The organism is Veillonella absiana (assembly GCF_032970865.1).
Lineage (GTDB): Bacteria > Bacillota > Negativicutes > Veillonellales > Veillonellaceae > Veillonella > Veillonella absiana.
On record NZ_JAWJZB010000007.1, the window covers coordinates 1 to 57671 of the forward strand.

Annotated in this window: 51 protein-coding genes, 2 tRNA genes, 1 pseudogene and 1 riboswitch; of the genes and pseudogenes, 44 read left to right on the top strand and 10 right to left on the bottom strand. The window is 38.5% G+C overall.

The window, feature by feature from the left end; translation table 11 throughout:
• Positions 1-333 (top strand): integrase core domain-containing protein (locus tag RVY80_RS06520; RefSeq protein WP_317330007.1); only part of this gene is annotated, 333 nt, incomplete at its 5' end.
• A gap of 187 nt (positions 334-520) precedes the next feature.
• Here RVY80_RS06520 and RVY80_RS06525 read toward each other — a convergent pair.
• From RVY80_RS06525 to RVY80_RS06535, 3 genes are read right to left on the bottom strand one after another with little or no spacing between them, the layout of a single operon-like run.
• Positions 521-2248, bottom strand: coding sequence for a DUF4365 domain-containing protein (locus RVY80_RS06525; RefSeq protein WP_317330008.1), 1728 nt, complete (start codon positions 2246-2248; stop codon positions 521-523).
• Between the two features lie 30 nt (positions 2249-2278).
• Positions 2279-5065 carry a DNA methyltransferase gene (locus tag RVY80_RS06530; RefSeq protein ID WP_317330009.1) on the bottom strand — a complete coding sequence of 929 codons (2787 nt, stop codon included), beginning with the start codon at positions 5063-5065 and terminating at the stop codon, positions 2279-2281.
• Positions 5066-5098: 33 nt separating this feature from the next.
• Positions 5099-6022, bottom strand: a complete 924-nt coding sequence (locus tag RVY80_RS06535) for a helix-turn-helix domain-containing protein (RefSeq protein WP_317330010.1) — start codon at positions 6020-6022, stop codon at positions 5099-5101.
• 175 nt (positions 6023-6197) lie between these two features.
• Between RVY80_RS06535 and RVY80_RS06540 the strand changes: the two genes are divergently transcribed.
• Positions 6198-6374 carry a helix-turn-helix domain-containing protein gene (locus RVY80_RS06540; protein WP_317330011.1) on the top strand — a complete coding sequence of 59 codons (177 nt, stop codon included), beginning with the start codon at positions 6198-6200 and terminating at the stop codon, positions 6372-6374.
• A gap of 444 nt (positions 6375-6818) precedes the next feature.
• On the opposite strand, the pseudogene RVY80_RS06545 reads toward RVY80_RS06540, so the two are convergent.
• Both RVY80_RS06545 and RVY80_RS06550 read right to left on the bottom strand, forming a co-directional pair.
• Positions 6819-7875: pseudogene (locus tag RVY80_RS06545) on the bottom strand (IS30 family transposase).
• 243 nt (positions 7876-8118) lie between these two features.
• Positions 8119-8193, bottom strand: a tRNA-Arg gene (locus tag RVY80_RS06550).
• Between the two features lie 219 nt (positions 8194-8412).
• On the opposite strand from RVY80_RS06550, the gene RVY80_RS06555 reads away from it, so the two are divergent.
• The gene (locus tag RVY80_RS06555) at positions 8413-9000 is read left to right on the top strand and encodes a nuclear transport factor 2 family protein (RefSeq protein WP_317330012.1); all 588 of its coding nucleotides are present in this window, start codon (positions 8413-8415) and stop codon (positions 8998-9000) included.
• Between the two features lie 188 nt (positions 9001-9188).
• Here the strand turns inward: RVY80_RS06555 and RVY80_RS06560 are convergent, their stop codons facing one another.
• Positions 9189-9509 carry an LLM class oxidoreductase gene (locus tag RVY80_RS06560; protein ID WP_295192611.1) on the bottom strand — a complete coding sequence of 107 codons (321 nt, stop codon included), beginning with the start codon at positions 9507-9509 and terminating at the stop codon, positions 9189-9191.
• Positions 9510-9660: 151 nt separating this feature from the next.
• Complete coding sequence (locus tag RVY80_RS06565) at positions 9661-9936, bottom strand: glutaredoxin (RefSeq protein ID WP_295189135.1); 276 nt, start codon at positions 9934-9936, stop codon at positions 9661-9663.
• A gap of 173 nt (positions 9937-10109) precedes the next feature.
• On the opposite strand from RVY80_RS06565, the gene ilvB reads away from it, so the two are divergent.
• From ilvB to RVY80_RS06615, 10 genes are all read left to right on the top strand, one after another.
• Positions 10110-11834 carry a biosynthetic-type acetolactate synthase large subunit gene (gene ilvB / locus RVY80_RS06570; RefSeq protein WP_295192609.1) on the top strand — a complete coding sequence of 575 codons (1725 nt, stop codon included), beginning with the start codon at positions 10110-10112 and terminating at the stop codon, positions 11832-11834.
• A 41-nt stretch (positions 11835-11875) separates the two neighbouring features.
• Positions 11876-12394 carry an acetolactate synthase small subunit gene (gene ilvN, locus RVY80_RS06575; RefSeq protein ID WP_295189141.1) on the top strand — a complete coding sequence of 173 codons (519 nt, stop codon included), beginning with the start codon at positions 11876-11878 and terminating at the stop codon, positions 12392-12394.
• An 11-nt stretch (positions 12395-12405) separates the two neighbouring features.
• Complete coding sequence (locus tag RVY80_RS06580) at positions 12406-13953, top strand: FGGY-family carbohydrate kinase (protein ID WP_317330013.1); 1548 nt, start codon at positions 12406-12408, stop codon at positions 13951-13953.
• Positions 13954-14120: 167 nt separating this feature from the next.
• Complete coding sequence (locus RVY80_RS06585) at positions 14121-14696, top strand: beta-class carbonic anhydrase (protein ID WP_295189147.1); 576 nt, start codon at positions 14121-14123, stop codon at positions 14694-14696.
• A gap of 107 nt (positions 14697-14803) precedes the next feature.
• Complete coding sequence (locus RVY80_RS06590; RefSeq protein WP_295189150.1) at positions 14804-16093, top strand: purple acid phosphatase family protein; 1290 nt, start codon at positions 14804-14806, stop codon at positions 16091-16093.
• Positions 16094-16469: 376 nt separating this feature from the next.
• Complete coding sequence (locus RVY80_RS06595) at positions 16470-17657, top strand: M20 metallopeptidase family protein (protein ID WP_295189153.1); 1188 nt, start codon at positions 16470-16472, stop codon at positions 17655-17657.
• A 35-nt stretch (positions 17658-17692) separates the two neighbouring features.
• A complete protein-coding gene (argF, locus tag RVY80_RS06600; RefSeq protein ID WP_399416910.1) occupies positions 17693-18703 on the top strand; it encodes an ornithine carbamoyltransferase in 1011 nt (336 codons plus the stop codon).
• A 129-nt stretch (positions 18704-18832) separates the two neighbouring features.
• Complete coding sequence (argC, locus tag RVY80_RS06605) at positions 18833-19786, top strand: N-acetyl-gamma-glutamyl-phosphate reductase (RefSeq protein WP_295192603.1); 954 nt, start codon at positions 18833-18835, stop codon at positions 19784-19786.
• A gap of 143 nt (positions 19787-19929) precedes the next feature.
• Positions 19930-20787: an acetylglutamate kinase gene (gene argB, locus RVY80_RS06610; protein WP_317330014.1), complete on the top strand. Its 858-nt coding sequence runs from the start codon at positions 19930-19932 to the stop codon at positions 20785-20787.
• A gap of 63 nt (positions 20788-20850) precedes the next feature.
• Positions 20851-22020, top strand: coding sequence for an aspartate aminotransferase family protein (locus RVY80_RS06615; protein ID WP_411040732.1), 1170 nt, complete (start codon positions 20851-20853; stop codon positions 22018-22020).
• 136 nt (positions 22021-22156) lie between these two features.
• Here RVY80_RS06615 and RVY80_RS06620 read toward each other — a convergent pair whose 3' ends face one another.
• Positions 22157-22666, bottom strand: coding sequence for an RrF2 family transcriptional regulator (locus tag RVY80_RS06620; protein WP_317330016.1), 510 nt, complete (start codon positions 22664-22666; stop codon positions 22157-22159).
• 711 nt (positions 22667-23377) lie between these two features.
• Between RVY80_RS06620 and RVY80_RS06625 the strand changes: the two genes are divergently transcribed.
• The 3 genes from RVY80_RS06625 to RVY80_RS06635 all read left to right on the top strand — a co-directional run bounded on the left by RVY80_RS06625 (position 23378) and on the right by RVY80_RS06635 (position 25974).
• Positions 23378-23560: a hypothetical protein gene (locus RVY80_RS06625; RefSeq protein ID WP_295189167.1), complete on the top strand. Its 183-nt coding sequence runs from the start codon at positions 23378-23380 to the stop codon at positions 23558-23560.
• A gap of 85 nt (positions 23561-23645) precedes the next feature.
• The gene (locus tag RVY80_RS06630; RefSeq protein ID WP_295189170.1) at positions 23646-24836 is read left to right on the top strand and encodes a M20 metallopeptidase family protein; all 1191 of its coding nucleotides are present in this window, start codon (positions 23646-23648) and stop codon (positions 24834-24836) included.
• Positions 24837-24843: 7 nt separating this feature from the next.
• Positions 24844-25974: an MFS transporter gene (locus RVY80_RS06635; protein ID WP_317330081.1), complete on the top strand. Its 1131-nt coding sequence runs from the start codon at positions 24844-24846 to the stop codon at positions 25972-25974.
• A 179-nt stretch (positions 25975-26153) separates the two neighbouring features.
• On the opposite strand, the gene RVY80_RS06640 is transcribed toward RVY80_RS06635, so the two are convergent.
• Positions 26154-27140, bottom strand: a complete 987-nt coding sequence (locus RVY80_RS06640; RefSeq protein ID WP_295189176.1) for a GMP reductase — start codon at positions 27138-27140, stop codon at positions 26154-26156.
• Between the two features lie 276 nt (positions 27141-27416).
• Here RVY80_RS06640 and thiT point away from each other — a divergent pair, with 276 nt between their 5' ends.
• The 23 genes from thiT (at position 27417) to RVY80_RS06755 (ending at position 51320) form a co-directional block, all read left to right on the top strand.
• The gene (gene thiT / locus RVY80_RS06645; RefSeq protein ID WP_295192590.1) at positions 27417-27944 is read left to right on the top strand and encodes an energy-coupled thiamine transporter ThiT; all 528 of its coding nucleotides are present in this window, start codon (positions 27417-27419) and stop codon (positions 27942-27944) included.
• Positions 27945-28041: 97 nt separating this feature from the next.
• On the top strand, positions 28042-29166 hold the full coding sequence (mobB, locus tag RVY80_RS06650) for a molybdopterin-guanine dinucleotide biosynthesis protein B (protein ID WP_317330017.1): 1125 nt from the start codon (positions 28042-28044) through the stop codon (positions 29164-29166).
• A gap of 149 nt (positions 29167-29315) precedes the next feature.
• Positions 29316-30533 (top strand): molybdopterin molybdotransferase MoeA, encoded by a 1218-nt coding sequence (locus RVY80_RS06655; protein ID WP_317330019.1) that lies wholly within the window; start codon positions 29316-29318, stop codon positions 30531-30533.
• Positions 30533-31570: an AraC family transcriptional regulator gene (locus RVY80_RS06660; protein ID WP_411040734.1), complete on the top strand. Its 1038-nt coding sequence runs from the start codon at positions 30533-30535 to the stop codon at positions 31568-31570. The genes RVY80_RS06655 and RVY80_RS06660 overlap by 1 nt, the downstream gene beginning before the upstream one ends.
• Positions 31571-31999: 429 nt before the next feature.
• The gene (gene ttdA / locus RVY80_RS06665) at positions 32000-32902 is read left to right on the top strand and encodes a L(+)-tartrate dehydratase subunit alpha (RefSeq protein WP_295189188.1); all 903 of its coding nucleotides are present in this window, start codon (positions 32000-32002) and stop codon (positions 32900-32902) included.
• Positions 32902-33513 (top strand): L(+)-tartrate dehydratase subunit beta, encoded by a 612-nt coding sequence (ttdB, locus tag RVY80_RS06670; RefSeq protein WP_295189191.1) that lies wholly within the window; start codon positions 32902-32904, stop codon positions 33511-33513. Before ttdA ends, ttdB begins: the two co-directional genes overlap by 1 nt.
• 221 nt (positions 33514-33734) lie before the next feature.
• Positions 33735-35009, top strand: coding sequence for an SLC13 family permease (locus tag RVY80_RS06675; protein WP_317330023.1), 1275 nt, complete (start codon positions 33735-33737; stop codon positions 35007-35009).
• Between the two features lie 228 nt (positions 35010-35237).
• Positions 35238-36026: a protein-ADP-ribose hydrolase gene (locus RVY80_RS06680; protein ID WP_295189197.1), complete on the top strand. Its 789-nt coding sequence runs from the start codon at positions 35238-35240 to the stop codon at positions 36024-36026.
• A 108-nt stretch (positions 36027-36134) separates the two neighbouring features.
• Positions 36135-37805, top strand: a complete 1671-nt coding sequence (locus tag RVY80_RS06685; protein WP_310746035.1) for a formate--tetrahydrofolate ligase — start codon at positions 36135-36137, stop codon at positions 37803-37805.
• Between the two features lie 117 nt (positions 37806-37922).
• Complete coding sequence (locus tag RVY80_RS06690; RefSeq protein ID WP_295189203.1) at positions 37923-38543, top strand: cyclodeaminase/cyclohydrolase family protein; 621 nt, start codon at positions 37923-37925, stop codon at positions 38541-38543.
• A 190-nt stretch (positions 38544-38733) separates the two neighbouring features.
• Positions 38734-38828: riboswitch (glycine riboswitch) on the top strand.
• A gap of 180 nt (positions 38829-39008) precedes the next feature.
• Positions 39009-40373, top strand: coding sequence for an alanine/glycine:cation symporter family protein (locus RVY80_RS06695; RefSeq protein ID WP_295189206.1), 1365 nt, complete (start codon positions 39009-39011; stop codon positions 40371-40373).
• A gap of 175 nt (positions 40374-40548) precedes the next feature.
• Positions 40549-41901, top strand: coding sequence for a nucleobase:cation symporter-2 family protein (locus tag RVY80_RS06700; protein ID WP_317330024.1), 1353 nt, complete (start codon positions 40549-40551; stop codon positions 41899-41901).
• A 170-nt stretch (positions 41902-42071) separates the two neighbouring features.
• The gene (locus tag RVY80_RS06705) at positions 42072-42512 is read left to right on the top strand and encodes an MOSC domain-containing protein (protein ID WP_295189211.1); all 441 of its coding nucleotides are present in this window, start codon (positions 42072-42074) and stop codon (positions 42510-42512) included.
• Between the two features lie 12 nt (positions 42513-42524).
• Positions 42525-43490: a GTP 3',8-cyclase MoaA gene (gene moaA, locus RVY80_RS06710; RefSeq protein WP_310746047.1), complete on the top strand. Its 966-nt coding sequence runs from the start codon at positions 42525-42527 to the stop codon at positions 43488-43490.
• Between the two features lie 126 nt (positions 43491-43616).
• A complete protein-coding gene (locus RVY80_RS06715) occupies positions 43617-43937 on the top strand; it encodes a hypothetical protein (RefSeq protein WP_295189216.1) in 321 nt (106 codons plus the stop codon).
• Positions 43938-43955: 18 nt separating this feature from the next.
• A tRNA-Lys gene (locus tag RVY80_RS06720) sits at positions 43956-44031 on the top strand.
• Positions 44032-44325: 294 nt separating this feature from the next.
• Positions 44326-45825: a threonine synthase gene (gene thrC / locus RVY80_RS06725; RefSeq protein ID WP_295189242.1), complete on the top strand. Its 1500-nt coding sequence runs from the start codon at positions 44326-44328 to the stop codon at positions 45823-45825.
• A gap of 209 nt (positions 45826-46034) precedes the next feature.
• Positions 46035-46934: a DMT family transporter gene (locus RVY80_RS06730; RefSeq protein ID WP_317330025.1), complete on the top strand. Its 900-nt coding sequence runs from the start codon at positions 46035-46037 to the stop codon at positions 46932-46934.
• A gap of 105 nt (positions 46935-47039) precedes the next feature.
• Entirely contained in the window at positions 47040-47924 is an 885-nt protein-coding gene (locus RVY80_RS06735; RefSeq protein WP_317330026.1) for a DMT family transporter, read from the top strand.
• 4 nt (positions 47925-47928) lie between these two features.
• Positions 47929-49647: an ATP-dependent nuclease gene (locus tag RVY80_RS06740; RefSeq protein WP_317330027.1), complete on the top strand. Its 1719-nt coding sequence runs from the start codon at positions 47929-47931 to the stop codon at positions 49645-49647.
• 144 nt (positions 49648-49791) lie between these two features.
• On the top strand, positions 49792-50259 hold the full coding sequence (gene mscL / locus RVY80_RS06745) for a large conductance mechanosensitive channel protein MscL (RefSeq protein ID WP_317330028.1): 468 nt from the start codon (positions 49792-49794) through the stop codon (positions 50257-50259).
• 270 nt (positions 50260-50529) lie between these two features.
• Positions 50530-50700 carry a hypothetical protein gene (locus RVY80_RS06750; RefSeq protein ID WP_317330029.1) on the top strand — a complete coding sequence of 57 codons (171 nt, stop codon included), beginning with the start codon at positions 50530-50532 and terminating at the stop codon, positions 50698-50700.
• Positions 50688-51320, top strand: coding sequence for a prolyl oligopeptidase family serine peptidase (locus RVY80_RS06755; protein ID WP_317330030.1), 633 nt, complete (start codon positions 50688-50690; stop codon positions 51318-51320). The genes RVY80_RS06750 and RVY80_RS06755 overlap by 13 nt, the downstream gene beginning before the upstream one ends.
• A 143-nt stretch (positions 51321-51463) precedes the next feature.
• Here the strand turns inward: RVY80_RS06755 and RVY80_RS06760 are convergent, their stop codons facing one another.
• Entirely contained in the window at positions 51464-52357 is an 894-nt protein-coding gene (locus RVY80_RS06760) for a fumarylacetoacetate hydrolase family protein (protein ID WP_317330031.1), read from the bottom strand.
• A gap of 263 nt (positions 52358-52620) precedes the next feature.
• Here RVY80_RS06760 and RVY80_RS06765 point away from each other — a divergent pair, with 263 nt between their 5' ends.
• The 5 genes from RVY80_RS06765 (at position 52621) to RVY80_RS06785 (ending at position 57227) form a co-directional block, all read left to right on the top strand.
• Positions 52621-53604 (top strand): 2-hydroxyacid dehydrogenase, encoded by a 984-nt coding sequence (locus RVY80_RS06765; RefSeq protein WP_295192565.1) that lies wholly within the window; start codon positions 52621-52623, stop codon positions 53602-53604.
• A gap of 110 nt (positions 53605-53714) precedes the next feature.
• Entirely contained in the window at positions 53715-55406 is a 1692-nt protein-coding gene (locus RVY80_RS06770) for a glutamine--tRNA ligase/YqeY domain fusion protein (RefSeq protein WP_295192564.1), read from the top strand.
• Positions 55407-55563: 157 nt separating this feature from the next.
• On the top strand, positions 55564-56190 hold the full coding sequence (locus tag RVY80_RS06775) for a hypothetical protein (RefSeq protein ID WP_317330032.1): 627 nt from the start codon (positions 55564-55566) through the stop codon (positions 56188-56190).
• A 273-nt stretch (positions 56191-56463) separates the two neighbouring features.
• Positions 56464-56724 carry a DUF3793 family protein gene (locus RVY80_RS06780; protein ID WP_317330033.1) on the top strand — a complete coding sequence of 87 codons (261 nt, stop codon included), beginning with the start codon at positions 56464-56466 and terminating at the stop codon, positions 56722-56724.
• A gap of 86 nt (positions 56725-56810) precedes the next feature.
• Positions 56811-57227, top strand: a complete 417-nt coding sequence (locus RVY80_RS06785) for a flavodoxin (RefSeq protein ID WP_295188321.1) — start codon at positions 56811-56813, stop codon at positions 57225-57227.
• Positions 57228-57671 lie beyond the last annotated feature (444 nt).

Here is a 57671-nt window from a genome sequence, read left to right on the forward strand (position 1 = left end):
GTTTTAGAAGCAAGTAGAAAAGCATTGTCTATGGCTACACCAGAGATTATGAATAGTGACCAAGGAAGTCATTTTACTAGTCATAAATTCACGGATCCATTTTTAAAAGCTGGAAGTAAAATCAGCATGGACCACCGTGGCAGAGCCTTTGATAATATCATGATTGAGCGTTTATGGCGCACTATTAAGTATGAAAACGTGTATCCAATGCAATACTACAGCCCCAAAGAGGCTCGTATCGGAATCAAAGAATACATCAATTTCTATAATACTGAACGGTATCACCAAAGCTTGGATTATAAAAAGCCAGCAGAAGTATATTTTTATAACTAGCCTTTGACCAAACTTAAATGTTAGCAAAAAATGGTCTTGACAATGGGGTCCACTTTACATATATATGAATAGTATAATAATTGCAATAATTATAAAATCCCTAATAGAAAATTTCCATTAGGGATTTTTTGGTTGTGGAGTTTTCTTTGTTATTTAATTTGTAAAATTGTCTAATTTAAGCTGGAATTTATATTTTGTCATTCCATAGATTAAAAATAGGATATGTTTTAAAAGTATTATATTCTTCAGTACTTAATTGAGTGAATAAAGAACTTGCTTCGTTGTAACTACCTAGTAAAATATAAGCTGCAATTTTCTCTTGAAGGGAATTCGTTGATTCTATAATATTAAATATTTCTTTCATTTCGATAGAGGTTAATTGATCTAGGCGCTTTAATAGTTGATAATAATTTAACTTAGTAATATTAGTATTTTCATATTCCATAAGTCTTCTACTAATGGTTGTTATCATTTGTAAAAGTTGAGCGTTATGAGATTGGTCATAGGCATTTAATACATTTAGAATAAATGGGTTGATAAGCTCAAATGAAAACTTATCAAGGTTAATTGATGATAGAGTTTGAGCTACCTGCTCAAAGGGGATATTATTAACCTTAGTTAAATGTTCTGTAGAAATTTTTAGATAGAGAGGATACTGTGTTTCTTTATTTTCAGAACCTAGATGCAATTTAGAATCAAAATAAGAAAAATATTTTGATTCTCCTTTATATATCCATAATACTAAAGCTAGACATGCACCTGAAAAGTCAATGCATTTGGGTCCACTAGATTCACCTTTGACTTTTTTGTGAGATAAATTTTTTACGATATCATTATGGAGGACGAGAAGCCAATCTATTAGAGATGCGCTTAACTTCATTTTGTCAGTATTGATATTTAGAACATTAGCAATTTCTTGGATTTTATCTAAATTATTATTTAGACAAATAAGATTTTCAAGGAGTTTTTTATTTTTATTTAAACACCCCAATACCTGATTGTTAATATATAAGGGGTTTTCTTGGCACAAGTCTATTAGGATGGATAAAGTTGATTTTGCTTCTGATAGGTTTGAGTCTTTAATCGAATATGTTAGTGTAGGTGTTTGTTTATAAGGGAAAATTTTTATATTATGATTAAGCTCAATTTCAATATCATTAGGATCAATACTTATTCTTCTAGCTACATTAACTTGGTATTGGTTGGATCCAATAGAGAGGATAGCATTAGCAGACTCACCTACAGCTGTTATAGTAAAAGAACCTAGTGGAGCTATTGCATCTGATGGTTTGAATTTAGCATATAGTTGTGTAGGTTCATCTTTTAAAGTCATAATGTTATCTTTTTTTTCGAATTTTAATTCAGATTCAATAGAGATATTTTGTCCACTATGAAAGATTTCTCCTAAGCTTTGGGTTATGCCATTAGAAGCACGCTGTTTTTTACTATGGTTATAGAAATGAGTTAGTAATGCATACACTTCTTCTTCTTTTTCTGGAAATTTTTTGAGAGGAAATGTTAATGTTCTTTGTGTTGAACTGCTAGGCTTTTCTTGGAATTTCTCATAAATGATAACCGGTAATAGTTCACAATAGTAGATTTGTTTTAAAACCGTATCAACAACGAAGAAAAGACAGCCCCCATTTTGTTGGTAATAGTTTAAATGTGATACTTTGATTGGATATTTGGGTTTATTTTGAAATGATTTATCTTTTCCTTTTACTTGAACTGGTACAGCTCCTATCAAATTTTCGTTTGATAGCCCTTTAGAATTTTTACGGTATAGACGTAATTCTCCATCATAAACTGGTGTTTTATCATTAGTGGGAATATCATGAGTAATAAAATCACAGTTATTAATAAGGGAGCGTATAGTTTCAACAGCTCGTTCTTCGATTTTATCTTTTGATGGCATGGTTATTCTCCTTCATAAAATAAGAGTAGATTATGCTTTAGAGAGCTGTTCATATAATTTCATTAGTTCAGCGACACAATCATCTTCATTCATTTTTAAAGAGAAGCCATATGTTTCCATAACAGCTTTGTTATTATCTCTATGTGCATTTCTGAGTTCAACAGGCATAGTCAAATCATCATAGAGATCAGCTAGTGTAGAGTCTGGATATAATGCTCGGGCATTTAAGATTCCTTTTGCAGTAGACTCTAATTTTTGCTTAGCTTTGGAGGAAATAGTGGGGTATGGAAACGTGTTATATACAACATCTTTTGAATATCTATAATCACTTTTTAGGCGTCCCGCAACAGCACGCATCCAGGCCATATGAACATTAGAATTGAGTAATGCAAAATCGATTAAATCTGCATTTGGAATTATTAGTGTTCCCATAACTGGAATTGTGTTTTTATCAAGAAAACCAATAGGAACATATCTTCTTCGTTCTGAGGATACAGCTGGTATTATTAAATAATTATCAGGATTAATTTGTTCTCTGAAAAGTGTAGGAGTATCAGCTAATTTTAATGATTCTGATGTGTTTGCAGCAATTCTTGCTGCTCTACAAGCTTCAACACGCTCCATAACCATTGGCATAGCACGAAGCTCTCGGGGCGTAATACCAACTAACCATAAACAATATCTTTCTTTATTATTAATAAATTCAGTAGCACCAACCATTCGCTTTATCCATTTGAGCGCATTGGGACAATTGGTTTTAAAATCTTGATATTCATCAGGTTCAATTTTTAGGTGGTTATAATCACAAGGTTTATTAGGAGCAACCATTTTGTGTTGGTTTGAAAGCGGCGTTGAAGAGCTTTCAACAATTACATCTATACTATTTACAAGGTAAGGGCTAATAGAAGGCGAAAATGTTAGTTTCCCATTATTAAATAATTGTTTTACTTGTACTAGCCCTTTTTTTGCAAAACCAATAATGACACAATGAACCGCGGCATTATTAGCTGAATCGCTTGACCATTTAAATGTCTTATGAGCGTAGATTATTTCAATACCAAATTGTTTTAAAATGTTCCAAAGAGGGGCTACTTGTTCACCTTGTGAGATAGAATTTGTTGATACGAAAGCACATTTTAATTGGCTATTAGCATTTATGAACTCTCCAGCTTTTACAAACCAAGCTGTAACATAGTCTAGTTTTCTATATTTTTTTGAATAAGGTGACATGACTTTATCCATGTCTTTTTTTTGTGCTGCAGAGGAATATTTAGATCCAACAAAGGGAGGATTTCCTATTATATAAGTAAGATTTGATGGAGAAATAATATCACTCCAATTAATTTGTAAAGAGTTCCCTTCGTGAATGTTATTGAAACTATGTAAAGGCAAGAAATCCATCTCACGATTTATAATACCTTCTGTTTCTGCAAACATTTGTGCTTCTGCAATCCAAATAGCAGTTCTGGCAACAGCAACAGCAAAGTCATTGATTTCAATGCCATAGAATTGTTGAATACTAATTTTAATAGGATTAAATTCGTCTTCATGGAAGCCTAGTATACCAGAACCGGATTTATCAGTAATTGTTTCTCGTAAAATATCATTTTCAAGTCTTCTTAAGGATAAGTAGGTTTCCGTTAAAAAGTTACCTGAACCGGCAGCAGGATCAAAGAATGTTAATGTGGCAAGTTCATTTTGTAAGTTTTTTAATTTCTCAATCCTTTTTTTTAAAACTTTTTCACCCATTGTGATGAGAAATTTTTCTTTGTATTCATCTAAGAAAAGTGGATCGATTACTTTATGAATGTTTTCAATACTCGTATAGTGCATTCCACCATGACGGCGAGTATCAGGATTTAATGTACTCTCGAAGATGCCACCAAAAATTGTAGGAGAAATTGCACTCCAATCAAAAGAACAAGCTTCATTAAGTAGCATTTGAACAGCTTCTTCACTAAATGGTGGGATTTCAATAGATTCACTGAATAAATTACCATTTACATAAGGAAAGGCAAGAAGGTTTTCTTCTTCAAAAGGATCACGATCAGAAATTGGAGTATCAAGTATACGGAATAATTCTAAAAGTGCTTTGCGGAATTGTTGTGGTTTATATTCTTGTAAATAATCATGGAATAGAGAACGACTACCAAATAAACCAGCATCTTCTGCATAAAGGCAGAAAACCAAACGTACACACAGTTTATTGATGTTTTGAAGAATATAATCTTCAGAAAGTTTTTCATTAAGCTTATATTGGGTAAGAAGTACATCGTAAATTTTACCGACTAGTTCCCCTGCACTTCTTGAAATTTCCATTTCTTTTTCGATATGAGTGTCTTTGGTATTAACCATGAAATTAAGACGATAAAAGCCGGTTTCGAGATCTTTTAAGTAAATAATTTCTGGAGTCGCATTGGGATTATCCATATCAAGAATTTGGAATTCAGCAAAATTACAACCGATAATCCAGCGTGGCCGATCACTATATGGTAAGTTAGCAGAATAGCGTTTAGCTTGTTCTAATGGTGTTAATTGTGATCCATCTGATTGACGAATAGGAGCTGTAAGACTTTTTCCAAGACTTTTTTGCTCAATCATAGTATGAGTAGCAGGAATCATAGCATCAATGTAGCTAATATTTTCAAGCATTACTCGTTGTTCAAATCGAATAAAATCAGCTGGATTTTCTATTCCATATACAGTTTGTAATAGTTCAATCCAAAATCGTTGAGAATCTTGTTTTTCGTCGCCAATCCCAGCCCATTTTTCGGCAAAGATTTTGGCGGCTTTTTTTTGTTCTTTTAGTGTAAGCATCTTTATTTTTATATCCTTTTAAACACATCATTACTAATCGATAGTTATTTTTGCACCACGTTTTTCTAAGAAACGTTTAAGATTATATTTTTCATCATAATCATCTGTGTTTGTACAATTGTCATCTATAAAATCTTCATTAGCAGTTTCTTCTTTCATAATTGATAAACAATATTGTTGGGCTTTAGCTATTCTTTGGGCAGGATCTTCTTCTAACCAACTTGCTATAAGGTTTTCTAAGTCAGAAGAATAGGTTGCATGTAATTTACATCCGTATTTTTCTGGTCGTATAAAAAGACGGATTATATGATTATTTTCTGGTAATAATAAAGCTAAGATATTAGCATCATTGGCTGGCTGTGCAAGTGGAGAGCGGAGCCAAGCTTCTTGTTTAGTCGCCGAAAAAATCTTATAAAGTAAGGTAAATCCATCATAGGAAGGTGTATTTTTAGGTGGTTGATTCCAAAATTCATATCCAAAGAGTCTTTCAATTGGTTGTTCAGGTAGTTCTTTAAAATGTGTATAGAAAAATTGAACAAGATCATTAGACTCGGAAGGTAAAAGAACCATAAAGTTTGCATATTTCATAATATTGGGATTTATTGCTGTATATGGTCTATCTTGTATTATTGATGGGATTTCAATTAAACCAGGAATACCTGTAAATTTTGCCATTCCATTCTTATTAGGAATATTATCAAGGGGTATATTTTCACCTTTAACTATTGGACGAAAATAAAAATTACTTCTAATAGATGGTTCGATTAGTTGGTTAATTGGTACATTAAAGTATTGAGCAACTCGAGCTACTAAGTCTGCTTTTGGATAAGATACGCCACGTTCATAATATGATATTTGAAGTTTTGTAACATTAAGAATCTTACCAAGATCCTCTTGAGTAAGTTTATAGTCTTTTCGTAGTGATTTTAAGTTTATTGAAAATCTAGAATCTCTCATAATTATCCTCTTGATTTAACTTATCGGTAGTTATATAATAAAAACATAAAAAATATTAAATAAATGTCGATACAAGATTTTTATTTGGTAGTTTTGTAGCTGATATGATTGGAATTATATTTCAATTAAAAATCAGTAATTAATTATTTATTATACCATTATGGAGGTGGTTATTGTGGAAAAAAGTGATTATGTATCAGACAAAGTTTATATAACTGTTGCAGAGGCAGCACAACAATTCTTTTGTGGACGAGTCACAGAAGCGGCTTTATATCGACTAGCTAGAGAAGGACAATTGCCAACCATTAGAGTTGGAAGGAGAGTCCTTATAGATGCACACAAAATGGAGTAAATGTATGCTTGAAATTAAAAAAAAGCCCATTTCAGTTGGCGCTGAAATGAGCTAACAAGAAATAATTGTCCCATCAAGACAAATTTGATTCCTTGCATATTTATTATATATGTAAGCGCAAAGGTATGCAAGGAGTCTATTCTTGCATACCTTTTTTAGGGTATGCCAATTCTAAGGGATAGGTGTACCCTTTTTTAGTTATACCTATATCACCAGTACCGGTACTGGTGTGGGTAACCGGTAAGAGAAAGGTAATGGAAACGGGTAGTGGATAACGGTAATTGGTACTGGTTGCTAGGAGGAGAAAATGGAAAACAATATAGTTCATCCTGATTATATTAGAAAAATGAAGAGATTCTTAGATGATTATTTGAGGATAAAGGGAAAGGCTTTACGACAAAAAAATCCCGAATTGCAATAATAAGTTGAACACCCGGCGAACCTTTATGCAGTAAGTGCTGCAAGCATTTCTTCCCTAAAGCACTCCTCGGGTGTCTTATAGCCGAGTATTTTTCTTGGCAGGGTGTTGGCCCAGCACTCTACTCTGGAAATGTGTTCCACTGGGTAACCCTCGATTTTCTTCCCTTTGGGAAGAAATCGACGGAATAAGCCGTTGTGATTCTCATTCGTACCTTTGTCGCTGGAGCAGTACGGATGCGCATAATAGATCCGTGTGTGACTTAGTTTCTCTAGCTCCGACAGGCTAGAAAACTCACTGCCATTGTCTGTCGTAATGCTGAGGAACACTCGGCTGAAACAGCCGCGGAACATTCCATCCTTCAATTTTCTGAAGGCTGCTATTACAGAGGCACTTTCCTTGTTGGGCAGTTTTCTGATGAGGGAACAGCGTGTCTTGCGCTCAACCAGAGTCAGCAGTACTTCGTCCTTTGAGCGAGATCCCAGTACAAGGTCACACTCCCAATGCCCGAAATCCTGACGCTCATCCACAGAAGGATCGCGCTCATCTATACTGCGGCCGAACTTCTTCTTACGCTCACGAACCCGCTTCCTGGCGTTTTTTCGCTTGACGCGCAAGGGCAGGTCAATACTCTTGATTTTTCCTAGGAGCCCCAGCGTGACATAGTTGTACAGGGGTTTCGTACAAACCATCTCGCCACGTTGAAATTCTCCCGTAACCAGTGCCCTGCCAAAGCAGGCATCGAGCGACCAGTGAGTGATGTTCCTGAAGTCTCTTCTGCACATAGTCGAGGAATGCTCCCTTTGCTATGGCGTCGCATTTGCGACCACAGTTTTCGCGATGCGCCTCATAGGTGCTTTGCCCGTCTGCTGCGCGATAGCGTTCCACCTTGCCGTTATAGCAAAGAACCTTGCCACGCTTCACCTCGTTGCGTACCGTATTGACACAGCACCCAATCTCACGGGCTATGCTCCGATACGATTGCTTGTCGCGGAGACGCGTTTGGATAATGACTCGTTCCTCAAAAGTTAAATGAGCCCCTTTTTTGCGTAACGTATCCGTGGTAAAATGATTTTGATCCATAGCGATTCTCCTTTGTGGTTGTGTTTTTTGTGCAACTACATTTTACCACAAGGGTTCGCTATGGATTTTTAAGTGTTCAACTTAATTATACAATCCGCCGTTCAATTTCATTCTACAATTTACGATAAAAATAGAAATATAAGGATAGGGAAATTTCAAAAATAAAAAAAAGATTGGGCTCAAGATTGGGCTCAAGCCACGAAAAAAGGCTCCTCCAAAACTGGAGAAGCCTTTATTTATCTATGGTGCGCCTAGCAGGATTCGAACCTGCGCACCCGGTTCCGGAGACCGGCGCTCTATCCCCTGAGCTATAGGCGCATGTATAATACTTCAAAAATTATACCATACTATGGGCATAGTGTAAAAACTATTCTTCCTAATTAACTGTGGGATTTCGTTAAATGGGTAGATGTGTCAATATGTTTATTTGATAATATGAACGTATCTTTTGAGATAGTATCTTGTGAGTGAAGTATAAATCATCTATACTAGGAACATACAGTAATAACGATTCCCATATATAAGAAGGAGATAGACATGAAACGCAGTTTAGCAATTTTATTTGCAGTAGCATTTATGAGTTCTGCTAGTGTGGTTAGCGCAGACGATGTAGTTACAGCAAATGCAACAATATCACAACCAGTAGTGGCACCGCGATCTATTCCTCTCGTATCTCAACAGGAAATTGAAAAGGTACAAAAAACAGAAGTGACAAAAGCTAATAAAGATGCATTGGCTAAAAAGGCTGCAGAAGCAGCGACGAATAAGGAAATCGCAGTGACATTTTGGAATGCCTTATTCAATCAACATGATTTAGAGGTGGTTGACTCCATGGTGGGGTCTAAATATATTCAACATAACCCAACCTATCCAGATGGTAAGAAACCATTCAAAGAGGCAGTGGCTGGATTTTTAGCAGAATTTCCTGAAAGTACAGCCGAAATTAAACACGTAGCAGCAGAAGGTGATTTGGTATTCATCCATAATCATATTAAGTTAAATGCTACAGATCGTGGACAAGCGGCGGTAGACATTTTCCGTATTAAAGATGGAAAAATCATTGAACATTGGGATGTAATTCAAGATGTTCCAGAAACAGCAGTACATACTAATACGATGTTTTAATCACATCTGTGAAAAAGAACGTTAATAAGACACGATATATCCACAATAGCAAGGTATTTGCAACTAAAATTCAACAAAGAACCTGTTAGCCATGATAGCTACCAGGTTCTTTGTGTTATCTTAGGTCTGCATTATCAAATAGGGATTATAGATAAAATGGAGACTTCTTGTAGATAAAATTTTAATTATTATAGTGTATCCACAATTTCTTTCAACAACTCATAAGAAGAATGTTGTTTACTTTCATCATAGATGAGTGTTTGAGCCATAATTTCGTCAAATTCGATATGATGTGACAAATCTGTAATTTGTTGACGCACGGTGTTTGGTGATCCCACAAAGGAAATCGCTTGCATTCGTTCCACAATCATGCGTTCTCGATGGCTAATGGTAGTAACTTGGAAGTTAACTGGTCCGAAGTGAGGAATCTCAGTAGTTTCTGGAATGTGATCCAAAATGTGGTCGTCACTTTCAACAGGAGGTTGCAACGGTTGACGTTGGTTGGTCACGAGTCAATAGCATCTTTATAAGTTTGGCCTGCTCGTACTGGCACTAAGTTGAGTAAGGATAATTTCATCGTTATATCTCCTAGAGAAAACCCCTCGCGATAAGACATATCTTGTCACGAGGGGCTTTGAAGTCACGTTGAATGTAATTTGATTATAGAGCTTTGTCAAACACAGCTTTGATGAATGCTTTTGTTTGGGCATAGCTTTCACCTGGTTGCGCTTCGTATTGTTTATCAAAGTCAAACCAAAGATTAGGGTAGTACTCATAAGGGTGAGTTTTGAATAACTCATGAGCATCTTGATCCTCTACCCAGTTAATTTTGATGTTTTCGTAAGCCGGATTTTCTGCTTTCAATTCATCAATAGCACGGAATGCATTAGCACAATAAGGACAACCGATTAAGTGGAAACCTAAAATTTCTTTCATGGTAATCAACCTTTCATAGGTAAAATATGAGAAAATATTGTATAATAGAGAAATACAATTGTACATAAAATACTGTATTCTTAACTGTATATTTGTTACATTTGTAGTATAACACAATTTTTTCGATATTCAAATTTCTTAGATATAGATTGTGCTTAGAATTGGGGGATATTATGATTACTGGTGCAGCCTATTTAGTGAAGGCATTACAAGAAGAGAACGTTGATATTCTATTTAACTATCCTGGTGCAGCCACCATCGATATTATGGATGAATTATACAAGCAGGATACAGTGCGCGTAATTCTTCCACGTCATGAACAAGCGATGGGGCATGCCGCAGATGGTTATGCACGTAGTACTGGCAAAGTTGGTGTTCTATTAGCAACAAGTGGACCTGGTGCAACAAATTTAGTAACCGCTATTGCTACAGCGAACTATGATAGCGTACCTATGGTATGTTTTACAGGGCAAGTACCATTACAATTGATGGGGAATGATGCGTTCCAAGAAATTGACATTGTCGGTATTTGTCGTAATATCTGTAAATATACAGTAACTGTACGGGATCGAAAACAATTGGGGCGTATCATAAAAGATGCCTTTTATATTGCTCGCTCAGGCCGTCCAGGGCCTGTACTCATCGATATCCCTAAAAATATTCAAAATGAAATGGGCCCAGAAGATTATCCTACAGAGGTTAATATTCGTGGGTACAAGCCAAATGAAACCGTTCATGTGGGTCAAATTAAAAAGGCTGTATCTGAAATAGGAAAGGCCAAAAAACCTATATTCCTTATCGGTGGTGGCATCAATATCTCTGGTGCTAATCAATTATTCACGGAACTCGTTGAGAAAACAGGTATCCCTGTAGTAACTACTTTGATGGGGAAAGGGGCGATTTCCTCTAGGCATCCATTATACCTTGGTAATGTAGGTATTCATGGTGGCTATGCACCAAATGTGGCGCTTAGCGAATGTGATGTGATGATTTCTATTGGAACCCGCTTTAATGATCGCATAACAGGTAAATTGAGCACGTTTGCACAGAAATGTAAAATTATTCATATCGATATTGATGCGGCATCTATTTCAAAAAATATTAAGGTTCACATTCCAATTGTGGCAGATGCTAAATTAGCCGTCGAAAAACTATTGGAATATATGAAACCTCACGATTTGGGTTCTTGGCCAACGGATTTACAACAACTGAAAAATGATTATCCTATCACGCAAGAGGGGACAGAAATTACGCCGGAGAAGGTTATAACCTATATCAACGAGCACTACAAGAATCCAATTGTATCCACTGACGTTGGTCAGAATCAGTTATGGACGACACAATTCCTTGCGGTAGAGGGGAATCATCAACTCTTAACATCTGGTGGGCTTGGCACGATGGGCTACGGATTTCCTGCCGCTATAGGTGCGCAGATTGGTAATCCTAATAAACGCGTATTTGCTATCTCTGGTGATGGTGGAGTACAAATGAATATTCAAGAATTAGCTACTGCTGTACATTATAAATTGCCTGTAACCTTGATCATATTGAATAATGGTTTCCTTGGTAATGTGCGTCAATGGCAACAATTGTTCTATGATAAACGGTATGCTTGTACGAATTTACAGCCTGATGAAAGTCGCGTGTTAACGCAAGAGATGATTGATAATGGTGAATTTGAATATGTGCCAGATTTTGTGAAATTAGCAGAATCTTATGGTGCGAAGGGCATGCGCGTGACGAAGGAATCAGATATTGCAAAGGCTTTCAAATTTGCTGATAAGCATGAGAAAGCCCCAACAGTGCTTGAATTTGTGATACCAACGGAAATTAATGTATTGCCAATGGTGCCAGCTGGTAAATCACTGTCAGAAATGTTATTAAAGGACAAAGACTAGAGAAAGGAGAAGTGGTGCCTACAGGCTCCACAATAGCTAATATGGAAAATACAGTTATCACCAAAAAACGTTGTATTTCTGCCTATGTAGAAAACCAAATTGGCGTACTAGCAAAAATCTCTGGCTTGTTCGCTGGTAAAAATTATAACCTCGATACACTTACGGTAGGGGAAACAGAGGACTCTACTATGTCTCGCATGACCATTGAGTTGACTTGCGATGATTTAACATTTGAGCAAATTATCAAACAGTTGAATCGCAGTGTAGAGGTCATTAAGGTTATTGATTTCACAGATATGCCTATAACCAAGAAAGAACTGCTATTTATTAAGGTGAATAGTTGCAAAGAAGGAGACAAGCAAGAGATTTTTCGTATTGCAAAAACCTTTGATTTAAAAGTAGTAGATTATAATAAGAAAGCTGTTCTTATACAATGTGTTAAAACAGTATCCAAGAACAATGACATGATTAACCTCTTTAAAGATATGTTTGTGAATCGTATTGAAGTCGTTCGTGGTGGCAGTGTCGCCATTGAGGCATTGTCTACACCTGATTATTAAGGAGTATTCTTATGAGTCGATACTATCTCGGCTTTGACGCAGGTACGCAATCTGTCAAAGTTGCTGTTTATGATGACCATATGCAAATTGTTGCATCCTCTACATCACCGACCACATTGTCATATCCACATCCAGGTTGGGTTAATATGGATGTAGATGAATACCTAGCATTGGCTATTAAAGGTATGAAGGATTGTGTAGTCCAACTAGAAGAAAAACACATCGATGTGAACCAAATCCGATCCATTATGGGCGATGGTATTATCTGTGGTATTGCTGGTGTTGATGTCGAAGGTAATGCCATAACGCCATATATTAACTACCTAGATTCTCGTACTCAAGAGGACGAAATCGAAATGAATGGTTGGGATTTAGATATTTGGGGTAAGGAAACAGGTAATCCTGAACCTAAATGTATGTATCCCGCCTTATTTGCTCGGTGGTTTTTAAAACACCAAGAGCAATGGACTGGAACCATTGCTAAATTTATCCATAATGCACCTTATATATTAGCTCATTTAGCAGGTCTCAAGGCAGCTGATATGTTTATAGATTGGGGTGCCATGTCAGGCTGGGGCCTTGGTTATAAGGTAGAGGAAAAGGTTTGGTCTACTGAACAATTAGAAATTCTCGGCATTTCTGAAACCATGATGCCCCGCATTGTGAAACCTTGGGATATTATTGGTCACTTGACAGCGGAAATGGTGGAGGCTACAGGTCTACCTGCGGGCATTCCTATTTGCGGTGGCGCTGGTGACACGATGCAATCCATGATTGGCTCTGGCAATATCAAGGCTGGTCAAGCCGTCGATGTGGCAGGTACATGCTCTATGTTCTGTGTGTCCACCAATGGTATCATTCCGGAACTCAGTAAAAAAGGGGCGGGCCTTATTTTTAATAGTGGCACCTTGCCGAATTTGTATTTTTACTGGGGATATATTCGTACAGGCGGTTTAGCACTTCGTTGGTTCAAGGATAATATTTGTGGTCATGAAGGCGATGGTTCCTATTATGACATCCTTAATGATGGTGCTGCACAAGTTACACCAGGTTCAAATGGTGTATTTTTCTTGCCGTACCTCACAGGTGGCACGAATGATATAAAAAATGCCACAGGTTGTTTCCTCAATATGACGATGGATACGGATCAAGCTACTATGTGGCATGCCGTGCTTGAGGCTATCGGTTATGATTATATGGAAATTACAGATCTCTATCGCAGTGCCGGTGTTAATCTTAACCGTATTACTGTTACCGAAGGGGGCAGCCGTAGTAACGTTTGGAACCAGATCAAGGCGGACATGTTGGGCAGTGATATTGTGACACCAGAAAATGCAGAGGGGGCCGTGGCTACCAATTGTATTGTGGGTGCCTATGCAGTAGGAGATATTCCTGATATTACGGAGGCCGTGACGGCTAATTTTAAGGTGAAACAGACCTTCCATGCTGATGAAAGTAACAAACAATTCTATCGTGAGCAGTACAATTTACAAAAACAAATTGTAAAACAAGATATGAGTGCGGTATTCGATACGCTTAAGAAAATTAATCAACATTAACCATATCGATAAAACTAAATAAAGTGTGGTAAAATATAGGTAGCATCTATTGCGTAATGTAGTAGTTGCTACCTATTTTGTTTTAATACAATAGGTGATGAAGAGTGGATAAAGTGCTAAGGTAGCTTTCATCATAACATTGTAAGTACACCTATAAAGGAGCAAGTATGACCTTATTAGATGAAATTTTAAAGTTTAATCAATCCTACATCGAGGATGAAAATAATAGCTATGTGGATACTGATACAAAATGTAGCAAAATGCCAAGCCGAGAAATGGCCATTGTTACGTGTATGGATACGCGTCTCGTCAATTTTTTGGAGGATGCCATGGACATTGGCCGTGGTGAAGCGAAAATCGTTAAAACAGCGGGTAACTGTGTAACGGGACCTTTTGATGGTGTTGTGCGTAGTTTGCTCGTTTGTATTTATGAGCTTGGTGTGAACGAAATCTTTATTATTGGTCATCATGAATGTGGTATGTCTAAAACGACGGCAGCCAGTTTATCTGAGAAAATGCTTGCCCGCGGTATTGCGCCAGAGGCTATTCATATGATACGTCGCGAAATGGAGCATTGGGCTGATGGATTTCAACATCCAGGCGAAAACGTTGAGGAAACGGTAGACGAATTGCGCATGAATCCATTGATTCCAGAGGATGTGCCAATTCATGGATTGCTGTTCCATCCACGGACAGGTGAAATCGAGGTTATTGTGAATGGATATTACGTGGGGTTATTTTAGATAGTGTGTAGCTAGTACGGTAATCTTACGGAACTGTAGCTCGTTTGTTCTAATAGAGTTATAGCGTATTAAACGATACATTAGTTTTGTATAGGAGTAATATACATATGAAACGTAAACAAATTATAGCTGCCATTGGTGTGGCAGTAGCCTTGATTGGTGGGACCTATTTCTTTGGCGACACCATTGGCCGTAATGTGATGAGTGCGTACGCCCATATTACGGGGCAATCTGAGGCGCCATTACATGAATCAGAAGGTCGTTATGTACGACAAATTGTCGCCCAAAATAATAGTACGAGCCGTACGATTATGTGGCAATCGGATATTTCTGAGGACGGTGCCATCGTAGAATACCGTGTGGCCAATTCGTCAGATATTAAATCTGTAAATGCTACGAATCGTGCTTTCACAGATGATGGGACAACATCATATATTCATGAAGCGACAATTGCTGAATTGACGCCTAATACGACGTATGAATATCGTGTGGGCTATGGCAATAAACGTAGTAACTGGTACAAATTAACAACGGCCGGCGCCCATGATTATCAAGTGCTGATTTACCCAGATTCCCAGTCTGCTGATTATAGCGGATGGGCTAAACTCGTGAAAGATTCGGTACAGCGTAACCCAAATGCAGCCCTCTATGTGAGCATGGGGGATCTCGTGGATAATGGCGAGCAAGCCTCTCAATGGCGCGCTTGGTTTAATTCTATTGAACCATTAGCGTCAAGAACTGCATTTGCTCCATTGATGGGGAATCATGAAACCTATAATTTAGATTGGAAGGTTCGTGAGCCTGTGGCGTATACAAATTATTTCACATTGCCATCCAATGGAAATGACGAATACAAAAATCGCTACTATTCCTATGATTTTGGTGATGTTCATTATGTGGTTCTAGATACGCAATTTAAAGAGGCCGAAGGGTTCCACGATAATCTTCGCGACGATGAAGTAGCATGGCTTCGTCAGGATTTGGCCAATAATACTAAAAAATGGACCGTTGTGTTGATGCATAAGGATTCTATTCGTTATAAAAATACAAAAACCAACTGGGAACCAGGTATCAATGATATTGGCGAAACATTCATGCCGATCTTTGATGAGTTCAATGTTGATGTAGTATTATCCGCTCATTATCATACGTATCGTAATCGTGGACATATTCGTAATTTTGAAAGAAACGAAAGTGGTCCATTATACATCATCACTGGTGTAGCTGGAGATGTGCGATATCAAAACTTGTGGATTAATCACCCTCTTGATATAGTGGTGGCACCACAACCTGAAACAGATAATTACATGACTATGGATGTAAGCGAAAATAAATTGACGCTCAATGCCTTTTTGTCAGATGGTACACAAATAGATTCCGTGTCGGTCACAAAATAAACATATAAAACCTCCTGGAATTAGCAAAATAGCTAGTTTTAGGAGGTTTTGGAGGTTTTGCAGATCTATTCGATAATTATACAGTATATATACATTTTGTATATATAGATATGTATAATAGCATATAAAGAGGATTCCCTAAAATGTATAGACAAAATATGAAAGTTTTGGTGGATTAATAAGAAGATATAATTGCCCGGCAAGGAAAATAAATATACATGAATTTATGTATAAATACTTGCAATCTTGTATGTATGGTGCTATACTACATATATTGATTCATAAATATGCAATATATACATTGCGATATAAAATATGTCTAGTGACATAAATATAGATAATAATTGGATTAAAGATGAGAAAAAAGGATAAGAAGATGGCAGTATTTAAAGAAATTATACAAGAAAAAGCAAAACAGTATGCAGAGAAAATCGTAGAATGGAGACGTCACTTCCACGAAAATCCAGAATTGTCTGGTGAGGAAGTAGAAACGTCTAAATATATTCAAGAACAATTATCTAATATGGGCATTCCGTTCAACGCGAATGTATTCCAATATGCTGTAATTGGTGAAATCAAAGGGGCTCACCCTGGTAAAACTGTAGCCCTTCGTGCCGACATGGATGCATTGCCTGTGACAGAACAGACTGGTTTACCATTTGCGTCTAAAAATACTGGTAAAATGCATGCCTGTGGTCACGATAGTCATATGGCTATTTTATTAGGTGCAGCCGCTGTATTAAATTCCATTAAGGATCAATTACATGGTACAGTAAAACTCGTATTCCAACCTGCAGAAGAGAGTGGTACTATCCGAGGTGCGTATCATATTGTGGAAACAGGTGTATTAGAGGGGGTTGAAGAAATCTTTGGCCTTCATGTATGGCCAGATCTTCCAGTGGGTACTGTAGGCTTACGAAAAGGGAACTTGATGGCTGCCTCCGACCGATTTGACGTTCATATCAAAGGTAAAGCTACACATGGTGCGATGCCTCATTTGGGGACGGATGCTATCGTAGCGGCCGCTAATTGGATTGTAAATGTACAATCCATCGTAGCTCGTGAAACGGATCCAATGGAAAATCTTGTGTGCACGATTGGTACTTTCAAATCTGGTGAACGTTATAACGTAGGTGCTGAGGATGCTTATTTAGAGGGAACATGCCGTACATACAATCCAGCGAAACGCGATTATATTGAAAATCGTTTGATTGAAAGTTTGAAAGCCTTAGATTTGATGTTTGGCACCACTAGTGTTATCGATTACCAACGTGGTCATAGTGCAACCATAAATGATGCGGATTCCATTGATCACCTAACGAAAGTTGGTACAGAATACCTTGGTGAAGAAGCTATTGTTCTTCCAGAAGTACCAGCTATGACTGCAGAAGATTTCTCAGCATATCTTAACAAATATAAAGGTGCTTTCATCTGGCTAGGTACTGGTTATGAAGGTAATCCAGCATTGCATCATAATAAATTTGCTATCGACGAATCTGTACTACAAACAGGCGTTACACTCATGAGTGGTGCCATTGCAGAATTACTTGTTGGGGAACAGTAATAATTTATATATATTGAGAAATTGAGGACGAACTGATGAAAAGTTTACATAATAAATCGTTTTTAACCATGCTAGATTACACACCAGAAGAAATTAAATATTACTTGGAACTAGCTGCAAAATTGAAAGCTGATAAAAAAGCAGGCGTTGAAAAACAATCCATGAAGGGTAAGAACTTCGTATTAATCTTTGAAAAAGATTCCACGCGTACGCGTTGTGCCTTTGAAGTCGGTGCTGCTGATCAAGGTGCACATACTACATATCTTGGCCCAACGGGTAGCCAAATGAATAAAAAAGAATCCTTAAAGGATACAGCTCGTGTGCTAGGTTCCATGTATGATGGCATCGAGTTTCGTGGCTTTGCGCAAGAGGACGTTGAGGAATTAGCGAAATATAGCGGTGTTCCTGTGTGGAATGGTTTGACTGATATGGACCACCCAACACAAACATTGGCAAATTTCCTTACATTGCAAGAAAATATCGACAAACCATTGAATGAAATTTCCTTTGCTTACGTTGGCCACGGTCAATCCAATATGTGCAATGCATTGATGAGTGGTGCTGTGAAATTGGGGATGGATTTCCGTTTAATCGGCCCTAAACAATACCATCCAGAAGGGGCATTCTTTGAAGAATGTAAAAAAGTAGCTGCTGAAACGGGTGCCACAATTACTGTGACAGATAATGTAGAAGAAGGCGTGAAAGGTCTAGATGTTATCTACACAGGTGTATGGGTAACAATGGGTGATACTTACGATATGTGGAAAGAGCGTATTAATACATTCAAACCATATCAAATTACACCAGAAATGATGAAAATGACTGGCAATCCAAACGTGAAATTCTGTCACTGTCTACCAGCATTCCATGATACAAACACACAAGTTGGTAAAGATATCTTTGAACGCTTCAGCATGAATGGCATCGAGGTAACTGATGATGTATTTGAAAGTGAAGCATCTCTTGCGTTTCAAGAGGCTGAAAATCGTTTGCATACTATCAAAGCAGTTATGGTTGCTACATTTAGCGATTACGAAACATTATAATCGCACATATTCACAATGGACAGGGGCACAGCTTATTCTGTAGTGAGCCGAGTGTGATATACAGATAGCGCATAGTTTGCGCTTTCATAATAGGTAGTTGAAAAAATTGAGAAACAAGAGGACATAAATATGAGCAAGAAAAATGTATTTATCGTAGGTCATGAGGGGACTACAGGGCTTCGCATACATGAACGTTTATCCGGCCGCGGGGACATTAATTTGTTATCCATCGCCGACGAAGATCGTAAAGATATGACAAAAATCGCTGACATAGCAGCGGGCGCGGATTTGATTTTCCTTTGTTTGCCAGATGCAGCATCTATTGAGGTGGTTGAGGCTACCAAGGATTTGAATTGCAAAATCATCGATGCGTCCACGGCGTTCCGTACACATCCAGACTGGGCCTATGGGTTCCCAGAATTAGGTGAAAGCTATCGTCAAAAAATTGCCACAAATCGTTATATTGCAAATCCAGGCTGTCATTCTAGCGGTATGATTGCTATTTTAAAACCATTGGTTGAGGCTGGTATCGTACCTGCTGATTATCCAGTATCTGTATTCTCCCTAACAGGCTATAGCGGTGGTGGCAAAAAAATGATTGGACAATATGAGGACCCAGAAAAAGAAGTGGCTCTTCATGCACCACGTCAATACGGCCTAGGTCAAAAACATAAACATTTACCTGAAGTGGTACATACATGTGGATTAGCAACATCCCCGATTTTCTCTCCTATCGTAGATGATTACTACGCAGGTATGGAGGTTACTATCGGCTTCCACACAAGTCATTTGAACAACAATCCAACAGCAAAGGACATCCACGATGCACTATTAGCACAATATAAAGACTCCCAAATGGTCAATGTAGCGCCATTTGATTTAGATGCTACGAATGGATTATTCCTGGCGGCTAATGAAAATACAGATTTAGATACTATGACACTCTATGTATCTGGTAACGATGATCGCGTGATGGTACATGCTATCCTCGATAACCTTGGTAAAGGAGCCTCTGGTGCGGCTGTACAATGTATGAACATTGCCTTGGGATTCCCTGAGGAAACAGGTTTAGCTGTTAAATAATTGAGGGTAACAGCTCGCTAACGTGAAAGTATAAAACCGAGCATTGAATGTATAGTATTGAAATGAATGCATAGGGATTGAACTTTCACATATATAGAAACATTGAGATAAAAAACATTTGAGATAAGAAAAGAGATGGACACTTGGATAAAGTAACGAATGCAAAAAGAGCGCAGATTTTAACGGCTGCGGTTCCTTATATTAAAGAATATACAGATAAATACGTTGTTGTGAAATATGGCGGCAATGCGATGACAGATCCAGAACTGAAAAAATCTGTTATGCAAGATTTGTTATTGTTGAACCTTGTAGGAGTGAAAGTTGTCCTCGTTCATGGTGGGGGACCGGAAATTAATAGTGCTCTAGATAAGATGCAAATTGAATCTACATTCAAAGATGGTTTGCGTGTTACTGACGAACCGACAATGGAAGTGGTTCAAATGGTACTCGCTGGTAAAGTTAACAAAGGTCTCGTAGCAAACATTGTAGAGCTTGGCGGTAAAGCTGTTGGTTTATGCGGTATTGATGGCAATATGATTAAAGTTCACAAAAAAAATGCCGACCTTGGTCTTGTTGGTGAAATTGACGATATCGATACTACATTGATTGAAACAGTCATTTCCCAAGGTTACATTCCAGTATTATCCTCTATTGGTGTGGATGAAAACGGCGTGGCTTACAATATCAATGCTGACACTGTGGCTGCAAAAGTAGCTGGTGCATTACAAGCAGAAACAATGGTTGCTATGACGAATATTGATGGGGTTATGCGTGACAAAGATAACCCAACATCTTTGATCCCACAATTGTCTGTAGCAGAAGCTAAACAATTGAAACAAGAAGGTATTATTGCTGGTGGTATGATTCCTAAAGTGGATTGCTGCCTAGAGGCTATTGAAGCAGGAGCGCAAAAGGTATTCATCATAAATGGTGAAATTCCACATGCTATCTTGATTGAGTTATTGACTAACGAAGGTTTGGGCACAATGTTCGTAAAATAGAAAGAAGGCGCCAAAATGAGTGCGATTGAAATTAATACTCCATTGGTTAAAGAAATTAAAACAATGAATTATCAAGAATTAGATAAAGAGTTTGTAGCCAACACCTATGGACGATTTGATGTGTGCTTCGTAAAAGGCGAAGGATCGGTGGTGTATGATGAAAACGGTAAAGAATATATTGATTTAGGATCTGGTATCGGCGTTACAGCGTTCGGAATTCATGATGATGTATGGGCTAATGCGGTTATTAATCAAGTGAAAAGCTTGAATCATGTATCTAATTTATACTATACATTACCCCAAATGGAATTGGCTCAAAAACTCTGTGAAAAGACGGGCATGAAAAAAGTATTCTTTTCTAATTCCGGGGCAGAGGCTAATGAATGTGCCATTAAGACAGCTCGTAAATATTCTAGCGATAAATACGGTGGGGATCGTAATGTTATCATTACATTAGTGAATAGTTTCCATGGTCGTACGATTACAACATTGTCTGCTACAGGACAAGATGTATTTCATCAACATTTTGGTCCTTTTACAGAAGGTTTTATATTTACGCCAGCCAATGATTTAGACGCATTCTATGAAGTAGCAAAGAATCCTCGCGTATGTGCTGTGCTCATTGAAACCATCCAAGGTGAAGGTGGCGTTATGCCATTAGAGGCTGATTTTGTGCAAGGTATTGCTAACTATGCAGCGGATAATGATATTTTATTGCTCGTTGATGAAGTGCAAACAGGGAATGGTCGTACTGGTAAAATGTATGGTTATGAAAATTTTGATATTCATCCAGATGTTGTGTCTACCGCAAAAGGCCTTGCTGCAGGTTTGCCTATGGGGGCGACATTATTCAATGAAAAAACACAGTTCGTTCTTGATGCAGGGGCGCATGGTTCCACATTTGGCGGTAATCCAATTTGTGCAGCCGGTGCCATTACGGTTGTGGATCGGTTGACTGATGAATTTTTAGCTGATGTGGCTAAAAAAGGTCAATATGTGAAAGACCAATTAGAAGGTGCTACAGGTGTTATCAGCGTGTCTGGCCTAGGTTTGATGCTTGGTATCGAATGTACGGCAGAACCAAAGTCTATTATTGCTAAATGTTTGGAACAAGGTGTGGTAGTATTGTCTGCAAAGAATAAAGTACGTTTGTTACCAGCATTAAATATTCCACAAGAACAATTAGAGAAAGCGATTGGCATATTGAAACAGGTTATTGCTGACCTTGCATAGGTATAGCTGAGCTTGTCCTGAATCGTAAGCAGTGCTTTAAAATAGTATATCCCTCACATAGAATACCCCCCCTAATGTTAGATTATTAGTTCTAACATTAGGGGGGCAGTTCAATTCTTATGCAGGGGAGATCTTGTTAATTGCCATTCGATTGTGATTTAAACCATTCTATCGTGTCTAGTCGATCTTGTTCAGATAAGACCTCTGTATAGGTATAATGATGGAGCCAGGCTAATGTATACTGTTGGAGATAGCCTTTAAAAGCTTCTTCGCTACCACTCATTATTTTTCGCACGGCACATGGTGTTTTATAAGGGGGTGGTACAGTTTCTTCTTCCTGTAATAAAATAGAGGCGTGTCGAACAGATTTACAACGAAAGAAGCTATCTTTGCCTTCTACTGCTTCAAATATATCGAGAAAAGAAATATCTGCTGGTGATTGCGCAAGGCGATAACCGCCTTTAACACCTGGTTCTGCTTGTACTAATTTGGCTTTTGTAAGTTTAGTAAAAATCTTTGCTAAGTAAGATTCTGAAATGCCTTGGTAGAGGGCTAAATTTTTTACTGTAGCTGGAGATTTATCTTGCAAATCTATCATTGGTAATAGGCAGTGTAGTGCATATTCTACACCAATAGACATCTTCATAAGTACCTCGATTCAAATATAGTATAGTATATATTGTGGATTAAATACGGTTCCGAACTGTATAGAATGATTTCGGTATAAGTATGCAAAAGATGATAAAGGTTCTGCTGTTTTATTTATAGTATATGAATATTATATCACCAAATTTTATACTAAACTAACAAATTAAATTTATGTATTTATAAATGAAGTACTTGTAAAATTTTAGTTTTCATATTGACAATGCCTATGTACAGTGATACTATAATTACAGATAGAAGTTATCGGAAATATCCGAGCTACTGTCATAGGGAATCGCCAGTAACCATACACACAACTCACACACACATTTAACTGGTTGTTTATAAGTTTCTCTCTCTCAGCTTATAAACTAGATTCTCTGCCTAAGGTAAATTAGGCACTCTTCACACATCTCCTACTATTTAGGTACACTCACACACACTATTGCTTCGGCAATCCTAAATAGTTAGAGAGACAACTTAAAACTCTAGTAAAGGGGACATACCGACGGGTATGTCCCCTTTACTATACAAAAACTGGTTTAAATATACAGATATATGAGATCTATAGATATAGTTATATTTTTGCGTGTCATGGAAATTGAGACTATTCCTTATGCTTAGTTTCATATATAATAAAAGCAAATAAGAGTAAGGCATATCATATTTGTTGAAGGGAGGTACCAAGTGTAGTAACATTTGGGGATATACAATGAATGCAGAATCTATAAAAAAAGATATTTTAGTGCCAGTTGTAGCAAAAGGTTTACAAATTGCAGCGGTAGCTAAACCAACAAAAGATGAGTTAGTTGTTTGTGCTAAAATTACTTCTGGGGTAGCTATGCTAACAGCTATTGGTTGTTTAGTAGTACAAGCAGTGTTAAGAAACAAATAAAAGGTTTACAAGAGAACGACAACGAGGAATCTCGTGGTCGTTCCTTTTATATAGATTAGGATAAGAATAGAGAGGTGTATAACCTATGGAAATTAAAACATTAATACCAAAATATCAAGAGTATGTACAACAATGGCGTCGTTATTTTCATGAACATCCAGAGCTCAGCAATGAAGAGTTTGAAACGACAAAAACATTGGCGGCAGAGCTTGATAAAATGGGGATTCCTTATACTATTAACGAGGAAACTGGAACAGGTCTTGTAGGTATCATCAAAGGGGCAAAACCTGGTAAGGCTATTGCTCTACGTGCGGATATTGACGGTCTACCTGTGGAGGAGCGCAATACATTTGCATTTAAATCTAAAAATGATGGCAAATCCCATGCCTGTGGTCATGATGGTCACATGGCGATTTTGTTAGGCGCCGCACAAATGCTCATGGAAGCTCGCGATCAAATCGAAGGCGATGTATACCTAGCGTTTCAACCTGCAGAGGAAACAGGTGCTGGTGCGCCAGAATTTATGAAATTTGGAGACTGGTGGAGCAAAGTTGATGCCGTATTTGGCGGTCATGTATGGATTGATTTGCCAGCAGGTCTCGTTTCTGTTGAGGCGGGCGAACGCATGGCAGCTAGTGCGGTATTTACTATTAATGTAAAAGGTAAAACTGGTCATGGGGCGCAACCACATCAAGCTATTGATGCCATCGTAGTATCTAGTGCTATTGTTATGAATTTACAAACTCTAGTATCCCGTAATTTTAGTGCTCTAGATTCCGTAGTGTTAACTATTGGGAATATTCATAGTGGTAGTGAGTGGAATATTATTCCTGGGGAGGCTCAAATGGGCGGTACTGTTCGATTCTTTAAACGTGAACAAGAGCAGGAAATTGTAGATAAAATGCGTCGTATCATTGAACATACGGCTGAGGCTTATGGTGCTACGGCTACTCTTGATTATGAAAGTCGCGTTCCACCAACTATCAATGATCCAGCATCTTCAGAACTAGCAGAACGCGTTGTTATCGAAGTATTAGGCAAGGAAAAATTGTCTCCTATGCGTAAAGTTATGGCTGGCGAAGACTTTGCTTGGTATGGTGTGGATAAACCAACATGCTTTGCCTTTATTGGAATCCGCAATCCAGATATCGATGCGGTTTATGACCACCATAATAATCGTTTTACCATGGATGATACCATTTTATCTGCAGCCTCTGCAGTATACGCGCAGTATGCCGTATCCTGGTTGAAAGAACATAAAGATGACCATAACTAAAAAACATATGATATCCGCCTGGGCGACCTTTTTTATTCCAGGTGTATATATGGCATTATGGGCTGGTTATGTACCGTTTCTCAAGGCTCGCCTCAACATCGGTGATGATGTGCTAGGTTCTATGATTTTAGTGCTTGGCATTGGATCGATTATATCCATGACCCTCGCCGGCAAGGTGGCCAATCGATTTGGCTGTCGATTCACCGTGGTAGGTGGCAATCTCGTAGGGATGCTGGCTACTGTGGGTATCACCCTCAGTGATACTGTATGGATGGCCAGTACGAGCTTGTTCTTCTTTGGCCTCGGCATGGGACTAGGGGACGTGGCGGCTAATTTGCAAACCTTGCTGGTCGAAAAAATGTCAGGCCGTAAATTGATGTCTGGCTTTCACGGGGGGTGGAGTATTGGTGGATTTATAGGTGCCTTGTTGCTGTTATTTTTGTTGAATACAGTAGGCCTGTCTATCTATGGCAGTATTTGGGGAACCATTGCGGGTTTAATTATTTCATTGTTCGGTATGGCCCCGGGGATGTTATCATTTGGTAAGGATGAAAGTGACGAAAAAGGTGGAGGCTCAAAAAATCCATTGTCATTCCATCCCATTGCCATCATCTTTGGTATATTAGCATTTATTTCTTATCTCGTAGAAGGTGGCATGAGTGATTGGAGTGCTATTTTCTTAAACACTGAAAAAGATGTGCCTATTGAACGAGCAGTGATGGGCATCATGTTCTATCATATTGCCATGACGATAGGTCGTTTAGCAGGTAATGCGGTGAGCATGCATGTGAGTCCAAAACGAATTGTAGTGACTAGTTATTTCCTTGGTGCTATTGCATTAGGCATTATTATCGTAGCTCCACATAGTTGGGCCTTGGCATCCTTTGTGTTGTTGGGGCTATCGCTATCCATGATCGTGCCAAACTTATTCTCTGCAATGGGTATGCAAAAGGTGATTCCCATGACACAGGCCTTATCAACGGCCACCACATTGGGGTATGTAGGTGTGCTGGCAGGACCAGCATTGATTGGTTATGTATCACATAGTTTGAGTATCATCGCTGCTTTTACTATGCTAGCGGGATTATTGCTCATAAGCGTGGGATTGTCATCTTATGCGTATCGATTGATCAAATAACTTTGGGTAAATTATCACCTTACACTATATGCAGTTGTGTTCATCGGTATGTATGGGTACTAAAATAGATAAGCATATAAAGACTAAATAAATATATATAGCACGCAAAAAAACTATAGCACACAAAAAAGCGCATCCTTAGGGATGCGCTTTTACATGGGGCGTTATTGAATTTTGGATTAACGGTCGCCGTTAAAGATGGAGTTTTTAACAAGAACGTAATCAACTTTGCGGATGGCTTGTAATGTGTGGCCACCAGCGTAGGAGATAGCGGATTGCAAATCTTGTTCCATTTCTACCAATGTATCAAAGATAGAGCCTTTGGAAGGAATGTACATTTTTTTACCTTCTACATTTTTACGTTCGCCTTTTTGGAATTCAGAGGCGGAACCGAAGTATTCTTTGTAGGATACGCCGTCAATCACTGTATCTTTACCTGGGGATTCGATGTGACCTGCAAATAAGGAGCCAATCATAACAAGTGTAGCACCGAAACGAATGGATTTAGCGATGTCGCCATGGTCGCGGATACCACCGTCAGCGATGATAGGTTTTGTAGCTGCTTTGGAGCACCAACGAACAGCTGCTAATTGCCAGCCGCCAGTACCAAAACCAGTTTTTAATTTAGTGATACATACTTTACCAGGGCCAATACCTACTTTTGTAGCATCAGCGCCAGCGTTTTCAAGTTCACGCACAGCTTCTGGTGTACCAACATTACCAGCGATAACAAAGGATTCAGGAAGGTTTGCTTTAATATGTTTAATCATATCGATTACTGCATTGGAATGACCATGTGCGATATCAATCGTGATATAATCAGGAGTAAGGTTAGCTTTTGCAAATTCGTCAACCAAAGCATATTCCTCTGGTTTTACACCGATACTGATGGAGGAGTATAGACCTTTGTCATGCATGTCTTTTACAAAGTTGAAACGTGTTTCAGGTTGGAAACGGTGCATGATGTAGAAGTAGTTACCACGAGCTAATTTTTCAGCCAATTCTTCGTCAATAATAGTTTGCATGTTTGCAGGAACTACTGGTAAACGGAATTCGCGATTGCCAAGTTTTACATGTGTGTCGCATTCGCTACGGCTGGATACGATACATTTATTAGGAATCAATTGGACGTCTTCATAATCAAAGATATTCGTTGTGTTAATCATAGTTTCTATATCTCCTTTGAGGTATAATAAAACGAATGTATAGTTTGAGTTGCTCTTGATTTGAGCTATTTGACCTCAAACCTTAACTATTATACAGAATATAATGATAAATTTCAATCTATTAACGTATATAATTTAATTATTAGTATATGTAATTTGCATAAGGGTGAACTATTTTACTCGATATAATTATAATGTACGTATTTTTAGTTGGTGTATGTATTTCGTAAAATTATATGAGCTAGTACATATAGACCAGCAGAAAGTGTATCTCTTATGAACCATAATAAAACAAGAATGATTGCGGAAGGGGGAATGGCCATCGCCATCGCCTTTGTATTAAATTTCATTGTCCTATTTCATATGCCCCAAGGTGGTTCGGTAAAAGCTGCTAGTATGGTGCCATTAATGTTTTACGCCTATCGTTGGGGCGGGAAATCCGGCCTTACAGTATCTATCGTATACGGTATTGTAGATTTCCTGTTGGGATTTAAATATACTATTCACTACTTAAGTATTCTATTAGACTATATTGTTGGATATGGTATTATTGGGATTTGTGGATATTTTAAGGATACTACTATAGGTTTATTCAGTGGATCTTTATTGGCTATGGTGCTTCGTTGGTGTAGCACCGTAGTGAGTGGTGCGGTGGTTTTTGCTAGTTATGCCCCAGAAGGTCAAAATCCTTGGATTTACTCTATGATCTATAATGCATCTTATATGATTCCTAATGCTATTATTAATATTGCAGTACTCATGATTGTATATAAAGCGCTAAAAAAAGGAATTAAATCAGTATAATGTCATTAATAATGCTAGTGTTATAAACTCGTGGTAAACGTATTCGTCAATAGAGGAATATGGAATCGACATAAGTATGTCTGTTGAGGAGGTTGCTATGAACCAAGGAAAAGAACGATTAGGTCTTATTATATTAGCTGGTGGATTAGGAACTCGTATGGGCTGTCCAAAGGCTCTGTTGCCATGGGGAATAGATCCGTCTACTACATTACTATCCCATATGATACAAAAGGGGCAAACCGCGGGATTTAAACATATAATTGTATCTGTTGGGCCAGAGGACGAGTCACAGGTGATTATGGAATCTCTGCCTAGTTTATTATTATCTAAATCAGTGGATATTGTGTATGACGAATATCCTCGTTGTGGTCCGTTAGGTGGTTTATATAGCTCTTTGAAAGCTGCTGCACCTCTACATGTAGCCGATGCCTATGCGGTGGTGGCTGTGGATATGCCGTTTATTGAACTTTCACATTATCCTGATATTGCTCGATTCGACAATTGTGTGGATGTAGTGGTACCAAAGCATAGCAATGGTACCTTAGAGCCGATAGGTGGTATTTATCGCACAACTATCCTTCCCGTGCTATCATCTATTCTTGAGTCTGGCGATGAGGATGTATCCTTGCATCATATGATTGGAAAATTAGAATCCATGTCAGATTATGAAGTAGATACCATCGATATTCCAGAAAATGCTAGAGATTTATACAATGTGAATTATCAAGATGAATATGTATGGGCTCGTGCAGATTATATTAACAGTCAACGAAACGTACCTATATTTAGTGTGGTCGCATCTAAAAGCAAGACCGGGAAAACGACTGTGGTGGCTGCATTGGTGAGTGCCTTAGAGGCGCGTGGGATTCGTGTAGGCCTCGTTAAGAGTGACCACCATGGATTTGTTATGGACCATCCTAATACGGATACGGATACTGTTATGCAAGCTGGTGCGACAGCAGTAGCTATTGCAGGACCACAGGAGACGGCAGTTCGATTGCGTACGACGGAACAAACTAATTTGATGGAGTTGGCACAATCTTTACCGGTAGATCTTGTGTTTATCGAAACAAGATCCCAAGGTGTATTTCCTATCATTGAGGTGGTGCGAGAGGACCAAGAGCTTATTAGTGATAGTCTAGATCGTGTAGCTACTATTTCATTAGATGGATTGGAAGGAGATATTCCTAAATTAGTAGAACGTATCATCGCCACTATATAATGAGCTAGAATGTATTATCGTAGCCATATGGTGATAAATTGTTTTACTGTTGTTAGTCATGGTACTGTGATGGAATTCATTGCGTGAAATTAAAATCAAGCGTATTATGTAAAGAATTAATAATGAAGTATAGTGTGAAGGAGATTATCATGGTGGGAGTTACCGTAGAAGCGGCTTTATCCTTATGGGACGAAGTATTAGAGAATGTTGAATATAGAACTATGCCTTTGTCGGTTACAGTAGCTCGTGATTATGTACTAGCTGAGACAATTACTCTACCTCATGATGTGCCTCACTTTAATAAATCAGCTATGGATGGATACGGACTTATCTATGAAGATGGTCGTCGTAATTATATTATTGATGGTATTATTGGAGCAGGTGTAGTATGGAATGCTCAAGTACCACTAGGCCATGCCGTTCGTATTATGACGGGCGCCATGGTACCTACTATGTGTGATACGGTGGTCATGCAGGAACAATGTAAAACCGATGGACACATAGGGTCAACACTTGAAATCCAAGGACAAATTACTAAAGGAAGCCATATTATTTACCAAGGTGAGGATGGACGAAAAGGGTTGGAGGTTATTCCAGAAGGTACTGTCATAACTACGGCTGTACAAGCTGTATTAATGGGCCTTGGTTATGAAATGGTTGAGGTGTATCGAAAACCTCGTGTTTTGGTATTAACGTCTGGTAGAGAGGTGATTGATCCAGGCTTAAAACTTGTGCCAGGAAAAATCTATAATTCTAATCGTGTGATGCTCCAAGGATTTTTAAAGGATCTAGGTGTTGTGGAAACCGTACAATACCATGTAACGGATGATCCGGTGGCTTATGACGATGAGCTAGAAGCCATCATTCGCCTCGCAAGAGATTGTGATATTATTGTTAGCTCTGGTGGTGTGTCTGTAGGCTTGTATGATACACTGCCGAAAATGTACACAGCATTGGGGGCTAAGGTTTTGTATGGACGGATTCAAATGCGTCCTGGCGCTGCCTCGTATGGTGCGGTGACTCCAAAAGGCCAGCTGATTTTTGGACTCTCGGGAAATCCAGGGGCAGCCTTTAATGGTTGGCATTTATTGGTCAAGCCTGTATTACAACGCTATCTAGGCCGTGAGGGACAATTAGGAAAGGTGTTATTATGTTCATTAGGTGAGGGAATTGAAAAGAAAAATCCTTTCGACCGTTATGTGCAAGGTTCCATTGTGTTTGAAAAAGGGCGCCCTGTGTTTTATAAAAATTGTAGCAATGCCAGCTGTGGTCTTGTAGGTCTTGTGACGGTTAATGCATTGGCGAAAATTCCAAAAGGTGTTAATTCTGTTTCTGGAGGTGAGGACATAGAGGTTCATATGCTATGATGAATTACTTTCATTATCAATATAAACATGATCATCTACAATTTAGTAGTCATATTTACAAAATTAGTACCTATCATTACAATTGGCATCCTGAGACGGAGGTTCTTGTGTTATTGCAAGGGCGTGTCGAGGTCAGCTGCAATACGGAACGCACCTATTTAGAACCGTTAGATGTGATTATTATTGCGCCACAGGTGGGGCATGCAACACTGGCCTTAGAACCAGACACGACGGCTCTTGTGATGCATATGGACCCAAAATTTTTCACATCTTTTGACCCTGATTTTGGGACCTATCGATTTATTCTACAATCTGATGAAAGTACCCGTCATAATGAATTTTATACTGCTGTACGCCAATATATGGCCCAGATGATGTTAGAGCAACTGAAGGCGGACACACCACTTCGTAACATGGCTATGGAATCATATTTCCTTGGATTATCTCAGTTGGTATATAATAAAATTTTACCGGTGAAAGCAGTGATTAAGGGTGCAAAGCCTGCAGAATTACAAGAAGCAACATTTGAAAATATGATTGCTTATATTGACGATAATTACCAAAATAAAATTGAGTTAGAAGATATTGCCGCCATTGGTGGTTATAATGTGAGTTACGCATCTCAGTTTTTCAAACGACAAATAGGCATTTCATTTATGGAGTATCTTTTACGTATGCGACTTCGTGAGGCCGCTGTGTTGCTAGCTAATGGGGAGGAACAAATCGTTCGCATTGCAAACCAATGTGGTTTCCCTGATAGTAAGGCTTTTAATATGGCTTTCAAAAAACATTTCCAAAATACACCATCGGAATATCGGAAACAGGCTCAGTTAGTGGGACGTAAAACAAAATTACACGATTGGAAGGAAATGATTAGTGTCACTGATACAGAAGTTTTGTCAATTCTCCAATCTTTCATCAATACAAAACAGAAACGCAAAGTAAAGAGCCCAGATGCTACGGTTGTTCACGGAGACGATCCACGTATTGATATGGTAAGGGAGGAACTGAAAAAACTCTTGGATAGTTTGGTGTAAACCTTGAAGATAGTCATCATAGATAGTGCGATACTGTAAAATTAACTATAATAAAAATGCATGTATAAAAATATTAGAATAGGGAGATTTATATATCACTAACCCCCTTTTTCTTTACTAGGAAATAGCACATAAATGCTTATGGTATATGTGTTCTTTTTGTTTTGACTATAGGTGTATTTTTATATTGGTTAGGACCTTTTTTATAAAATAAAGCCCTGCATAGGTAAAATTGTAACTCTAAAAGTGTATATGAATTCGGATAGTGAAATCCCTAGAATCGAGTAGAATGTAATCAAGGACAGGGACACTGACATAACAGGAGACCTGAACGGATATATGAGTGACCGGCGGTCACCACAGACACTGTGAGGCACCCAATGGTGGGTGACCCAAATTCATTGATAAGTATACATGTGGAGGTTCCCTATGAGTACTAAAGAACAACAAGTACAAGAAATGACAAGAGTCATTGCAAAATTCATTGCACACATCGCAAAGAAATTGCCTGATGATGTAGAGGCGAAAATTAAAGAACTCGCTGCCGATGAAAAAAATCCATTAGCTAAAACGATCTATGAAACAATGAAAACAAACCAAGAGTTGGCGTTCGAACTTGATCGTCCATCTTGTCAAGATACTGGTGTATTACAGTTCTGGGTGAAAGTTGGGTCCAACTATCCTCTATTAGGAGAAATCGAAGAAATTCTTCGCAACGCTACATACCAAGCAACACAAGATGCACCATTGCGTCACAACTGTGTAGAAACATTTGATGAATTTAACACAGGTAAAAATATCGGTCGTACAGCACCATATATCACTTGGGATATTATTCCTGGTAGAGATGATATCGAAATCTTCCCTTATATGGCCGGTGGTGGCTGTTCTTTACCTGGCTCTGGTAAAACATTAATGCCTGGTGAAGGTTATGAAGGGGTAGCTAAATTCGTATTCGACTTGATGACAAGTTATGGTCTAAATGCGTGTCCTCCACTACTTGTTGGTGTTGGTATCGCTACATCTATTGATACAGCTGCTATGATGAGTAAGAAAGCATTAATGCGTCCAGTTGCATCCAAAGCAGATAACGAAAAGGCTGCATATATGGAACAATTGTTGGAAGACGGTTTGAATGACTTGCACCTTGGACCTCAAGGTATGGGTGGTGACAAATCCGTTATGGGCGTTAACATCGAACATGGTTCTCGCCATCCATCCGTAATTTCCGTAGCCGTAAACGTAGGTTGCTGGAACCACCGTCGTGGTCATGTGGTATTCGACAAAGACGGTAATTATGAAATCTTGTCTCATGCGGGGGTGACATTCTAATGGCTAAGAAAATTTTAACAACACCAATTAAACGTTCTGATTTAGACGGTATTAAAGTAGGCGATATCATTTATTTAACTGGTCATATTACGACTTGCCGCGACGTGGCACATCGTCGTTTGATCGAATTAGGTCGTGAACTTCCTGTAGATGTTCGTGATGGCGCTATCCTTCATGCAGGCCCAATTGTGCGTGCTCATGAGGATGACAAATTCGAAATGATTTCCGTAGGTCCTACAACGAGTATGCGTATGGAAAAATTCGAGTACGATTTTGTAAAAGAAACAGGCGTGCGCCTCATCGTTGGTAAAGGTGGTATGGGTCCTAACACAGAACGTGCTTGTAAAGAATTTGGTGCCTTGCACCTCGTATTTCCTGCCGGTAATGCCGTACTAGCAGCAACAGAAGTAGAAGAAATCGAATCTGCTAACTGGCGCGAACTAGGTATGCCAGAAACATTATGGACTTGCCGTGTAAAAGAATTCGGCCCGTTGATCGTATCCATTGATGCGGAAGGTAACAACTGGTTTGAACAGAAAAAAGTTGAGTATAATGCAGCAAAAGAAGAGGTACTTGCTGAAATCAACAAACACGTAAGTTTCATTAAATAAATTAAATTGTTTTTGCTACATATATTTCATATATGATTTAAGGTATATATTGAAATATATGTAGTGAAAACTTTATACATCGGCAAGTGCCTGTTGGTAGATTGATTTGTGTAAGTACCTAAAATGAATATATAAGTCCCTTTTCAGAACTATTTTGTAAGAGGCTTATTTTTTTTACCCAAATTTAGAAAATGTTGTATTTTGAAAGTGAGATAAGGCTGATGGATCAATCCGTTGTTATCACCCTAGGATTTTTGGTGTTTGCTATTATAATGTTTGCCTGGGAGAAAATACCTTTGTCCATTACAGCAATGATTGTAGCTGTAGGGCTTCATTTAACAGGCGTGTTGTCAGCAAAAGCTGCATTTGCAGGATTTGTAGATACGAATGTATTATTATTTATGGGGATGTTTATTGTAGGCGCTGCATTTTTCGAGACCGGTCTAGCTGTAGAGGTAGGCAATTTAGTTACTAAAGTAGCAAAAACTGAGACTCGTTTGATTATTGCTATTATGATGATTACAGGGCTCCTATCCGGATTTTTGTCTAATACAGGAACTGCAGCTGTATTAATTCCAGTAGTCATTGGAATATGTAAAAAAGCAAACTTTAGTCAAACTCGTATGATGATGCCTTTAGTTTTTGCTGCAGCTATGGGGGGCAATATTAGTTTGATTGGCGCGCCTGGAAATATGATTGCTCAAGCGGGGCTTCAACAAGCCGGTTTGCAAGGGTTTGAGTTTTTTGATTATGGAAAAATCGGCTTACCAATGTTAATTGTAGGGACTATTTTTTATGCTACTATTGGGAAACGATTTTTACCAACCACACCTAGTCGTACTCCAGATGCAAGTTATCAAGGTAATGATGATTATAGTCATATTCCAAGTTGGAAAAAATGGATTGCTGGTTTAGTTCTAGTAGGAACTGTAGCGGCTATGATTTTTGAAAAAGAGCTAGGTGTAAAACTCTATGTGAGTGCCTGGATTGGCGCATTAATATTGGTGGCTACGAATGTTATTACTGAGACTGCTGCTATTAAGTCTATTGATATGAAGACTATTATGCTTTTTGCCGGTTCATTAGCTCTTGGTGATGCCATGGTAAAAACAGGTACAGGCTCTGTCATTGCAGATACTGTTGTTGCTATGTTGGGTACAAGTCCAGAGCCATTAGTATTATTGGTGGTTATCTTTATCTTGTCTGTATTTATGACAAACTTTATGTCTAATACTGCAACTTGTGCTTTGCTAGTGCCAATTGGCTTATCCTTAGCTAATCAATTAGGGTTTGATCCTAAAGCAGTCCTAGCTGCTATTGTGGTAGGAAGCTCATTAGCTTATGCAACACCAATTGGTATGCCAGCGAATACCATGGTATATAATATTGCCGGATATAGCTTTATGGATTATGTGAAAGCAGGAATACCTTTGATTGTAGTATCTATGATTGTATCTTTAATTTTGTTACCAATTTTGTTCCCATTCCATCCATAATATATAATTTTAATAGTTATGAGTATCTTAGCAATCCCCATTTTTGGGCGTTGCGGAGATACTCATTTTAATTTATACGAATTTTTTACACATAGTTCTACTACTAAGTGTTATTTTTTTATATAATAAAAGTATACATATTGAATATGAAAGGTATACATAGTGAATATATAGGTATACTTTCACTAGTAGGAGTGAAGCGATCGTCGTGCGATAATGGGAGGCACTATGAGTACTACAACACGGTTAGAGCAATTACAATGGTTAAATCAATGGTTACTTTCTGATATGCCAGAGTACAAGGATCATATCCATAGTTTTGGGAAGGATGAAGATGGTCAGTTTAAATTATTCCGTGCATTGATGAATGTGCGTGAACCGAGTCCTGTGACAGAAGAATTCTTAGATCGACAAGATGCATTTTTAGCAGGTGAGTTAACTCGTAAAGGTGTTACCGAGTTTTCTGATTTAAAAGAAATAGAACCTAATATATATCTATGGAAAGGTGATATTACAACTCTTCGTATTGAGGCTATTGTAAATGCTGCCAATAGTGGCATGACAGGTTGTTATCATCCGGGACATGAATGTATTGACAATGTGATTCACACTTATGCAGGTGTGCAATTGCGCTTGGAATGTGCTTTACTCATGGGGTTACAAGGTCATGAAGAGCCGATAGGTCAAGCACGTATAACGAATGCGTATAATTTACCAAGTACTTACGTAATTCATACGGTAGGGCCACAAATCTCAGGTCCTGTTACTGAAGAAGAATGTTATTTGTTAGAGGCTTGTTATCAATCTTGTTTGGAAGCGGCAACAGCAGAAGGGATTACAAGCTTGGCCCTTTGCTGTATTAGTACTGGCGTATTCCATTTCCCTAATGAGAAGGCTGCTGAAATTGCAGTGCGTACAGTGAAAAATTATGTAGCAGAGCATCCAGAATTAAAGGTTGTGCTTGATGTATATACAGATGTAGATTTAGCAATCTATCAAGCACTGCTTGGAAAATAAGTGATACCTGTATTTTTTCGCGCAGAAAACGGAATATTATTCTATAATAGATATATTCTATAATAGATATATTAGGTATATATAACTACAGTAAGCATAGGAGGATATATGTTAAGTGATATTGAAATAGCCCAACAGAATAGGATGGAAAAAATCCAAGTTATTGCTGATAAATGTGGCTTACAACCAGAAGAAATTGAACAATATGGACATTATAAAGCGAAGATTTCTTTTGATGCCATTCGTCGTTTAGAAAATGAAAAAGATGGCAAGCTCGTTCTTGTTACAGCCATTACTCCAACACCAGCAGGGGAAGGTAAATCTACCACTAGCATTGGTTTAGTACAAGCCTTGAATAAAATTGGTAAAAATGCTATTGCTACACTTCGTGAACCATCCTTGGGTCCAGTGTTTGGTATTAAAGGTGGCGCCGCAGGTGGCGGTTATGCGCAAGTTGTGCCAATGGATGATATCAATCTTCACTTTACAGGTGATATGCACGCTATCACATCTGCGAACAATTTGTTATCAGCAATGATTGATAATCATGTACATCAAGGAAATGAGTTAGGTATTGATATCCGTCAATTATCTTGGACTCGCGTGCTCGATATGAATGACCGTGCCCTTCGTAATGTAACAGTAGGTCTTGGTGGTAAAGTTTGCGGGTTCCCTCGTGAAGATCACTTCATGATTACTGTAGCATCTGAAATCATGGCTATTCTTTGCCTAGCAAAAGATTTGGAAGATTTGAAAGCTCGTTTTGGCCGTATCGTTATTGGTTGCAATATGCAAGGTGAACCGGTGTATGTACATCAACTCGGTTGTGAAGGCGCTATGGCTCTCTTGATGAAAGATGCGATCAAACCAAATCTTGTACAAACCTTAGAACATACACCAGCTATCGTACATGGTGGACCATTTGCGAATATTGCTCATGGATGTAACTCTATCGTGGCTACAAAACTAGCATTGAAATTAGGTGACTTTGTTGTAACAGAAGCTGGTTTTGGTGCTGACCTTGGGGCAGAAAAATTCATGGATATTAAATGCCATTACGCAGGGATTTATCCAAATGCAGTTGTCATTGTAGCTACATTACGGGCCTTAAAAATGCATGGTGGCGTAGCTAAAGCCGATCTTAATAGTGAAAATGTAGCTGCTGTTACGGCTGGTTTTGTAAACTTGAAAAAGCAAATTGAAAATATGCGCTTCTTCGGAGTACCAGTGTTGGTAGCCATTAATAAATTTGCCACAGATACTGATGCAGAAATCGGTGAATTGAAACGTCTCTGTGATGAATACGGTGTGCCTGTAGAACTCAACGAATGTTGGGAAAAAGGTGGCGATGGCGGTATTGACATGGCTAAAAAAGTGGCTGAACTTGCTGAAAGCTCCAACCCAACACCTAAAACTGTATATGATGTGAATGATAGTATTGAAGAAAAAATCGATAAAATTGTTCAAACTATCTATGGCGGTGTAAAAGCAGACTTCACAGCGAATGCGAAAAAACAAATTAAGCAATTAGCTGATTGGGGCCTTGATAAACTACCAGTATGTATGGCAAAAACTCAATACTCCTTGAGTGACAACCCTGCATTGTTAGGCGCACCATCTGGATTTAATATTACTGTATCCGATATTCGTGTAGCGAATGGGGCTGGATTTATCGTATGCCGTACCGGTGATGTGATGGTTATGCCTGGCCTTCCTAAGAAACCAGCAGCCCTTAATATGGATATTGAAGCTGATGGAACTATTAAAGGATTATTCTAATAGACTAATCATTAGTACAATTGATAGATAATTAAGTTGATACGAATATAGAGCCCTCGGGGTAACCGAGGGCTCTAATACTATAGCAATCTACGTTTTGGATAAATAAGGTGAATTATGGAATTAAAAACATTAACAGTACAAGACTTTGTAACAGCAGCAGCCTCTGAGGCACCTACACCAGGTGGTGGGGCGGTAGCCGCTGTTACCGCAGCCACTGGAGCAGCATTGGCTGAAATGGTGGCAAATTTAACGATTGGTAAAAAGGGCTATGAAGATGTGAAAGATGTGATGGTGGATCTTCAACAACGAGCACAAGTAATTCGTGAACGTTCATTGGAGCTGGCACAAGCTGATGCTGATGCGTTTGGCTTGTTTATGAATGCCTTAGCATTGCCAAAAGAAACGGATGAGGAAAAAGCTATCCGTAAAGAGGCCTTACAAAATGCCTATAAATCAGCCGGCTCTGTACCTTTTGAAATTGGTGAATTGGCGAACCAAATTTTTGATTTAGCAGACATTGCTGTACAACAAGGTAATACTAATCTTGTTACAGATGGTGCTATTGCAGCTATTAATGCTCGTGCTGCAGTACGAGCTGCATTCCTCAATGTGCGTATTAATTTAATGGGTATCAAAGATGAAGCTTTCAATAAGGAAATGCGTGAAAAGATGGAGGCTATTGAATCCCAAATTGATGCACGGGAACAAGCTATTGTAAATGCTTGCAATTTATAATTTATGAAAATAATTCATATCTGATATGATAAACATTCTATAGAGATTATAGATTTTATATTGAAAATGTAAAGATATAGAGTTATAATGAATAACAGTTACATATCGCGTGGATGATCTATGCGGGAGAAGGCACTAGCCTACCGAAGGAGTTAAACTCTCAGGTGTTTTTAGGAACGGGACCGTATGGGGACACAACTCTGGAGAGTCCCATTTAATTGGGCGCCGAAGGTGCAAGGAGGTAATCCTCCAAAATCTCTCAGGCAAAAGGACAGAGCTTATAGAAAATACATAGATAATCATTTTTCCTATGGAATTTTACCTATTTCCTATGGTATGGATGGTAAGGTATTATTTATTGTATTTATATTTGCTATTTACCTGTCTCCAGAGTTATATGGAGGCAGGTTTTTTGTGTTTGTTCTTGTTGTTGGGGACGTTTTGTAGAGGAAAAGGAGAAAGAATATGTTGGAGTTATTAACTGCTATTGATGATTTTATATGGGGCCCACCGCTTTTAATATTACTCATCGGTACAGGTATAATGTTGACCATTCGGTTAAAGTTTTTGCAAGTTACTAAGTTACCTATGGCTCTTGGATTAATTTTTACGGCTCGTAACAAAGGATCTGGGGATATTGATAGCTTCAAGGCTCTTTGTACAGCCTTGGCGGCTACAGTAGGTACTGGTAACATTGTCGGGGTAGCTACAGCCGTTCATGCTGGTGGCCCTGGTGCTATTTTCTGGATGTGGGTAGCGGCATTTGTAGGTATGGCTACTAAATATGCAGAAGGTTGTTTGGCTGTTAAATATCGTACAGTCGATGACAACGGAGAAGTATCTGGTGGCCCTATGTACTACATTCAAAATGGTTTAGGTGAAAAATACAAACCATTGGCATTCTTATTTGCCTTCTTTGGTGTGTTAGTTGCATTCTTTGGCATTGGTACATTTGCACAAGTAAATGCTATCGTAGATATTACAAAATTGACCACATCCATTCCAGTAGAATACACAGCAGCTATTCTAACCGTATTAGTAGCGGCTGTTACACTTGGTGGGCTGCAATCCATTGCTAAAACAGCTTCCAAGGTGGTTCCTGCGATGGCAGCGATTTATGTAATAGCAACAGGTGTATTTTTGATTATGTTTGCTGACCGTATTCCTGGTGCAATAGAACAAATTATTGAAAGCGCTTTCACTGGCACAGCTGCACAAGGTGGTTTCCTTGGTGCCACTGTTATGCTCGCTATGCGTAGTGGTGTGGCGCGTGGTGTATTCTCTAATGAATCTGGTTTAGGTAGTGCACCAATCGTTGCAGCGGCAGCCAAAACAAAATGGCCTGCAGAACAAGGATTGATCTCCATGACAGGTACATTTATTGACACTATCATTATTTGTACCATGACTGGCTTGATGCTCGTTGTGAGTGGCACATGGACAGGTACTGTAAATGGTGCAGCATTGACTAATGAAGCATTCTTGATGGCATTCCCAGATTATGGTGGCATCATTTTATGCGTAGGTTTGGCATTGTTCGCATTCACCACAATTCTTGGTTGGAATTATTATGGCGAACGTTGTGTAGAATACCTCGTAGGCGTTAAAGGTATCTTGCCATACCGTTTGATTTTCATCGCTCTTGTTGGTTGTGGTGCATTCATTAAACTTGAGGTTATCTGGGTGCTAGCAGATATTGTAAACGGTTTGATGGCTATTCCTAACTTGATTGCCTTGATTGGTTTGAGCACTGTAGTTGTGAAAGAAACGAAAGAATATTACGATTACTTGCAAAACCGTAATCGCTTGTTGAAAGTGGTTCAAAAATAATATAGTTATATTTTAATATGATTTTAGTACAATAATCTTTCATAGGATCTAGGCTATCTTATGAAAGATTATTTTGTTTTTACCAGAAATATATCAAATTTATTCGAATTGATAAAATGACAGGAATCATGTAAACTAACGATAGTAATAGTTTAATTTAATATGGGGGAGAAGTATGAACACTGAACTCGAAAACCAACAGAGTAACACGGTTGACTCCTTGTTACCAGTTCCTCAGCTCGTTGCGTACGGTCTGCAACATGTATTAGCTATGTATGCAGGTGCCGTAGCGGTGCCAATTATCATTGCACAAGCCTTACATTTACCAGTTGAGGATTTGATTCGCTTGATTAATGCGGATCTTTTTACTTGTGGTATTGCCACATTGATCCAAACATTAGGATTTTGGAAAATTGGGGGACGTATCCCAATGATTCAGGGGGTAACCTTTGCATCTGTAACGCCAATGATTATGATTGGTGCTGAGCACGGCATTACTGCTATTTATGGTGCCATTATTGTGGCCGGTCTTATTACATTCCTCGTGGCTCCATTTTTTAGTCGTTTAATTCGTTTGTTCCCGCCAGTGGTAACTGGTACCATCATTACTATCATTGGTATTTCCTTGATGCCTGTGGCAGTAAACTGGATGGGGGGCGGAAATCCTAAAGCTGAAAACTTTGCTAGTTTTACAAATCTCGGCTTATCCTTTATTACCTTCTTAATTGTTGTATTTGTATATCGTTTTGGTAAAGGATTCTTTGGCAATATCGCAGTCTTAGTTGGGTTGTTTGCCGGTACAGCTATTGCTATGGCTATGGGCGTAACTGATTTTAGTGCTGTAGGTAAATCTGAATGGGTATCTATCATTCAACCATTTTATTTTGGCTTACCAACATTTGATGTTGCCTCTATTGTATCTATGTGCATTGTAATGCTTGTAGTTATGGTAGAAACTACTGGTGATAGTATTGCTATTGGTGAAATTGTTGATAAAAAAATCGGGAAAAAGGAATTAGCTGCCATTTTACGTGCGGATGGATTATCCACATTATTGGGTGGTATTCTAAATAGCTTCCCGTACACTGCATTTGCTCAAAATGTTGGTCTAATTGCAGTAACTCGTGTTAAGAGCCGTTTCGTAGTGGCTGCGTCTGGTGTAATTCTTGTGCTATTAGGTTTGTTCCCTAAATTGGCAGCTATCGTTGCATCTGTACCAAACCCTGTATTGGGCGGTGCTGGCCTTGCGATGTTTGGTATGATTATTGCCAGTGGTATCCGTTCTTTGGGTAAAGTAAGCTTTGATAATAATTATAACTTGATGTTGGTGGCGATTAGTGTTGGTGTTGCCATGATTCCATTGGCATCCCCAACATTCTATAATCATTTCCCAGATTGGGCTAAAATCGTATTGAAATCTGGTATTACCTTTGGTAGTATCATGGCAATCTGTTTGAATTTATTATTCAATGGCCTTGGGAAAAGTGAAAGTGCAGAACAAGATCTTGAGACTATGGGCCGCCGTTAATTACGTTCACTATCTATGGTGAATGCTAATAGGGCAGGACTGTTTTAATTACATACAGCATAGGTGGAGGTACTTTTGTATCTCCACTTTTTTATATTGTGATTTTATTTACATTAATCTGACTCTCTCGGTATGGTATAATGAACTATATTAGAAAAGATGAGGTAATTATGTCAGACGGTAAAATTATTGCTATTTCTATTAGCGAACAAAAAGGACAGAAAAAACATAACATAGAGCAAGCTAATCTCATTGTAGATCATGGCATGGAAGGTGATGCTCATGCAGGTAATTGGCATCGCCAAATTAGTTTATTAGGTATTGCTAGTATTGAACATATGAAAGCGCAAGGGGCAGATGTAAAACCAGGTGACTTTGCTGAAAATATCACAGTAGAGGGTATGGTATTATATGAGCTTGCTGTAGGCACTCAACTGCAACTGGGAAAAGATGTAATCCTTGAAGTTACTCAAATTGGAAAAGAATGTCATCAAGGTTGTGAAATTATGAAACAAGTAGGTTCTTGTATTATGCCTACACAAGGTATATTTGGTAAGGTCCTAAAAAATGGTACAATTTATGTTGGTGATGAAGTAACAATCATTAATTAGAGGTGTCATATGATCCAGGATTCATGGGGACGTACAATTGAATATGTTCGGTTATCTCTAACTGAGGCGTGCAATTTCTGTTGTCCCTATTGTAGGCCTGCAGAAATTACACCGCATAGCCAAATTAACTTGCTTTCACCAGATGAGTGGATGGTCGTGTTAGGGGCTTTTCACAAAATGGGGGTACGCGCTTTGCGATTAACCGGGGGCGAGCCCTTATTGTATCCACATTTTGAGGAATTATTAGTTAAAGTGAAAGCTACAAATTGGTTTGAAGATATCTCCATGACTACCAATGGTAGTTTATTGGCTAGTCGTGCAAAGGAGTTGCGACAATTAGGTCTGAATCGCGTTAATATTAGTTTAGACTCCCTTGAGGAACAGACCTTTGCAGAATGTGTGGGCAAATCAGGTCAATTGGATACCGTATTGTCGGGGATTCGTGCTGCTATAGAGGCAAAATTTAGGTCCGTAAAAATTAATACTGTATTATCTAGAGGTTGGTCTGATGCGGAAGTGGCCTCATTGTTAAAATATGTTGGATCCTGGCCTGTGATTTGGCGCTTTATTGAGTATATGCCCTTCCAAGGCGATGCGTTTCATGGGCCTACATTTGATGAATGGAAGGCGCAATTAGAACGTGTTAGCGGTGGAGTCTTAGAAGAGGTTCACTCTGTTTATGGTTTTGGCCCTGCGTCATATTATCGATTGCCTAGTGGCGTTGTTATAGGTTTTATTTTCTCTATGTCGCATAATTATTGTGATTCTTGTAATCGTGTGCGATTAACATCAGATGGGCGGTTACGTTTATGTCTTCTTCGTGATGATGAGTCTGATTTAGTTTCCTTAGTACGTCAAGGATATACGTCAGAACAATTGTTAGAACATATTGAACAGGCCTTACAACGCAAACAAGAACGTCATGATGGCATTTCTATGGATACACCAGAACGTCCTATGTGGCGTATTGGTGGTTAATATAGAATATAAATAATATATGCTAAATCAATGTGCTATAATGAATATGCTATAAAATAATATAAGATTATATGTATTATATATATTCCCCCAAGATATTGTTTAGATTCAGTATGAGGAGGTTCCATGGGATTTTTTGATTTCTTTAAACCGAGAAACAAAGAAAATATAGAAGAATGTTGGCCTGGTGGAAAAATTCTGCAAGTACATGTGGAATATGATACGGTGAAAGATGAGTTCATCTATATTGGGCGTTATGGACTTCGTTTTACCATGCCTAGAACTGATGTGAGTGAAATTGTTATTCAAGAGGTGAGCCGTACACATGGTGTAGTTCAACTACTGAAAGAACAAGTTGCGGTAGGCACTACAGATGTGATGCCTCATGAAGCATGTAATGTAGCAAAGCAATGGCTTGATGAAAGACTTTACAAGACTAGTGAATAGGAATATAATACTATTCATGGACCACTAGCTCAGCTGGCAGAGCACCTGACTCTTAATCAGGGTGTCCAGGGTTCGATCCCCTGGTGGTCCACCAACTATAACTATACGACCTCAAGTACCTTTACATGGTTACTTGAGGTTTTTTATATCCTATGTATAGGTTAATTATAAAATTGTATCGGTTCATACAAAGGAAAGATGAATTATCGTGTCTACTGTAGAAAACTATTTGTACATTATAGTGGTAAAAATCAGTGTTATCGGTTATAATATATAGATATTAAATTTGATAGACTCCGCTGTTTCATATGAGGTATATGACACTGGTGGAGCTCTCAATATACAACATTTTGAGGAAAAAGATTAAGTTTGTAAAAGAGGTTGAATGATGAAATATACAAGTACTCGCGGTACCGTAGCAGTCAATGAAACATATGCATTATTACATGGGTTAGCAGAAGATGGCGGTTTATACGTTCCAGCGTTATTCCCTGAAAATTGCTTGTCCTATGCAGATATTAAAGATAAAAACTATCAAGAAGTAGCGCAAGTAGTATTGGAGAAATTATTCCCATGCTTCTCTGAGGCTCATTTGAAAGAAATGATCAACTCTGCTTACAACGATGCAAACTTTAACACACGCGATATCGCTCCATTGCATTCCTTGCTTGAAAAAGTCTCCGTATTGGAATTGTTCCACGGTCGTACACAAGCTTTCAAAGATATGGCATTGTCCTTGTTCCCATATTTACTCGTGGCAGCGAAAGAAGAAGAAGGGGAAACTAAGGAAGTATTGATCCTAACAGCGACATCCGGTGATACTGGTAAAGCTGCATTGGAAGGTTTCAAAGACGTTCCAGGCACACATATTCAAATTTTCTACCCTACCAATGGCGTTAGCCCAATGCAAGCGGAACAAATGCAAAAACAAGAAGGTGCTAACGTTAATGTAACAGCTATTCATGGCAATTTTGATGATGCGCAACAATTCTTGAAACGTTTATTCGTTGACAAAGATGTAGCCGCAGAAGTGGCTAAACAAGGCGTTATGTTCTCTAGTGCAAATTCCATTAACATCGGCCGTTTGGCGCCACAAGTGGTGTACTATGTAAATACCTATGCGGAACTCGTTGCACAAGGTGCTATTCACGAAGACGAAGCATTCAACGTAGTAGTACCAACTGGTAACTTTGGTAATATCTTGGCAGCTTACTATGCTAAAAAAATGGGTGTGCCAATCGGTAAAATGATTTGTGCGTCTAACCAAAATAATGTATTAACAGACTTCTTCGAAAATGGTTCCTATGATATGAACCGTCCGTTCTATACAACAATTTCTCCATCCATGGATATCTTGGAAAGTTCTAACTTTGAACGTTTCTTGTACTACATCTCTGGTGAAGATGCTGAACGTACAGCCGGTTGGATGAAAGATTTGAAATCCACTGGTAAATTGACTGTGAACGAAGATGAATTCAAACGGGTACAAGCGAACTTCTCTGGCGCATACATCAATGATGAAGAAACAAAAGCCATCATTGAACAAGTATACAATTCCTATGGCTATTTGATGGATCCACACACAGCTGTAGCGATGGGTGCATACATGAAAGAATTGGCGAAACATCCAGAAGATGGTGCTCGTCATACTGTGATTGCATCTACAGCACATCCGTTCAAGTTCCCTAATCCAATTTGTGAAGCCCTAGACATCAAAGTGGGTGCTACACCTTACGAAAGTTTAGATAATATTTCTGATGTAACAGGCGTGGCATTCCCTAAACAATTGGAAGCATTGAAATCCAAAGAATTGCGTTTTACTCGTGCTATCGACAAAGAGAATATGAAACAAGAAATTCTTGATTTCGTTAGCACATTTGCAAAATAGTCAAATATCTACATATTTGCAAAACAATCAAGTATCTATTGTATTGTTAATGAATAATACACACGATACATGATATATATTTAGTAAATTTATTTCTACAAGCAGGATTTTTAGTAAAGCATCGCTAATTATACAATATAGAGATAAGACGAATGATCTAATAAAACCGCCTTTCTTTGAAGGGCGGTTTTTTGAACAGTGAGGGTGTTATGGTTAAAAAAGGGCTAATATATGCCTTGTTATCTGCCGTGCTATTGAGTACGATGAATTTATTTGTAAAAATGCTAGGAACGAGTATGCCATCAGGGGAAATTGCCTTTTTCCGTGGATTTATTGGTACCATTGCAGTTCTATCCGTGATGGCGTATAAGAGAATTCCGTTTTCAAAAGAAGATAGAGGCTTGCTCGTTATGCGTGGCCTTTATGGTGGATTTGGAATGGTGTGCAATTTTATTGCCTTAGTGCACATGAAAATGTCTGATGCGACGATTTTATTCCAAACGTCAGGAATTTTCGTCTTGATTTTTAGTGCAGTGTTTCTCAAGGAGGGGGTACCAAAGGGGGCCGGTAAATGGTTATTGGTTATTTTTGCTGCAGTTATGGTCATGGTGAATCCCTTCCAATATGAAACGTTTACTTGGTATGCATTGGTAGCTTTATTAGGAGCGGCATTGTCGGCTGCGGCGTATGCAACCATTCGTAGTATCAGTAAACATGGGAAACATAGTAATTTTGAGATTATGACCTATTTCCTTGTAACGGGTATGATGGCAGGCCTTGTGACAACTGATAACTTTGTGATGCCTCAGGGCGATCAATGGTGGCTTATTCTTGTGATTGGCGGTATTACCGTGGTGGCTCAATTCTTCCTTACCGGCGCCTTTGTTACGACTAATGCTGTGGTAGCCCAATTTCTTCAATACATCGGTGTGTTTATTAGCTCCTTCTATGGATATCTATTCTTTGATGAAAGTTTATCTATTACTACAGTCTGTGCAGGTATAGCAATGTTTATTGCTTCTGTTATGCTCGGTCGATTGAAAGAGCAAGCAGGGCCTATAAGGGAACCTAAAGTAGTAGCTGAAAGGCTTGCTGTTACACCTAAATAATATACTTATCGTATCTGGTCTATTAGATACTACACTATTTTGAAATTATAGGAATATGTATATTAATATACATATTTGTGATTAGGATAGAAATGAGTGTTGTAAATGTTACAAAAAGGTGTTATTTATTCATTAATTGGCGCATTTTGGATGAGCACCATGAATTTGTTTATCAAGTTTTTAGGGGGCACATTACCAGCAGGAGAAATCGCTTTTTTGCGAGGTTTTTTAGGGTGTGTTCTGGTGTTTTTATTTAAATATATTCGCCACATTTCCTTTACTCATGAAGATCGAAAGCTATTGTTTTTACGTGGCCTCTTTGGAGGATTGGCGATGGTATGTAATATTATTGCCTTTATACATCTTAAAATGTCTGATGCAGCTATATTATTTCAGACTACCGGTTTTTTTGTATTTATATTTAGTGTTACCATTTTGAAGGAACGTGTTCCGAAAGGAGCCGGTAAATGGTTACTCGTCATGTTATTGGCAGTAGTGGTGTTGGTGGATCCATTTTCTTATAGCAGTTATAACTGGTATGCTTTTGTTGCTTTGCTAGGGGCTGCACTATCTGCGGCAGCATTCACTACTATACGTAATATTAGTAAACATGGTAAACATAGTAGTTTTGAAATTATGACATACTTTATGGCGGGCAGTATGATTTCAGGGGCGTTAGTTGTTGACCAGGCCGTTATGCCTACAGGTCATGAGTGGTGGATTATTTTAGCCCTTGGTGTGATTACTGTTAGTGCTCAGTTCTTCATAACGGGCGCATTTGTCACTACAAATGCGGTAGTGGCCCAATTTTTACAATATGTGGGTGTATTCATTAATGCTATCTATGGTTATATATTCTTTGAGGAAAGTTTAAGCTACTCTACTGTGATTGCGGGGATTATTCTATTTGTAGCCTCCGTGATGTTGGCTCTATTAAAAGAACAGGATCAACCTATTATAGAGGAAATTATTGTGGAGACTAAAAGGTGATGCTATGTATTTACGTAAAATTCATGTAGAAAACTATAGAAATTTGGAAAATCTAGAACTGAGCTTTCACCATGACGTAAATTATTTTGTTGGGGAAAATGCAGTTGGTAAAAGTAATTTTCTAGATTTATTGCAAACGATAACGATGGGATACGGATTCTTAGAAAATGATTTTACCCATGTAAACCGTCCTGTACGCATTACGATGACTCTTGCCTTTAGTGAGTTAGAGGGGCGATTAGATACTAATAATGAATGGTTACATGTACCAGAGGAAGTCACTATTCGTTTAGAACAAGTGATTCAAGAGGTATATCCACGTGTATATATTATGAAAGGCAATGACCTAGAACCAGTATCATTATCTCTGTTACGCCATGCGTTATATGTATGTCATCGGGATACGTCAGAAAAGGAGCTCTTTGATATTCCTGCACATGTATATCATGAATTGGGACAGTTAATGGTAGAAAAGATGCCCGACCATTTGAATGATCAAGTAATACTTAGCATGTCGAGAAGTTTATTTGATGAAAAGATGGATATGGATCCTAACTGTAGTATGAATATTCGACGTCTTATTGAATTGCTGGATACACGTGCAGAAGCCGAGTTAGAGAAAAAATATACAATTGATAATGTGCGTTTAATCATGGCGGTAGCATCAAAATTGGTGGCGCAAATTTATATGAAGGTTCATAGTGCGGCTACAAATTTAGAGTCCCTTATCATTACTACTGCAGATGGGAAACGGTTCTTGCCAATTTTTATTAGTGTAGATGAACCAGAGCTTCATTTGAGCCCTTATTTGCAACGTGCAGTGTTAAATTATTATCGCCAAATTGCGACAAATGAAAATAAGCCATTTTTGCAGTTGTTGAAGATGTTGTTTAATATAGATGGATTATTAGGTCAATTATTCATCGTTACCCATAGTACAGATGCATTAGTGGATGATTATCGAAATATTATTCGTTTATATCGCAATGAGACAGGTGTTGTTCGTGGCGCTTGTGGTGTGACATTCCAATTTCCTCGGGAGGTGGAAAAACATTTGATTATGCACTTCCCAGAGGCGAAAGAAGCACTTTATTCGCGCTGTATTATCCTCGTAGAAGGGGAAACTGAGTATGGTAGCTTTAGTGGATTTGCTAAACATATAGGTGTGAATTTTGATTATTATGGTATATGTCTTATTAATGCACGAGGGGAAGCCTCTATTGCAAAGCTTAATAAGCTATTTCGTAGTTTTTCCATTCCAACGGTAGCGTTATATGACAAGGATGTGCAGGATCGTCATGGTAAAGTGAATCCTGATGTGTTTTACACCGATGAGATTTGTTATGAAATGGATTTTGTAGCACATCTATTGAAAACTAAAAATCGTTCTGTTATGGATGCCATTGTTCGAGATTTAGTGGAAGATGGGAGTGGTACCGTTACGAAGGATATGTTAAGACGGGGGATGGGTAAGTTAGGAATTACGCATAGTCAAATTGTACCTCGGAAGTTAAAAAATATCTCAGATCGCCGAATTGACGATTTATTGCTCTATTATTTTTCATGGTTCTTTTCCAATAAAGGTGTTATTGTGGGGCGGCGTATTTCCACGTATTTAACAGCTACCATGATTCCACCAGTGTTTAAAAGTGTCATTGAACGTGCGCGGGAGTTATCATTAGGGTCTCAGTTTGTGTTAAAGAAACCTATAGACTCTGATTAACGTCTGTTGGTATATACTTTTTTTAGTATATTTAATTATTTTATAAAACTATATCGAAAAATATTGACAAAGAGCCTTTACTCACCTATGATAAAAAGGTATTAAAGATTATGTCATTATTAACTTAACTAAGTAGGAGACAAAATGAGCGAATTATTGAAAGAATTTAGAGAGTTTGCATTTAAAGGTAACATGATTGACCTTGCTGTTGGTATGATTATTGGCGCAGCTTTCACAGGTCTTGTGAACTCTATTGTTGGTAACATGGTAATGCCAATTATCAGCTTGTTTACCGGTGGTATTGACTTCAACAATATGTATGTGCCATTGAATGATGCAGCTCGTGCAGCAGCACAATCTGGTGCAGATATCGAAACAGCTCGTGCAGCTGGTGCAGTATTTGCATATGGTACATTTCTTACTGATTTGATTCAATTCTTGATTTTAGCATTTGTTGTATTCATGATGATTCGTTGCCTTGCAAAAGCAATGGAAGCTGCTAAAAAAGAACAAGAAGAAGAAGCACCAACTACAAAAGAGTGCCCATTCTGTAAATCTGAAATCAATATCGAAGCAACTCGTTGCCCTAACTGTACTTCTGAATTGAACTAATTCCTTGTACAAAACGCCCCATCAATAGATGGGGCGTTTTTTTATACCATTATTTTAAAACTATTATGACTCAATCAGTTGAATAATAGGTGCTAATAATTTTGTGTAGTTACTGATTCTTAGCTATAATAAAGATATATAATTATACAATTGAGTATTTGAGAGGATGATATACTAATGAAAACTAGACGGTTAGTACTTGCATTAGCTTTCACCATGATAGGCGCAATGACAACTATGGCAGCAACACCGAATATGTTAGATGCGTAGATGGGCGGAGCGCCTCAAGCCACGGCGAATACACCCCTTGTGGTACCAGCAGACAGCACGGTATTACCAGTAGATATTTCAAGACCATTCGTATCCTACATTTCCAATGTGGTGTATGCACAAAAACCAAGTCGTGGTTATGACAATGTAGCATTGAAATGGATGTATTGAAACCGCAGAGCAAAGAAAAAATGCCAGCCATCGTGTATGTAACTGGTGGTGGTTTTATCAATGCCAATAAGGATAGTTATATGCAACAACGCATGGATTTGGCAGAGCAAGGGTATGTGGTAGCTAGTATTGAGTATCGTGTGGGCGCTACGAATGGTGTTGCTAAATTTGATGTAGGTGAGAATCTAAATGAGTCTAGTGATGTGCAAGCGGCAGTTGATTTGTATGGTTTGTCTGATTTAACACAAGTAGGTGCTGATTACTCTGCTGAAGTGCAGGCAAAACACATGTCTCCAGGTGCGTCAGAGGCCCTTTGGGTGAATGGCTCTGGCGTATTCGGTGGCAAGGATGGGGGCATTATGGCTGATCTTGAGGCGGTGAAAGCAGCGAACCCAATGACCTACATTTCTAGTAAAACACCACCATTCTTGTTTTTCCACGGCTCCAAGGATACGTCTGTATCCCCAAGCCAAACAGAACTCGTGCATCAAGCCTTATTGGCTAAAGGAATGCCGTCTACGCGCTATGTAGTGCCTAATGCACCACATGGTGGTTACTATTGGGTACAACCAGCAGTTATGGATAAAATCATTGAGTTCTTTAATAGTACATTGAAGTAATAATACAAAAAAGCAGTGCTTAGATGACTCTCTTCGCACTGCTTTTGTTGTGTGATGTGATTACTAATAATATAATGGATTACTAATACATTATATTATTACTATGAAGTTGTAGGTATAGCGTATCTATGCCAGAGGTTATATTAACGTACTGGATTTGTTAATGTACCGATATCAGAAATGGTAATGGACACTTCATCACCAGATTTTAAATAGCGCGGAGGATTAAAACCTTTACCAACCCCAGATGGTGTGCCCGTAGCTATAATATCGCCTGGTTCTAATGTCATGCCACGGCTTAATGTAGCGATGAGTTCCGGAATAGGATGGATGAAATCATGAGTATCCCCTGATTGACGTAATTCACCATTCACAAATGTTTTTAAGGTAAATTGTTTTTCTTGTTTGTCCCCTAATAAAATGTAAGGGCCCATTGGACAGAATGTATCTAGACTTTTACCGAGGAACCATTGGATATGATTACGTTGTAAATCACGGGCGGATACATCATTTAGGATGGTATAACCGAATACATAATCCCATGCTTCGGATTCTGAAATATTAGCGCCACGTTTTCCGATGATGATGGCGAGTTCACCTTCATAATCCACCATACTTGTTGCATGTGTATGCAATTGGATGTGTTCATTCGGTCCGATAACAGAGTTAGGTCGTTTTGTGAAGAAGATAGGTAATTCATTTTCCGCTTCTTTTTTGTCGCGAGTGAACTCTTTGATGTGTTCATCGTAGTTGAGGCCGATGCACATAACGTTACGTTGTACATTTGTGGGTTTAGTTAATACAACCTCGGATAATTCATATGGTTCAGCGATAGGATCCTCTTTGTGTTTTTCCAAAGCAGAGGCTACTGCTAATACACCTTCATTACCTTGCTCAATTAATTCATCGATAGTTTCAGGTAAGAATGTGAAATACATTTCCTCTAAATCGGCAGCACAGAGTATAGTTTGGTTTTCGTCGTTAATAACGCCCCAAGATTGGAGTCCATCTTTAGTTGTAAAAGCAGCAATTCTCATAAGTACCTCCCCATGATAGGTAAATGTATATTAAATATTTGCGTTCCTCGCCATTAAAGTTACTCATAATTATATTGAGTGTTGCTACTATTATATCATGATATGAGTAGAAAAATTATCTGTTTTCTTATATAATAAAATTTGACACAAAAACATAGAAATATCTTTGTTAATTATAGATTTTGGCTAAACTGATGTATGTATCAGGAGGCCAAGAGATTTTCAAACTGTGAAGGCTCGGACAGCCGAGAAAAGGAGGAGCTATGGGTAAGAAACCTGTTGTGGTTGTCAATGGCAAAGCGCGTGAAGATGCATTAGCCTACTTGGCAGAACACGTAGAAATTCGTCAGTGGACGGAAGCAACAAAAATGCCTCGTGAAACACTAAAAGAATGGTTACGTGAAGCCGATGGCTTGTGGAGCGTACGCCCTTTAGATATCGATGGTGATTTAGTAAAGGATGCCCCTAATCTTAAAGTAGTGGCTCAACCATCCGTAGGCTATGATAATGTAAAAGTAGATGAATTAACAGCCGCAGGTATTCCGTTTGGCAATACACCAGGTGTACTCAATGAAACCGTGGCTGAGCTAGCTTTTACATTGATTGCTTCGGCGAGCCGTCGCATTTATGAGAACATGAATTTTGTTACAGATGGTCAATGGCCTAAACAACCGACTGGTTGTGTGGTAGGTAAGGATTTGAGCCGTCGTACATTGGGCATTATTGGCATGGGTGGCATTGGCGTTTCTATTTCTCGTCGTGCTCGTGCATTCGGTATGACTGTGTTATATAACAACCGTCATCCGCGCAATGATGATAATTTATACATGACTACCTATAAAAGTCTTGATGAGTTATTGGCCTTGAGTGACGTTGTATGCGTTATGGCACCTCTCACAGATGAAACATATCATATGTGTGATGCCGAATTTTTCAAGGAAATGAAAAGTGATGCATTATTCGTCAATGTAGGTCGTGGCAAAATTGTGGATACCGATGCACTTGTAGATGCACTGAATAATGGTGAAATTGATTATGCTGCATTAGATGTAACAGATCCAGAGCCATTCCCAGCAGATCATCCATTGCTAAAAACTGGCAAAGCCCTCATTGTGCCACATATTGGATCCTATACGGACCGCACACGCTATGAAATGTGCATTTTAACGGCGGACAATATCATTGCTGGCGTTAATCAGAAACCATTGCCAGCGTGCGTAAACGAAGAAGTTAACTATAAAGAATAGTCTTTTAATTACTAAAATAAGGTTCATATAGTAGTTATATGCTATTGTAGATGATATTACTATGCCCATCATTATGATGCGGCTGATAGTATAATAATTAGGAGAAATGAATGTCTGAAGTAAATGAAAATCTAGCCACAGAAACTGCGGAAGAAGTAGTTGCTGTTAACTTTATCGAAGCAGAAATTAATAAAGATAACGAAGAAGGTGTATACGGTGGACGTGTACACACTCGTTTTCCACCAGAACCTAATGGATATTTGCACATTGGTCATGCGAAATCTATTTGCCTAAACTTTGGATTGGGTCAAGCCTATAAGGGCTTAACAAATCTTCGTTTTGATGATACAAACCCTGAAAAAGAAGACGTGGAATATGTAAATTCCATTAAAGAAGATGTAGAATGGTTAGGATTCCAATGGAATGGTACAGAGCTATATGCATCCGACTACTTTGATCAAATGTATGACTATGCGAAAGTGTTGATCCAAAAAGGCAAGGCTTACGTAGATGACCAAACGGCAGAACAAATTCGTCAAACTCGTGGTGATTTTTCCACACCTGGTACGAATAGTCCTTTCCGTGATCGTTCTGTAGAAGAAAACTTGAAACTCTTTGAAGAAATGAAAAACGGTGTATACGCGGATGGTGAAAAGGTGTTGCGTGCAAAAATTGACATGGCAGACCCTAATATTGTGATGCGTGACCCTGTGTTATATCGTATTGTAAACGCTGATCATCATAGAACTGGTAGTGCATGGAAAATTTATCCAATGTACGATTTTGCGCACCCTATCGAAGATGCTATTGAACGTATTACACATTCTGTATGTACATTGGAATTCGAAGTGCATCGCCCATTGTATAACTGGGTGCTTGAGGATTGGGCAGATTCTGAAAAACCTCGCCAAATCGAGTTTGCTCGTTTGAATGTGACCAATATGGTTATGAGTAAACGTAAACTACGTGCCCTAGTTGAAGCGAATCTCGTAGCAGGTTGGGATGATCCTCGTATGCCAACGATTTCCGGTTTGCGCCGTCGTGGTTATACGCCAGCAGCGATCCGCGATTTCTGTGAACGCATCGGTGTAGCTAAGGCTGATAGCACTGTTGATGTGGCACTTCTTGAATTCTGTATCCGTGAGGATTTGAAGCTCAAGGCTCCTCGTCCAATGGTTGTTATCGACCCTGTGAAAGTTATTATTGATAACTATCCAGAAGGCCAAATCGAAATGGTAACAGTGGAAAACAACCCAGAAAACGAAGAAATGGGTAGCCGTGAAGTTGCATTCGGTCGTGAAATCTACATTGAACGTAATGACTTTATGGAAGAGCCAATTAAAAAATTCTTCCGTTTGGCACCAGGTAAAGAAGTACGATTAAAAGGTGCTTACTTTGTAACATGCCAATGCATCGTAAAAGATGATGCTGGTAACATCACTGAAATTCATTGTACCTATGATCCAGAAACGAAGAGTGGCAGTGGTTGCACTCGTAAGGTAAAAGGGACATTGCATTGGGTTGAGGCCTCTACAGCAGTAGATGTAGAAGCTCGTTTGTATGATTATCTACTAAAAGAATATAGTGATGGCAAAGATTTCCTTGGTGATTTTAACCCAGAATCTCTTCAAGTGATGCATAGTAAAGGTGAGGCTTGCCTTGGTACAACTAAACCAGGTGATCATTTCCAATTCTTGCGTCAAGGTTACTATGTGACTGATAAAGACAGTACACCAGATCATATTGTGGTGAATCGTATTGTTGGTCTTCGCGATAGCTGGGCTAAACAACAAAAGAAATAATACATATTCGCTACAAGTTTAGAATCATCTAGACTTGTAGCGTACTTTTTTAGATATACTTGATATATTGTGCCATGGTCACTATTGGTGTTGTAGGTACTATAGGTGAGCCTGCAAGTGAATTGTGGCACAATATATCAAATTAGTGGAGATTTACATGAAACGATTGATAAAAATATCCTTGATGGCCACTTGTTTTGCTGCTATCAGTTCGGTAGGTTTTGCTGCTAACTTAGCGGGCCTTGCACAAACATCAGTAACATATAATAAAATGCCTACAGGGGCAACTATGTATGACAACAATCCAAAGGCGCTATTTGCTAATGATGCAGTTACATCAGTGAAGGAGTATATCAGAAGTCTTGGTGCCTTAGATGCGAATACATATACACTAAATATTAAAAACGAAAACGAAATGAATTATGCTGTAGTGGCTGAGGTCGTGTTGGGCGAACAAACATTAAATCGAATGGGTATAAATCTGAATACTCGTGACAAAAAGGATATGCTGGCTCAATTAGCCAATACTATTAATACAGCAGATATTAATACTGTACAACGTTATAAGGTAGTATCTCCATTGACTAAAAATGGCGATACCTATGCTGGTACATTCCAAATCAATACAACTCACAATAGCAATTATTACTCTGAGCAATTACATGTGACATTGTTTGATGATCGCTATGCGGGTCTATCTGTGCGTATCATTGCTATTGATACCAATAGCGATGCTAAAATTTGGCCACGTATTAGCGAGTTAATGAAATTGAAAACCAAATAGATTGATAAAATTCGATAAGCACTATGGTCTGAATGGGCTGTAGTGCTTTTTCTACTTATAAGCAATTGTATCGCTATAATAGCATGTACAATGCGTAGGGGAGTGTGATTGCTTCACAGAAATTTATGGTATAAATATGTGAATGTTTTGAAAAAAACTATCAAATATTCTTGACAATATTTCTCAATAGTCGTAAACTGTGTTTATAGGAATATTTCTCAATTTACTGAGTATTCTTACTTAACTTTCCCTTTATAAGCGACAGGTAGAACTATGATGAATTCAATTGACCATATCATTGGATTTCATTGTGCACCGGCAATTCGAGGCATTAAGTTGTCGAATTTGGTATCCATTCCACGGGACATGAATGATCAAATCCAAGTAGTATTGACTGAGTATAATAAACAATACAATACATTAGGTTTGTTCTTTTTTGAACTATGCCGTTGTAAAGAACGGAGATTGCTTCTAGTATTTAGAAAGCGTCAATACCGATGCGGTAGGTGCACAGCGCGCGTTCCTGTCTTATAAATTATGTCGGGAATATTGTCAAACACAGTTAAAACTGGGAAAAACGTTTAGTTCATTGGTCGCAAGAACGGCCTAGGAGGTACAAGATGATTGGTGTAGTATATTGGTCCGGTACAGGCAATACAGAAGCAATGGCTCAAGCAGTAGCTGAAGGCATCAAAGCAGCAGGTCAAGAAGTAGAAGTGAAATCCGTCTCTGAAATTTCCGTTGATGAAGCAGCAGCGTACGACAAAATCGCTCTTGGTTGTGCAGACATGGGTGCTGAACAATTAGAAGAAATGGAATTTGAACCATTCTATGTTGAATTAGAACCTAAATTGAGTGGTAAACAAACGGTAATCTTCGGCTCTTGGGGTTGGGGTGGTACTTGGTTAGATGACTGGGCTCCTCGTATCGAAGGTGCTGGCGGTATTGTTGTGGATAAATTACCTATCATGGGTACTCCTGATGATGACGGTCTTGCACAATGTAAAGAATTAGGCGAAAAACTAGCAAACGCTTAATTCTGATAGATTGCTGAATAACTATATGCTGATCTTAGCTATTTTCTTGGTGAAAGCATAGTTGCATAAGTTATAACAAAATTTTTCTCCTGAAAAGGATGTCACTGATTTCTTGAGTGACATCCTTTTTGCGTTATTAGGCCGTAAATTTGTTGGTATAATCCTAGCGCATGACATATGGTGAATGGTGATAGCGTATACCATAGAATGGTTGCTGCAATATGGTGATTAATACATGCGTTCCTATATAGGGAATGCTATGATTTTGTTATAGGGAATATGTATATCAAATTATTTGCTATAGTTTTTCCCTAATGGTATGATGAGTAAGTAAAAAATATCGACTGATATCGATATAAGTGATTTTGGTCACATAATAGGTCTGACAAACTAGCTTTCATAGGATGGGTAGGAATAGACGACTTGAGAGTATAGAGTGATATT

Coding starts and splice junctions, on each gene's coding strand:
- RVY80_RS06525 (WP_317330008.1), bottom strand. CDS start 2,248: ATGCCATCAAAAGATAAAATCGAAGAACGAGCTGTTGAAACTATACGC.
- RVY80_RS06530 (WP_317330009.1), bottom strand. CDS start 5,065: ATGCTTACACTAAAAGAACAAAAAAAAGCCGCCAAAATCTTTGCCGAA.
- RVY80_RS06535 (WP_317330010.1), bottom strand. CDS start 6,022: ATGAGAGATTCTAGATTTTCAATAAACTTAAAATCACTACGAAAAGAC.
- RVY80_RS06555 (WP_317330012.1), top strand. CDS start 8,413: ATGAAACGCAGTTTAGCAATTTTATTTGCAGTAGCATTTATGAGTTCT.
- RVY80_RS06565 (WP_295189135.1), bottom strand. CDS start 9,936: ATGAAAGAAATTTTAGGTTTCCACTTAATCGGTTGTCCTTATTGTGCT.
- ilvB (WP_295192609.1), top strand. CDS start 10,110: ATGATTACTGGTGCAGCCTATTTAGTGAAGGCATTACAAGAAGAGAAC.
- ilvN (WP_295189141.1), top strand. CDS start 11,876: ATGGAAAATACAGTTATCACCAAAAAACGTTGTATTTCTGCCTATGTA.
- RVY80_RS06580 (WP_317330013.1), top strand. CDS start 12,406: ATGAGTCGATACTATCTCGGCTTTGACGCAGGTACGCAATCTGTCAAA.
- RVY80_RS06585 (WP_295189147.1), top strand. CDS start 14,121: ATGACCTTATTAGATGAAATTTTAAAGTTTAATCAATCCTACATCGAG.
- RVY80_RS06590 (WP_295189150.1), top strand. CDS start 14,804: ATGAAACGTAAACAAATTATAGCTGCCATTGGTGTGGCAGTAGCCTTG.
- RVY80_RS06595 (WP_295189153.1), top strand. CDS start 16,470: ATGGCAGTATTTAAAGAAATTATACAAGAAAAAGCAAAACAGTATGCA.
- argF (WP_399416910.1), top strand. CDS start 17,693: ATGAAAAGTTTACATAATAAATCGTTTTTAACCATGCTAGATTACACA.
- argC (WP_295192603.1), top strand. CDS start 18,833: ATGAGCAAGAAAAATGTATTTATCGTAGGTCATGAGGGGACTACAGGG.
- RVY80_RS06615 (WP_411040732.1), top strand. CDS start 20,851: ATGAATTATCAAGAATTAGATAAAGAGTTTGTAGCCAACACCTATGGA.
- RVY80_RS06620 (WP_317330016.1), bottom strand. CDS start 22,666: ATGAAGATGTCTATTGGTGTAGAATATGCACTACACTGCCTATTACCA.
- RVY80_RS06625 (WP_295189167.1), top strand. CDS start 23,378: ATGAATGCAGAATCTATAAAAAAAGATATTTTAGTGCCAGTTGTAGCA.
- RVY80_RS06630 (WP_295189170.1), top strand. CDS start 23,646: ATGGAAATTAAAACATTAATACCAAAATATCAAGAGTATGTACAACAA.
- RVY80_RS06635 (WP_317330081.1), top strand. CDS start 24,844: ATGATATCCGCCTGGGCGACCTTTTTTATTCCAGGTGTATATATGGCA.
- RVY80_RS06640 (WP_295189176.1), bottom strand. CDS start 27,140: ATGATTAACACAACGAATATCTTTGATTATGAAGACGTCCAATTGATT.
- thiT (WP_295192590.1), top strand. CDS start 27,417: ATGAACCATAATAAAACAAGAATGATTGCGGAAGGGGGAATGGCCATC.
- mobB (WP_317330017.1), top strand. CDS start 28,042: ATGAACCAAGGAAAAGAACGATTAGGTCTTATTATATTAGCTGGTGGA.
- RVY80_RS06655 (WP_317330019.1), top strand. CDS start 29,316: ATGGTGGGAGTTACCGTAGAAGCGGCTTTATCCTTATGGGACGAAGTA.
- RVY80_RS06660 (WP_411040734.1), top strand. CDS start 30,533: ATGAATTACTTTCATTATCAATATAAACATGATCATCTACAATTTAGT.
- ttdA (WP_295189188.1), top strand. CDS start 32,000: ATGAGTACTAAAGAACAACAAGTACAAGAAATGACAAGAGTCATTGCA.
- ttdB (WP_295189191.1), top strand. CDS start 32,902: ATGGCTAAGAAAATTTTAACAACACCAATTAAACGTTCTGATTTAGAC.
- RVY80_RS06675 (WP_317330023.1), top strand. CDS start 33,735: ATGGATCAATCCGTTGTTATCACCCTAGGATTTTTGGTGTTTGCTATT.
- RVY80_RS06680 (WP_295189197.1), top strand. CDS start 35,238: ATGAGTACTACAACACGGTTAGAGCAATTACAATGGTTAAATCAATGG.
- RVY80_RS06685 (WP_310746035.1), top strand. CDS start 36,135: ATGTTAAGTGATATTGAAATAGCCCAACAGAATAGGATGGAAAAAATC.
- RVY80_RS06690 (WP_295189203.1), top strand. CDS start 37,923: ATGGAATTAAAAACATTAACAGTACAAGACTTTGTAACAGCAGCAGCC.
- RVY80_RS06695 (WP_295189206.1), top strand. CDS start 39,009: ATGTTGGAGTTATTAACTGCTATTGATGATTTTATATGGGGCCCACCG.
- RVY80_RS06700 (WP_317330024.1), top strand. CDS start 40,549: ATGAACACTGAACTCGAAAACCAACAGAGTAACACGGTTGACTCCTTG.
- RVY80_RS06705 (WP_295189211.1), top strand. CDS start 42,072: ATGTCAGACGGTAAAATTATTGCTATTTCTATTAGCGAACAAAAAGGA.
- RVY80_RS06715 (WP_295189216.1), top strand. CDS start 43,617: ATGGGATTTTTTGATTTCTTTAAACCGAGAAACAAAGAAAATATAGAA.
- thrC (WP_295189242.1), top strand. CDS start 44,326: ATGAAATATACAAGTACTCGCGGTACCGTAGCAGTCAATGAAACATAT.
- RVY80_RS06730 (WP_317330025.1), top strand. CDS start 46,035: ATGGTTAAAAAAGGGCTAATATATGCCTTGTTATCTGCCGTGCTATTG.
- RVY80_RS06735 (WP_317330026.1), top strand. CDS start 47,040: ATGTTACAAAAAGGTGTTATTTATTCATTAATTGGCGCATTTTGGATG.
- RVY80_RS06740 (WP_317330027.1), top strand. CDS start 47,929: ATGTATTTACGTAAAATTCATGTAGAAAACTATAGAAATTTGGAAAAT.
- mscL (WP_317330028.1), top strand. CDS start 49,792: ATGAGCGAATTATTGAAAGAATTTAGAGAGTTTGCATTTAAAGGTAAC.
- RVY80_RS06750 (WP_317330029.1), top strand. CDS start 50,530: ATGGGCGGAGCGCCTCAAGCCACGGCGAATACACCCCTTGTGGTACCA.
- RVY80_RS06755 (WP_317330030.1), top strand. CDS start 50,688: ATGGATGTATTGAAACCGCAGAGCAAAGAAAAAATGCCAGCCATCGTG.
- RVY80_RS06760 (WP_317330031.1), bottom strand. CDS start 52,357: ATGAGAATTGCTGCTTTTACAACTAAAGATGGACTCCAATCTTGGGGC.
- RVY80_RS06765 (WP_295192565.1), top strand. CDS start 52,621: ATGGGTAAGAAACCTGTTGTGGTTGTCAATGGCAAAGCGCGTGAAGAT.
- RVY80_RS06770 (WP_295192564.1), top strand. CDS start 53,715: ATGTCTGAAGTAAATGAAAATCTAGCCACAGAAACTGCGGAAGAAGTA.
- RVY80_RS06775 (WP_317330032.1), top strand. CDS start 55,564: ATGAAACGATTGATAAAAATATCCTTGATGGCCACTTGTTTTGCTGCT.
- RVY80_RS06780 (WP_317330033.1), top strand. CDS start 56,464: ATGATGAATTCAATTGACCATATCATTGGATTTCATTGTGCACCGGCA.
- RVY80_RS06785 (WP_295188321.1), top strand. CDS start 56,811: ATGATTGGTGTAGTATATTGGTCCGGTACAGGCAATACAGAAGCAATG.